This is a genomic window from Pseudocolwellia agarivorans (assembly GCF_002000085.1).
Classification (GTDB): domain Bacteria; phylum Pseudomonadota; class Gammaproteobacteria; order Enterobacterales; family Alteromonadaceae; genus Pseudocolwellia; species Pseudocolwellia agarivorans.
The window spans coordinates 1-57,671 of the sequence record NZ_MUZU01000013.1 but is presented as its reverse complement, the minus strand read 5'-3'; the positions used below and the strand labels follow the sequence as shown (position 1 = coordinate 57,671).

Sequence of the window (57,671 nt, the reverse complement as noted above, 5' to 3'; positions counted from 1 at the left end):
TTTCTGACATTAGTCACGTCCTATGGTGCGGCTAATAATATTAATTTGATTATTTTTTTCAACTTTCATAATACTGTTTAAAAAGAAATAACTATCGTTAAAGGTTGTTTTGGTTTTTAATTTAAAGTATTCGCTATCAACAACCAGCTGATCTTTTTGTTCCTGAGTTAATTTACGTTTTGTTAATTGAGGCGATACAAAAACATCTTCAATTTTTTGATAACCTTCTTCCCCCCTACTTGAAATAATTTCTTCAGCTTCACTCTCACTGATATCAAATAGGGCCATTAATATTTCAATATGATCTGCGCTTATAGTATTTACATTAATTTTATGAAGATCAGAATTTGGTATTACGCATACATAAGGCTTTAGTGCTTCAATGGCCTCTAAAGTAAAATGCTCAACAACACGTAACTCGTTAAAACTACCTAAAAAATTATTTGCAGGCAAATAAGGATACTCTTTTGATGAATATTCGCTGTCTTCAGCACCACCGCTATTTGTGACTATGCCATTATCGTCTACCCAATCAGTTAAGGCAGACACCATATCTTTGGCTTCAAAACTACTTACATTCTCAATACCAATATTAAGTATTAATCTTTCAAGTGCTTCAGCAGGTAAATTATTAGCATTACCATTATTTGTAGGTGAAGGCGATATCCCTTTATTACCTGAATGGCGTAAAGCATTTAAATTAAAGCACGATTGCAGATCAATGATCTCACCGGTTATTTCACCATAATCTACTGGGTAGGTGTTTTCACCTTGAGCCCATAATTGGCCTAAGTGAGTCACGTTTTCGTCGCCATCAAACGACATTATAAGTACACGCTTTGCAAAAGCTTCGGCGCCCATGGCTAACCAATAAGCTTGCTGATTCGCTTCTATGTTTGCGCTACGTTGTAACTGAAGCTGTAGTTTTGCTGTCATTTGTGTAGCAAGTATTGCAGCAAGAGCTACTACTAGCATAACCGTAATAAGCGCCACACCTTGATGACACGATATTTTTTTCATGTCATCCTCAATTAACTTTTTCTTTAGGTACAAGGCCAGCAACTAAGAATTTACGTTTGACCAATCCAAACTCTTTAGTATCAAGCTCTACGGCAATTGCCAAAGGTAAGTCACTGCCTTCATACGTTTGGTTCCATTGTTTACCGTCATAAAATTCAAAGCTAATATCATTAATACCCGTTAATAACTTTCTTACTTTAGGCTCTTCGCCTAAGGTTGCGTCAACAAAGTTAAAATGAACACGTTCTAATGTTTCTTCATTAATTTGATAAGCTACTGATTGCATATCACCGCGCGGTAATAATAATCCCGGATTTGACCAACCATTTCGAACAAAACCAATGGCTTGTGATGTAGATTCAAAGGCATTGCTGTCGGTATGAATAAAATCTTTCAAAGGTTCGTCCCCATCCATACGTACACTGCGCCGAGCTATTTGTAAAAAATCACGTTCAATAAGCATAAAAGCACGTTGAATATCATTCATGCTATTTAATCTTTTGGTAGACTTTTCTTCACTGGTGATCACGGTATCAAACAAGCTAAAACTGGCTAAACTAATAATCGCAAAAATAGAAATTGCGATGAGTACTTCAAGTAAAGTAAAGCCCTGTTGTTTAGTTAAATTATTCACTATTTTTGTTCCTTAACAACATAAGTTGTTAAGCTGGTTAGTGATGATCTTTGAGCTTGATCTAGTCTCACTTCAATGGATATAGCACTCATATTTTGATCGGCAGTTTTAGCCACCTTTTGTATCCAAAACCATTCTCGCCCTGCAAGCTCGACTTTGCCTTTTTTGTTGTTTCTTGGTGGCCAGCTTTTGTTTAAACTTGCTTCAACGAGTTGATTAGAAGCCACCCAATTTGCCATCATTTTAGTTTCTAAATGGCTTAGACTTCTAAAATGAGTATCAGTACTCGAAATTAGCGCAACACCTGCTGTGGCAAAAATAGCCATAGCTAGCATAACTTCAATGAGAGTGAACCCTGAACATTTACGCTTTATATTTTGCTGAAAGCTTTGAGCGTTACTCATCAGAAATAGGCCCTTCAATGGTTAAAGGCGTTGTATATAATCCACTAACCAAATAGCTTGTTGCGATGTAAGCGTCGTATGTATCAATAAATTTAAAGCGAAGCGTAAAAGGTGTTAAATCGCCTCCTGATAATATATACACTTGGGGGAGTAATTTCTTTTCTTCGTCAAGTTCAGAACCTGAGAATGTTAAATCGCTTTCTTCATTTTCACGCAAAGAATTAATGAGAGGAGGTTCATCTAGAGGCAGATCGTCTAGCGCTAAAATAGCTTCCATTTCTTCAGGTAATGCGTACGGTTCTAGCAACTTATTGCCTGATGCCGGCACCCATTTTTCTCCATCAAAGCCTAGAAATTGATAGGTGTTTTTTTCACTATCCACAACAAGACCAAGCTCAACATTATTTAACATTGAATATTCTGCTGCCATATTAAATATTGCAGCAAAGCGCTGACTTTCTTTTTCTAATAGTTTTTCGGGTTCATTACCATTAAAGTTAAATTGTACAACAGAGGCCATTAAACCTATTAAAACAATAACCACCATCACTTCAATTAGGGTAAAGCCTTTTAATGAAGGTTTAGCTGGTAATTGTTTTTTGTAGTTCATGGCCAAAGGTATTTTTACCAATTTATTGGTAATCGGCTAAGTTCCAGTTACCAATGTCATCTTCTGTACCCGCTTCTCCGTCTGGTCCCATTGAGAAAACGTCATACTTTGCATTTTCACCTGGGTATAATAATTGATAGTCATTGCCCCACGGATCTTTAGGAAGACGCTTAACATAACCTTCTTCGGGAAAACGACGAGGTAATGGCTCAATATCTGTTTCGCTTGTTAAAGCATCTAGCCCTTGCTCTGTGGAAGGATAGTCATAGTTATCCATTTTATACATACTTAACGAGGTTTCTAATGCGTTGATATCTGATACTGCTTTTTGCATATTTGCTCGGTCTTGACTGCCCATTAAATTAGGTACAACCATACTAGCCAATACACCTAATATTACGATAACAACCATAACTTCTAGCAGTGTGAAACCTTGCTCTTGTTTACTGGCTTTAACTTTTAATGAGTTTTGAAACATTTTCATTTTTTTTCCTGATTTAAGTCTGTAATAATTCGATTAAATAACGGTTACTTGGTTCAATTAACTCGCAATTAAAGTGTTTAATTGCAATATTGGCTGTAATATAGCCATAACAATGAATAATACCACTCCTGCCATAGTTACCATTAATGCAGGTTCGAATGCCTTGAGTGATATACTTACGAGTGCTTCGAATTCTCTATCTTGATTGTCTGCAGCTCTACCTAACATATGTTCAAGCTGACCACTTTTTTCACCACTGGCGATCATATGAATCATCATAGGAGGAAATAATTTCGTTTGTTCTAATGAAACACGAAGACTTGTACCTTCCCTTACTTTGTCTGCGGCTTCTTTAACTTTTTGCTTAATATATAAGTTGTCGAGTACTTCGCCTGAAATGGTCATACTTTCTAATAGCGGCACAGCACTCGCAGTTAAAATACTTAATGTACGTGCGAAACGAGCGGTATTTACACCTTTAGAAACTTTACCAATTCCTGGAATTTTAATTAAACGTTCATGCGCACTAAAACGAAACTTAGGTTTTTGCATAAGCCGTGAAAAACCAACAATAATAGCCATAATTAATATGACAATAAATAAACCATAACTTTGTAAAAAGTCACTGCTGGCAATTAAGAATTGTGTTGTTCCGGGCAAGTTTGCACCCATATGTTCAAACTGCCCAACAATTTTAGGTACTACGGCGGTTAATAAAATAGCAATAACCCCCACAGCCACTACCGTCATAATAACGGGATAAACTAAAGCTTGGATCATTTGTGAACGCAATTGTTGGCGTTGTTCTGTGTAGTCAGCTAAACGATTGAGCACCTTATCTAAGTGGCCTGATTTTTCACCAGCAGCTACCATAGCTCGATATAAATGATTAAAAATATGGGGGTATTCCGACATACTTTCGGCTAAACCGTAACCTTCGGTTACCTTGGTTCTTACTGCCATAATCATACTTTTTAAGCTGTTTTTATCGCACTGTTCAGCAACGGCAATTAAAGATTCTTCTAGTGGAAGGCCTGATTCAACTAATGTTGCTAGTTGCCTTGTAATTAAAGCGAGCTCTGCTGCTGATATTTTTTTACTTGTGCCAAATCGTCCTTTGTTTGACGATTTTTTATTTCTTTGCAGGCTAGGTGTTACTTCTGTAGGCATTAGGCCTTGCTCACGTAATAAACTTCTTACGTGCCTAGCGGTATCACCTTCTATAACACCTTTTTTAGCCTTGCCTCGACTATCTACGGCTTGGTAATCAAATGCTGCCATATACTATATTTACCTTACCCTTCTCTTGTAACACGTAAAACTTCTTCGAGTGTTGTTATGCCTAGCATCACCTTATTAAAGCCATCACGTCTTATGCTTCGAGTACTTTTACGGATAAATTTCTCAATAGCCTGCTCTCCTTGGCCATTATGAATAAGTTCTCTTACGGTATCGTCTACGTAGAGCAATTCATGTATACCTGTTCGACCTTTATAGCCTTTGAAGTTACATTCTGCGCACCCTTTAGCTCTATAAATAGGTTGTGTATTGTTATCGGGTAGATCAAGTAATTTTTGTTCTTCGTGGTCAGGTAAGTGACTTTCACGACAATGTGGGCATAAAGTTCGAACTAAACGTTGAGCAAGTACACCAAGTAAACTCGATGATAAAAGGAAAGGCTCAACGCCCATATCTTCCATACGAGTTACAGCACCAGCAGCGGTATTTGTATGCAACGTAGATAAAACAAGGTGACCAGTTAAACTTGCTTGTACTGATATTTGAGCGGTTTCTAAATCACGAATCTCACCTACCATAACTACGTCAGGATCTTGTCTTAAAATAGCACGTAAACCACGAGCAAAAGTCATGTCTACTTTGGTATTTACTTGTGTTTGACCTATGCCTTCGATAGCAAACTCAATAGGATCTTCAACCGTTAATATATTGCGTTCTTTACTATCAATTTGTGATAAACCCGCATAAAGCGTGGTACTTTTACCTGACCCTGTAGGGCCTGTCACTAAGATAATACCGTGTGGTTTTTCAATTATTTTTGAGAAACTATCACGTGTATCTTCTGCCATGCCTAAGTCTTTTAAGTTTAAGCGAGCTGCATTCTTATCCAACAAACGTAAAACAACACGTTCGCCATGTCCGGTAGGCATAGTAGATACACGTACATCAACCGCACGCCCGCCAATTCTTAAGGAAATACGGCCATCTTGCGGAATACGTTTTTCAGCGATATCAAGTTTCGCCATAACCTTAATACGAGAAACCAACAAGGAAGCGAGTTTTTTATTAGGTTTCAATACTTCACGTAAAACGCCATCCACTCGAAAGCGTATTAATAAGGCGGTTTCAAACGTTTCGATATGAATATCAGAGGCGCTTTCTTTGATCGCTTCACTTAGCATAGCGTTGATCAGCTTAATGATTGGCGCATCATCTTCATTTTCAAGTAGATCTTCACTTTCAGTCATTTCATCAGCAAGTGAATATAAGTTAACTTCATTACCTATATCTTCCATCATCTGTTTGGCTTCAGATGAATCTCTTTGGTATGCAACCGTTAATGCTAGTTCAAACTGTTCAGGGCTTTCCACTTGAATACTAAAAGGTGCTTTAAGTACTCGACGCACTTCTAATAAAATGTCGGTATCAACATCTTCTAAACAATGTAAAACATAGCCTTTTTCTTTTTGAGAAATAAGTACGCTATGACGTTTAGCAAAGCCAAACGGAAGTTGGTGCTGTTCAAGAATATGTTCAACGTCAACCTCATCTGCAATTAATGCAGCTTGTGTATCAAGTTCACTCATTACGGTTGTTCTTGTTCAATATTAGATGTATTGATGATGTCGAGAGGCCCAACTTCTTCTTTGTTATTCATGTATTCATCAAAAGAAGGAGGTAATACAAGCTTATCGTTCCATTTTGGTAATAAAGGTAATTTAGAGTCATCCATTAGCTCTAAACCTTCTTCTTGTTTACGTATTTCATCAGCACGAATAAAGTTATATTTGTCTTTACTAATATTATTCATAGTTTCGCCATCACGAATAATCGACGCCTTTAAAAATACCATTAGGTTGCGCTTACGCTTAGTATTAGTGGTTGATTTGAATAAACTTCCCAAAATAGGAATATCACCTAGTAGTGGTACTTTTTGTTCGCTTTCTTGAACGTCTTCATCAATTAAACCACCTAACACTATCGTGCTGCCACTATCTGCCATTATGGTGGTTTTAATTTCACGTTTATTAATCGCAATATCGACACCTGTTGCACCACTTACTGATGACACTTCTTGCTCTATAGTAAGTTGTACTGCATTACCTTCATTTACTTGTGGCGTTACTTTAAGTTTTATACCCACTTCTTGACGATCAACGGTTTGGAACGGATTCGCATTATTACTACCTGTTGCAGAACCGGTAATAATTGGAATCTCTTGACCTACTAGAAAGTAAGCCTCTTCGTTATCTAACGTAGTAATGCTTGGTGTTGATAATATATTTGAATTGGTATCAGAACTAACCGCTTGTAAAACGGCACCAATATCACCTCTTAAAATACCTGTAACTAGCCCACTTGCTGAACCGAGCACTTGGCCAAGAACACTATAATCACCCTTAACATCTGGTTGAGTTGTTGATGGAGTTCTTACCTCACCATTATCGTTCAATACTGCTGGGATAATTGCACCAGGAGTGTCTCTAGCGGCCTCAACACCAGCGGCAATTTGTCCTAAAGGCGCAGGTCCATTATTAAATTGTGTAAAACCTGCTTTCGGTGAAAACCATTGTATTCCTAAGTTAATACCATCGGATTCATATACTTCAACAATAATCGCTTCAACATGCACTTGTGCTCTGCGTATATCTAGTTGGCGAATAACCGCTTCTAGCGAACGAAGCATGTCAGGTTCTGCGGTAATAACAAGCGTGTTAGTATCATCATGCGCATCAATGCTTACTTCGCGAGTTTGGCTTCCACGAGATGCTGTTTTAGTCGTTGTTTTATTTTCTGATTCAATTGATTTACTAACTCCCTGAAGCACCTTAACTAAGTCTTCGGCTTTAGCATATTTCAAGTAATAAACACGGGTGTTTCCGTTCGATTCAAGTTCGCTGTCTAAACGAGATATCAGTTTTGCAATACGTTTACGTGCTTGGGACTCACCGCTAACAATGACACTATTGGTTCTATCGTCAGCAACAATTTTAGGAATTAAAAAAGTAGGAGTACCCGGCTTACCTTGTTCGCTTTTATTCATTGCTTCAATAATACGAACCATTTCACCCGCTGAAGCATATTGAAGTTTAATAATTTGTACATCTTGATCGCCGGCTTTATCAACACGTTCAATAACTTGTACTAAACGATTTACCGTAGCGGCTGTACCTGTTAACAAAATGACATTGGCAGGGTCGTAATTAACTACGTTGCCACCACCTGACTGATCAGATAGTTGGCGTAACAAGGGCACTAACTCACGCACAGTTACATTTTTAACTTCAACAACACGGGTTACCATTTCGTCACCAATGCCGGGATTCTCATTCCCAACAACCGGAATTGACGCTGTTTTAGCATCTTTATTGCGAATAATTTTAATGATGTTGTTTTCCATTTTTACCGCTGAAAAACCATACACTTCTAAAACATTCAAAAATACTTGGTAATATTGTTCTTCTGTTAACGAATCGTAACTACGTAAGTTAACTTTTCCTCGTACGTTAGGATCAACCACCATTGTTTTATTGAGATTTTTCCCAACAATATTAATAAACTCTATAATTTCAGTATTTTTAAAGTTTGGAGAATATTTCGCAGCTTGTACATGGGAGCAAAATAATAAAATATTGAGTAAAATAGCAGTAGTGAATAAAGTGATAACTCTTTTATACCAAGGCGCAGTAGAAGTCTTGCGCATGAAAAATACCTCATTTGTCATTTATATATCGTCCATTAATACTATTAGTCAATACTATTATCAATACTGAACAGAATTTCTGTTATGTCATCGTTTCTATTAACTAGAAGCGATACTTCTCGTTCTTGTTTTAATGCTCTTAGCGCTTGGGCGGCTTCAGAAGGTTGACTTAAGTCGTAACCATTCATTTGTATAGCAACATCACCACTTTTTAATCCCGAAGACTTAAAAAAGTCAGGATTTTTTCCAGGCATTAACTGATACCCCACAATTTGTCCATTAACTCGCTTAGGACCAATCTTTAAGTAATCGGTTATTTTTCCTGGATCTGCACTAATATCATCTCTTAATGCTTGTGCTTGCTTAGTTAATTCATTGTTATTACGTTGATCTACACGCTTAGGTGTATTGCTTTGTAGTATAGGACCACTAATATTCGCTTTTTCTTTTCTTTGGGCTACTTTTATTTGATTTTTTGATTCGTTATAGTCGAAACCATCCAGCATTAATGTTTCTAATCGACCTGAATGCCTAATGTGAACTCTATCGTTATATACATTCTTTAAAACGGCTCGTGTACCGTTTATGGTTTCATCAATAGCATAAATTTCTTGAGCACCATTATTTTGAATAATTGCCGCAGATCTATCATCCTCATTACTTGCAACAACACCTGTAAGAGTAAGGTTTAAATTAGTTTCGGGGGCATCTTCAATTTCGTCTATTTCTTCAACAACGTTTGATTCATTATAAAGACCAAATAAATTAAGTGAATAAATACCTGACAAGCTTATATTTTGCGTAGTCGACTTGCTTTGTATGACACTTCCGTTACTAATATTTTGATTGTACTGAGGAGTTTCATCGAGAAACAACCACGTAATTTTAGCTAATAAATAGGCAATATAAATGAATAACACTAAACTAATAAGCTTAGCTATTTTAGCGTGAGGTAGCTTTAATAGTGTTTCTGCAATAGCGGAAAACTGACGAGATAACTGCATTATATTTTTACGTTATGGGTAACTTCAATTAGCATGTTCACGATAATACGTGAGCAAAGGACTTCCAACAAGCCATCTACACAGATTGTAACGATTATTTATGACTAAAATAAGTCGAAAGATGATTTAGCAAGCAAAAAGTAGCGAAAAAATTAACGTTATGATACCTTGCGCGCATTAAAAACAGGGGTCTATATTATTATGAATAAAAATAATAAATCACAAGAAAATTTATCCGCTCGATTAGATAAATGGCTTTGGGCCGCCCGATTTTACAAAACACGAGCAATAGCTAAACAAATGATTGATGGCGGTAAAGTTTTTTATAACAATCAAAGAACAAAATCGAGTAAAGCCGTAAATATTGACGATGTAATTAGAGTAAGACAAGGCCATGAAGAAAAAGAAGTACTCGTTATCGCTATTGCAGAAACAAGAAGAGATGCGACTTTTGCTCAAACTCTCTATAAAGAAACTGAAGAAAGTATAGAAGTAAGAGCAAAAAACAGCTTAGCTCGCCAGCAAGGCATTTTATTAAACCCTGCCAGTGACACCAAGCCAGATAAAAAGCAGCGACGTAAATTAAGAGAATTTAAAGAGAGGATATAAGCAATGCCCATAAATGCAGACGTTCTAAATCGTTACTTATTTGATGACATGCATGTTCGTGGTGAACTTGTGCAACTAAGTAAAACATATCAAGACATTGTTGCCCTCCACGACTACCCAAAAGGTGTAAGTGAGTTATTAGGAGAGCTTGTAGCTGCAACTTGTTTACTAACCGCTACTTTGAAATTTGATGGTGAAATTGCCGTTCAATTGCAAGGTGATGGCCCTGTTGGCTATTTAGCCGTAAATGGTAACCACGAGCAAGAAATGCGTGCAATTGCTCGTTCATTCGACGACGCTACAGGATCAGGCCTAAAAGAACTTATTGGTAAAGGTACGATGGTAATTACCATTCGCCCTACTGATGGTGAACCTTATCAAGGTGTGGTTGCTTTAGAAAAAGATACTTTAGCGGAGTGTTTAGCTCATTATTTTGAAGTGTCTGAACAAATACCAACAAAAATTTGGTTATTTATCGACGAAGCCAATAAACAAGTTGCTGGTAGCTTAGTTCAACTACTACCTGATGCTGACACCAAAGAAAATCAATTAGCTGATTTCGAACATTTATGCCAGCTAACCAATACGATTAAGTCTGAAGAAATTTTTACACTCAAGGCTGAAGATTTATTGTATCGTTTATATCATCAAGAAAATGTAAGGTTATTCGAACCACAAGCGGTTACATATAAGTGCACTTGCTCAGAAGAAAAATGCTTAAATGCTATTGCTCAAGTAGAACCAGTAGAGCTTAAAAGTATTATTGAAGAACAAGGCAAAGTATCGATGACCTGTGATTACTGCCGAACCACTTACGATTTTGACGAAAAAAAATTAGCCTTGTTTTTAAGTGATGAGCAACAAAGTCATTAATTTGCATTTATTAAAACAAAAACGGGCTGAATATTATCCAGCCCGTTTTTTATATTTATTAGTAGTTATTATTAGAAATGTATCACTGCACCAGCAAATACACCTTTAAAATCAAGCGCTGAATGTAAATCGTCTAAATCTTCTATTTCAAGTTGAACCGCTCGGTAACCTAAAGTTAAGTTTACATCTACAGCTAAGTTTTCTATCAACTCATAGCTTATACCGACTTGAAAGTCGTAAAGAGAGTTGTCATCAAAAGACAAAAAGTTACCTTCACCAAACACGTTAAATCCCGTCCATGGTAAACCAACATTAGTGTATGCATAAAGCATTGGAACAATACCTGACGCACCTAACCTAGATGAACTTGAACCTTGGCTTAATACAATATCTGTATCAAAGTCGCGGCCAGTTAAACCAAAATCAATAGAGATTAAATCATTATCAAATATTTCATAATATAGCGTGTAATCTGTATAGGTTAAATCAAACGTAGTACTTACTTCGCCATTATAATTTACATCTTGAAACTCAAAGTTAGATAATGTTGTAGCACCATCAGTATCAAGGGTTGTACGAGCTATTTTAATATTGGGTATAAGTGGTAATGGATGTTCAAAAGCAGCATAAAAACTGCCTTGTTCTTGATCAGCTAAATTAAAATCTGCTTGGCTATTATCATTATCACCAAAAGTACCTGATGCTTCGGTTGCCCAAATTTGCCCACCAACGTATAAACCTAATAATGTATCTGCTTGAGCTGACGTTGATAGCACAGCAGAAATAGCTGTCGCTAAAAGTATTTTTTTCATGTTATCCCTTATTATCCTTGGCTTAATAAATCGTTTAAATCAATGAGTGCAGCATTCGCTCGAGAAATGTAGTTAGCCATAACTAATGAGTGATTAGCTAACACACCAAAGCCGCTACCGTTTAATACCATAGGGCTCCAAATAGCTTCTTGGCTAGCCTCTAATTCTCTTATTATTTGTTGTAAACTAACACGAGCATTTTTCTTTTCTAGCACATCATTAAAGTCAATTTCTACTGCTTTTAGAAAGTGAAGTAGCGCCCAACACGCGCCTCGAGCTTCGTAAAATTCATTATCAATTTTCCACCAACTGGTTCTTAATTCAACATTAGCATCTGAATAAGTCGATTGCTGAGCAACATTATCGCCAGCTAGGTCAACATTAAATTGCTCACGACCAACACTTGCACTTAAGCGTTGTGAATAACTCCCTAAGCGTTTTGTCACTTCGCTGATCCAATCTCTTAAGTTGTCTGCTCTTGCATAGAATTGAGCTGATTGACTATTGACTTCAGTTAACGCAGTACGATACTTATACAACTCAACTAATGCTTTACCGTACTCACTTTCAGCACTTGGCATAGCCCAGCTTTTACTGTCTATATTAAATTGTGGTTGGGCAACTTTCAAATATTCGTTTTCAATAGATTGAGATTGAGAGCGACTAAATTCTTGGCGCATAACTAACGCCATATCGCGCACCATTTCTAATGCACCAAATTCCCATGAAGGAATATTATCTAAAAATACCGAAGGAGGAAGCGCATCGTTTGATAAGTAACCACCAGGCTTTGTTAATAAAGTTTCTGTTACTTTAATTAACGCTGTTGTGGTTGTATAACCTACAACAGGAGCAACATTTTCCGCTTTAGCGGCTTTGGTTACTTCTTCTTTAATGTCGAAAGTATCTGGTTCAAAACTCCAGTACACACCTAATAAATATAAAACGAAAGCAACACCTAAAAACAACGCTATAAACGTTTTGCTAGAAAACTTGGTTATCATGAACAGCTCCTGATACTGGTGATGAATCATAACGGTATACCACTAAAAATAGAGTATACATTGGTTAAATAATGATTATTGAATATACACCTCTGTATTTCAGGTATACATTTTCCATATAAAATACTAAGGTTATTGTACTCTAATTTTTACTAAGCTAGAACAAAATGGATAACTTAATTATAACGAGCGAAAACCGTAATATTTTAACTATTACAATGAATCGTTTCGATAAAAAAAATGCATTAACCTCCAACATGTATCGCCAACTTGCTTCTGCGTTATCTCATGCAAACACAACAAAGAATATTCATTGCGTAGTAATACAAGGAGATGAAAACTGTTTTTGCGCTGGCAACGATTTACAAGACTTTTTACAACACCCCGAGGATTTTGCTGCCCTTGATTTTATAGCGGCTTTAAACGCATTGAACAAACCTTTAATTGCTGCTGTAGCAGGTCATGCCGTAGGTATTGGTACAACCTTATTACTACATTGCGACATGGTATTTGCAGCCCACAATAGTAAATTTAAGCTCCCTTTCACCCAATTAGGTTTATGCCCTGAAGCGGGTTCAAGTTCATTACTTCCAGCTAAGATTGGTCATGTACGTGCATTTGAATTACTGGTTTTAGGTAAAACATTTAACGCCGAGCAAGCTCATAATTACGGATTAATTAATGAAGTATGTGAGCCACAAGCATTACTTTCTTTAGCTCAAGAAGCTGCACATACTATTTCAGCCTTACCTACCGATGCGGTTTTAACCAGTAAAAGACTCATCAAAAAAGAACATTCTTCATTAGAAAACGCAATAATAGAAGAAGGTGATGAATTTAAACGACTTATGAAAAGTGAAGATTGTAAGAACATACTGTCACAATTTTTTAAGTAATAGTCCTTTATTTAAAACACTAAAAAGAAAGGCCATATTAAATGATATGGCTTATCTCCACTCACATTAAGAATGTACTTCTCTATCACCTTTGTTGTCTCTTGCCATTAACCAAACCACAAATGCAACCAATAAAATAGGCCAAAACACACCCACCATAAACATTACAGCAGCACCTACCCCTAATAAAACAATAAATATAATGGTTCCAAAAACACTCAAAATAATAGCTAAAGCTGCTACAACTAATAAAACAATAACTAATGCAGATACACTTATGGCTTGTATAGGTTCTATTAATTTATCGTGCATATAAATATCTACATCGAGCAACTCTACAAAACTCGTACCCAATACATAAGTTAAGAATACCGTGGCAACAATGGCTAATAATAGTGATTTTAAAAAAGACATAACAAACTCCCTAATTTAAATAAAAGCATAACTTAACGATTAATAGCTTAACGATTAGGAATAAGTAACGCCGCTACAACATAAGCAACACCCACTACCACAGGAAAAACAAACATAGAAACAACCGCGGCTAACCGCACACCAAAGCGAGGCAAACCATAGTATCTTGCTAAACCACCACACACACCTGACAATTTTTTATGTACGTTATCTTTATAAAGAGTTCTTTTAATTAAATATTCTTGTTCGTATTTCATTATTATCTCCTACAGGCCACTTAACGTAAGCCAATCACCTTATTAAACGTATACATCAGCCCTGCACTTATAAAAAAGATCATTGCAGGACCAAAACAAATAACAAAAAACATATTTCCAAACATCACAAGCTTCCTTCAAATCAAGTTCAGTTTTAGCCGTTAACTACCTTCTTTTTTAGTTGCTCTAATTCATCTTCTATGCGAGCTTGTGCTTCTAGTTCTCTGAACTCGCTTTCTAAGTTTTTAGGCTGAGATAAATCGTAGGCTTCTACTTGTGCTTCAACGCGGTCTATTTTTTGTTGAAAGCGTTCAAAACGTGTAATAGCTTCATCAATGTTATGCACAACGGCTTGTGTGCGAACTTTTAACCTCACCTCGGCTGACTGCTGACGTAAAACATAAGACTGTTGCTTACGTTTAGCTTCAGTTAGTTTTTCTTGTAAACGGTTACCATCGTCTTGCACCGCCAATAAAAACTCATCTAATTTAGCCATATCATCAGTTAAATGATTTAATTGCTCAGTCGCTTTATGTTTTTCTTTCAAAGCTAATTTGGCTAAATCTTCTCGGTCTTTTTGAATCGCAACTTCAGCTTTGTTATTCCAACCAGCAATGCTTTTTTCAACCGTAATAATGTTACGTTGAACGATTTTTTTCTCTGCAATATATTTAGCGGCACTTGCTCGAACTTCACCTAAAGTTTCGTCCATTTCTTGAATGATAAGTTTGATCATTTTTTCTGGATCTTCAGCCTTATCTAACATGCTATTAATATTTGCATTAATAATATCGGTAAACCTTGTAAATAAACCCATGCTTTTATCTCCTATTGAATAAATACGTATTAAATTATTAGGTAAAACCACAACAACTTTCGTTGCGCTTCGTTATTACTACAAAGTGTTATTACAAGGTACATGCCAACTTAGACAAAACACATAAACAACTATTTATTAAGGGATTATTTAAAAAATCAAAACATAAACCATAAAGACATATTATGTCTAAAATTATTTTTTAGTTAAAATAACCATCAAATTAGTTAAATTGACCACAGATAAAAATTATAAAAGGGAGATATTGGTGTGAATGAATAAAGGAAGGTAAAAACAAAAAAGGCCACAATAATTGCAGCCTCATAAAAACAACATCACGAATAAAAATTAGTTACCCGTCTCACTATCAATAGACACATAGGAATAAGCTTCAAACAACGATTTACTATCCGCCCCTTGCTTACCCGAACAATCACTTAAATGACGCCTAAACTGCCTAGCCCCCGGTAAACCATTACACAAACCTAACATATGTCGAATAACATGCCATGCTCTACCACCTTCAGCAACATAACGGTCTATGTACTCAGCCATATTTTCGAGTACTTCAAGTCGGCTGAGAATTGGCGTTTGAGATTGCCACAGCGTTTGATCTACATTGCTTAGAAAGTAAGGCGATTGATAAATTTCGCGCCCGATCATCACACCATCAACATGCTTTAAGTGTGATTGAGCTTCGTCTAAAGACTTAATACCGCCATTAATAGAAATTGCCACATCCGAAAAATCAGACTTAATTTTATAAACACGCTCGTAATCTAACGGTGGAACATCTCTATTTTGTTTAGGACTTAAACCACTTAACCAAGCTTTACGTGCATGAATAATAAAATGCTCGCAGCCCGCTTGCGACACCGTATCAATAAATTGATGTAAAAATTCGTAACTGTCTTGATCGTCAATACCAATACGCGACTTCACCGTAACAGGAATGTTTACTTGAGCTTGCATACTTGAAACACATTCAGCAACTAAAGCAGGTTCTCCCATTAAACATGCTCCGAAACGACCATTTTGAACACGATCAGACGGACAACCTACGTTAATGTTAATTTCATCGTAACCTAATTGCTCAGCTCGTATAGCACACTCAACCATAGCTTTAGGGTCGCTACCACCCAACTGTAAAACAACAGGATGTTCAGCATCGTTATAGGAAAGGTAATCGCCCTTTCCAAAGATAATCGCCCCGGTAGTTACCATTTCGGTATACAAAACCGTATGTTTAGACATAACACGATAAAAATAACGACAATGACGATCAGTCCAATCTAACATGGGTGCTACGGATAGTGCATGTAGTCCCCCATTTACGGGAGCTTTAGGATTTTCGGTTGTTTCAATAATTTCTTTATTCATTTATTTATTCATTTATTTATTGCTTTGAGTTACTTTGAATCGCCTAAAATTGTCTTGAATTTCATTAGCGGTCATCCTTATGTCACCCCAAAATGGGTAGGATTTGGAGCTTAAAATATTTTGGTGATTATACAGAAATAATAAGAAGGTTTGGAAATAACTAACGGGTAAAACTCAGACTCTATTAACAAGCGAACCAGTGTAGTTACTTTAATTCGTAATAACCCATATTTAATATAATTTTGAGTAGGTTTCCTCATTCAGGCTTTTGCATGCAAATAACAAAAGTTATATTATCAGTTGAGTATATAACAACTTCAGACATCCCTCTCTAAAAACTCAAAACAATTTAACTAATATTCAAACACTTAACTGGTCGGATGAGTTAAATCTAAATATTACGTTATACTAAATCTACAGTAAGAGCAGGATCGTTCGGATTGCGGAGCTAATACACTCCTATATACCCTGCCTCCCGTCACCTACATACTAAGTTTTTTATAAAAACATTAGATGGTGGCGCTCTGCAAGACAGAGACAACTATTTCGATAGTGATAGGGATCTCGGAAAAATTTGTTGTATTCGAAAGCCCAAGTAATTGAAAGTTCTTGGGCTTTTTTCGTTTTCAAATAATTAATTCTTACTCATTTTTGTTTGGCTTTTCTTGCTTTTTTCGCCTTTTTATAACCTTTTTTAGACCTCTGCAGCACAGCCCCCTGAAAAGGTGGGCGCTTAGCAAAAACATTTTTCACTGCGACTAAAAAAGGCTTAGTATCATCTCCTTGAAGCAACCTAAGTCGAAAGTCATTTTCATCAACCAAAAAAGCTGTCTCTACTACCATGGAAAGCTCTCTTGCAGTCAATCTATGCAGTTTAAACAAAACAACATAACATTTCTTTTCGCTTGCTCCATGTTGAAATTCAAAATAACCTGTGAGACACGTATGTTCATCACCTTTATTTGCTCGGACACAAAACTGTGGGGACGAAGTTTGTAAAGCTTCAACAAAGAGGGGGATATTTAAACTACTTTCGTATTTATCTTCACAAAATACTCGAATATCACTTGAAACTATTTTTTGACCAGAGCTGTCTAATTTCTGATTATGTGGATTATTTTCATAATACTCATACTTAATAAGCAGAAAACCAGAGTCAGCAAGACTATCATGGTTATCTGTGTCCATTATCGCTCGACTATAAACATGATTTGTTGGTCGTACAGCAATAGATATAGTTTCTATTCGATTATCTTCAAATCTAAAGTTGTCAATTATTATTACATGATCAAATAAATGATCAAGAGTAAATATTCTGGCGGTACCATCAATTACCACTGCTATTGAGCTATTTCCATCGTGGACTATATTACTATGATTCATATTCCTTACTTATCAATAAAATGAAATTTTAAAGCTGATGGAATAGAATAGTTATTACCTAAGGAAGCTTCCGTCAACAGTTTGGAGAATTATATGTTAAGGCTTTTAGAAATTTAAAGCTAATCGAATGCAATGCTGAAAAAACATCCTAATTATCAACGTTATCTATTTTAAGTAATATATTCTCAATTACGTGAAGCTACTTGATACAACTAGAGAGTTTGGTCACCCTCAATATCAATCAGCCCCCTCAGAGGAACTCCTGACTCTCTCCCCCTTTTGATAAACCTAGAAATCAGCCCAATCGAGCATAGGTGCAACAGAAAGTTTATGAGAAATCATAAACTTTTTAAAAACCCTTAAAAAACATAGCAAGTTAACTGTTAATGAGCCAACCCAAATTTTGGCAGATTATACGAGGTTTAGATGTACCATACAAAAATAACAGTAATATTTCATTACAGGACTAACTTTTCACTCCTTTCAGGCACACACTCTAATAACTGATTCTGTATCCAATTTATAAACTTACGATCTAAACCGTCATCCGAAACATTATCTTGGCTGAGCAAAATATAACGATTACCTGATGACACAAAGCCAAATGGCGCGATTAAATTCCCTCTTTGTATATCATCAATCACTAGCGGATAAGAACCAATAGCGGCACCTAGTCCATCAACAGCGGCTTGAAAGCAAAAATAGAAATGAGCAAAATTTTGAGACGTGTTATTCAGTAACGAAGGCTTATTTGTACTTTTACACCAATTTAACCACGCACTAGGTCGTGTATCACTATGAATTAACTTAAGTGAACTTAAGTCATTTTTCACTTGCTCCCAACATTCAGGAGAAACTACAGGCCCTACCCATTCATCAACTAGAGGTGTGCTTTTATAATGAGGATGAGGTTTAAAATCATCACGTCTAATTGCCATAGATAAGCCATTTGAATCAAGATTTACAGCTCCTCCTGCTGTTGAAAGCCGAATGTCTGTATTCGGATTCTGCTCATAAAAGCTCCCCATACGTGGCATTAACCAACGCATAGTTAATGTGGGCTCACAAGAAACATTAAGGCTGCTAGTATTTACTTGAGATAATTTATTAACACCATTATCTAACATTTGAAATGCTTGCGATGTATAACGTTTAAGTAGCTCACCTTCATGTGTTAAACGTACGTTTCGACCTTGACGAAAAAATAATTTGATAGAAAGATAACTTTCTAATGTTTTGATCTGTTTACTCACTGCTCCATGAGTTATGCAAAGTTTTACTGCTGCCTCACTAAAACTAGGCGAATCGGCTACTACATTAAAAATATGAAACGCTTTTAAATGCCTCATCTGTTACTTTTACTCACACCTTAAAACACTATATTTCGATTATAGGTAGAAGAATAAGTAGATACAATCTCAAACTAAATTTAAACGAGGTTTGAAGTATTTATGGAAATTTTTAGTTTGGCGATTATTGGTTTTTTAATTGTTATAAGCCCTGGGGCTGATTTTGTATTAGTACTAAAAAATAGTATTAATTCAGGTAGGAAAGCTGGAATTCTTACCGCCTGTGGAATAAGCCTAGCCATAGGCGTTCATATTGCTTATTCAATGCTAGGCATTAGTTACTTAATTTCACAGAACTTAATGCTATTTACTTTTATTAAGTACGCAGGAGCTACCTATTTGGTTTATATTGGTGTGAAAAGTATTTTAACCGCTAATGATAAAATGGATGAAATAGGCTCAAATTCAAGCACTAATAAATCTACACGGTACTTCGTTCAAGGTTTTTTTTGCAATATGCTAAACCCTAAAACCATGTTGTTTTTTATCAGCCTCTTTAGCCAACTAATTTCAGCCGATTCAAGTAACAACTACGCATTAGCATATGGATTATATATAGCGATACTTCATGGGTTATGGTTTAGCTTGGTTTCGATTATGTTCACATCAAAGCCACTTCAAAACAAACTAATACATATGAAAAAATGGATAAATAAAGCATGCGGAGTCGGTTTAGTGTCTTTTGGTATTATTTTAGCGGCTAAGTCATAAAGCATGAACAATAGCCGACAAAATAATAAACTTAACCCCAAAAATACCTAAGCTTAGATTTATGCTTAGCGCCTATGCAACGATAAAATTCAATGGCATCTACATTTTCGATAGGTGTTTGCCATTGAATTTCTGCTAGTTTATGTTTTTTCCCATATTGCTGACAAACCAACATAAGTTTCTTCCCAAGCCCTTTGCCTCTTAGCGCAGGTAATAAATACAGACAATCCATGTATAAATAATAATTCATATCCCATGTAGAAAACTGCTTAATCAGGCTCATATAACCTTTAATTTCGTTAGCTTCTTCAACAACAAATATCGTTAAAGGACAATCAGGTAAATGTAAAAGAGCTAACGCCTGATCCGATAAAACAAGATCATGACCTTCATATAACGCATGCTGTTTAAATAAGCTACAAAGCTGTTCTGCATCTTGCTTTGTAGCCTCTCGAATAACTGTTTCTATGTTATTATTCACAAAAATTACACTTGAGCATTAGCTTGATATCTATTTACTGGGTAACGTTCAAAATCTTCCCAGTAATGTATGCCACCAATCATTTCCTTAACAGCAAAACCTAGAGCAGATATTTTTTTAGCCGCTTTTGTTGCTCCGTTACAACCAGGTCCCCAGCAATAAACAACAAATACCGTATCTTTAGGATACTGCGCGAAAGACTCAGCTGTTATCTGTGCATGAGGCATACTGATGGCTGTAATAGCATGGCTTTTATCAAAAGCTTCTTTAGAACGCACATCAAGTAATAAATAGTTGTTAGCGCCTGCTTTTATATCTGCGTACACATCAGAGCAATCAGTTTCAAAGCTTAATTTATTAGAAAAAAATGTATTAGCAACTTCGCTATTCGCGGGTGAAAATTCAAGCACATTTGATAATGTAGACATAATAGGTTCCTTTAGTAATTTAATTTAAAATTGGCTCTACTCATTAAATATGTTCATTAATTAGTAGAGCTTGAGTTATAAAGTAATTCGTAACCTAAAACTTATCCATTCATAAAATATGAAGTGTGGCTTAATAATTTATGAATGCTATTAGCATGTGTTTGTCGTTATAGTGTAAAAGAAGAGGTTAGCTTCGTTGTATTTTTGGTTATACCAAGAAAGTTATATTAAAGAACAAAATTAAGAGACTCTATGGAATTTTATCATTTACGTTCATTTGTGGTTGTAGCAAAAACAGGTAACCTTACCGCTGCTGCTAAACAACTATGCACTACCCCTCCAGCAATTAGTGCTCATATTAAAAGTCTTGAAGAAGAATTAAAAACACCATTATTTGAACGTTCCAGTAAAGGTATGGCCCTTACCGAGAAAGGTAAACTACTATTACCTAAAGCTGAAAAAACCTTAGATTCGGCTATTGATATGGTTAATTTAGCGGTAGAAAATCAAAGTGAAATAATAGGTGAATTTAAACTCTCGATTAATCAATCGCCTAATCTGCTCAAGTTACCCCTTTTATTAGAAAACATAACGGAAAACTGCCAAGGCATTCATTTAAATATTGAAACGCTTTCTACCGGAGCTGCTTTAGCTGCACTGCAAAGCAATGTCATTGACGGTGCCTATATTTATGGTGATGTTCCTAATGAATTATTTGCATTACCTATCAAACAACAAAAAATTACAACCATTGCTCCAACTACTACCCTTTTAACTCATGAAAGCTTGATCACTGATTTAGCGCAAGCCCCTTGGATAACAATGGGAAAATACTGTCCCTTTGATGACAAATTAAAATCTACACTAAAACAGTTTACTACCGCGAATATAAATACAAGTAGCGACGAAACAAGGTTACAACTAGTAAAAGCAGGTCATGGTCTGAGCTTTTTAGAATACGATGAAGCACAAGAAGCTGAAAATTTGCAATACGTAAAACGACTCGTGCAATTAGATTTTGAGATCCCGTTATTTTTTGCGATTAATAAAAACAGATCAGATGAACCCGTAATTAAAGCTGTATTACAAGAAATAAAAATACTTTGGAATATTAAACAGTAATCACAGAGAACAACAATAAACAGCATACTTCCCAGCGAGTGTCAGAGTATTTTACACAATAAAAAAGCACCATAAATATGGTGCTTTTATTGGAGATGTTTATTTAATTTTAAATAAACATTAATTTATTAACATAATAAATTAAGCAGATTTTTTAGCTTTACGACTTAATGCAAAACCAGCAAGACCTAAACCAAAAATAGCTAAAGAGCCAGTTTCAGGAACTGAAGTAGAAACATCATCATATGTATAAGTAACTTCAACTTTACCCCAAGCTGCTGAATCAATTTGGTTAGTAAATAAAGCGCTACCGCCATTAGCAATGTTATTAAATGAGCTAGTTGCATTAATTACAAAGTTAAAATCAACGTCTGAAGTAAATGCAGCAAAATCAGTTGATGTGAAAGCGCCCGTTTTAAAGATATCTAAATGGCCGTAATCAAAAACTTCATTGATTTGGTGATCTGTATCAGTTTCAGTAAAAATATTACCTGCACTGTTAAAAGTATAATTACCTACTGCAGAAGAAACTGTCCAATCACTATCTAAGTTGAACTTAAATTGACTAGCACCATTTAAACCACTTGTGTTGGTAGATTTACCAGCAGTATCTATTTGGCTGTAAACGTTAATAGATACACCTGTTAAGCTACCCAATGCTGTATTAAATGCATTAATTGTAACAGTTTCATTGATACCAAAACCGATAGGTTGATTTGTAAGATCACCTTGAGTACCAAATGAAGCTGTTTCAGTTACCATACCAGCAAATGCTTGAGAACTTGCTAATAATAATGCGCCAGCAGTTAATAATGTTTTCATTTTTATTCCTTTAGTTTTACAAAAGCCATTCTCACAATGAATAGCTACACTTAATTAATTTAGTTTGTTCGATTCGCTACTTAAACAACTCACAGGGAGTTAACATCTCGAACACAAACAATCTAAGCAAACAAAATGCCAACTATATAAGTGTTTGAATTATAATAACTAATAATAAATGTTAATTTATTGTTAAATTAAACTGTAAATTATATCGACACAAAAACCCTTAAAAAACAACATATTGTATACACAATCCAATATATAAGTTCATCTTTCTATGTTATTTAACAAAATAATAACACTTTGCTTTTGTCTTATCTTCAATTGCACTTCCCTCTTTATGAGATAAACCTAGGCATAATATTTTCTTAGAAATATAGAAAAACCATGACTCATTTATAAGAAATTCAATCGTTTTGTATAACTAAGCTTATAAATTGAATGGCAATAGTGACGAATTCATCTAGACGCAAAGGATCACTATGATAAACTTGGAAAGTCATTTACCTAAATAATGAAAAATATGCTTACTGAAAAACTATTAGAACAAGCGAAGCACGTTTGCCAAACTCGCGGAGCTAGATTTACTACTGCACGTGAACAAGTATTTAAAATCCTTGCCCAACATGATGGTGCAATAGGGGCTTATGATCTATTAGACCAATTGAAGAAAGTAGACGCTTCAGCGAAACCCGCCACTATATATAGAGCATTAGACTTTTTGGGTAAACAAGGTTTTGTTCATAAAATTGAATCTATTAATTCATTTGTTATGTGCCATCACTTTAGTGAGTGTAGTCATCCTGTTCAATTATTGATTTGTGACAACTGTGGTTACGTTGAAGAAATTCAATCGAATGACTTAGATTCATCCCTAAGAACAATGGCTGACACACATGGATTTTCAATAAGCCATCAAATTGTTGAAGCACATGGTACCTGTAAAAAATGCCAATAATCCTCAAATTAAGCACTGTTCTACACTAATTTGATAATTGTTCTGCTATTAATCTTATCTTTAGGTATTCTTATCGCATACTTATCGCTACGCCTTAACGGACTGAAGCGAGTTATGTTATAAAGTTAAAAGAATAAAAACATATTAAAAATGCATAATGGGATTATTATGAAATATACGCTCAATTTTTTACTCAGCTCTGCAGTAGTTTGTTTGTCTATAGCAACATCAACTACTGCATTAGCAAAAAGTACAGTTAACGATGATAAATTTCGTCAATTAGAAGAAATCCTACCCACTCCTAACATCTATAGAACAGCTTCAGGTGCCCCTGGGCATAAATATTGGCAACAAGAAGTTGATTACGAAATTGAAATCAAATTAGATGATAAAACTCAGCAGTTAACGGGTAGTGAGACGTTAAACTATAAAAATAATTCTCCCGACAACCTACGCTATATTTGGTTACAACTCGATCAAAATAGAATGGGAAGAGCCTCTGATTTTAAACTAACTCGTACCGCACCTGCAGATAAAATAACTTACAGTGGTTTTCGAAATGTCATTGAAACAGAAACGTTTGATGGCGGAAACCGTATTTTAAAAGTTACCGATAAAAGCAATAAAGCCTTACCTTATACGATTAACGGTACCATGATGCGTATTGATCTAGCTAAGCCCCTAAGAACAGGCGCTGAAATAGAATTCAATATTGAATGGACCTACGCTTTACAAGAACAAAAAGTATTAGGTGGTCGTTCTGGTTATGAATATTTTAAAAAAGACGATAACTACTTATACGAAGTGGCAAGCTGGTTTCCAAGAGCTGTAGCATATTACGATGCTGTCGGCTGGCAAAATAAGCAATTTTTAGGTAACGGCGAATTTACTTTAGAATTTGGTGATTATGATGTAAAAATTACCGTACCCGCAGATCATATTGTTGCTTCAACGGGTGAATTACAAAACCCTAAAAGTGTATTAACTAAAACACAACGTCAACGATTAGATAAAGCCAAAAAAGCTAAAAAACCTGTTTTAATTGTAACTCCAGACGAAGCCTTAGAAAATGAAAAGTCTCGATCTACAAAAGAGAAAACTTGGCATTTCAAAGCCGAAAACGTAAGAGATTTTGCATTTGCATCAAGCCGTAAATTTATTTGGGATGCTCAAGGATATAAAAAAGGTGGTACAGACACCATGGCTATGTCTTTCTATCCAAATGAAGGTAATCCATTATGGGAAAGATATTCTACTGAAGCTATTATTCATACAATGGAGCAATACAACAAATATACTTTTGATTACCCGTACCCTGTATCTATTTCAGTAAACGGGCCTGTTGGTGGCATGGAATACCCAATGATAACCTTCAATGGACCACGCCCAACTCTTGATAAAAAAACAGGTGAAAAAACTTATTCACGTAGAACCAAATACGGTCTAATAGGTGTAATTATTCATGAAGTAGGCCATAACTATTTCCCTATGATCATCAACTCTGACGAGCGTCAATGGACATGGATGGACGAAGGTTTAAACACATTTGTACAGTTTTTAGCAGAACAATCATGGGAAGAAAATTATCCTTCTCGTCGCGGTCACGCTGCTGATATTACTGAATATATGAAAAGTAACAACCAAGTCCCTATCATGACAAACTCAGAGTCTATTTTACAGTTTGGTAATAATGCTTACGGGAAACCAGCTACAGCATTAAATATACTACGTGAAACGATTATGGGCCGTGAACTATTTGATTTTGCATTTAGAGAGTATGCTCAGCGTTGGAAGTTTAAACGTCCTACTCCAGCGGACTTCTTTAGAACAATGGAAGATGCTTCAGCTGTAGATTTAGATTGGTTCTGGCGTGGTTGGTTTTACACTACAGATCATGTTGATATTGCTTTAGGTGATATTCATTTATACCGTCCAGATAGCCAAAATCCAGATACTGAAGAAGCATGGGAACGTGCATTAGAAAACGAAAAGCCTGAGTTTATCTCAAACCTTCGTAATAAAGGTCAGTGGTTACGTACTCAAGACAAACCTGAGCTATTAGATTTTTATAACGAACATGATAAGTTTACGGCGACTAATGCTGATCGTAATAAATATAATAGCGCTAATAAAAAATTAGAAGATTGGGAAAAAGCTTTATTAACGAATAAAAGTAACTTCTACATTATTGATTTTAATAATGTTGGCGGTTTAGTTATGCCAATATTATTAGAAGTCACTTATGCTGATAACAGCAAAGAAAATATTAAAATTCCTGCTGAAATTTGGCGTAAAAACACAAGTAAAGTTTCAAAGTTACTTATTAGAGATAAAGAAATAACAGCTATTGCTGTTGATCCTAACTGGGAAACTGCAGACGTCAATGTAAATAATAATTACTGGCCTGCTCGTCCAATTAAATCTCGTTTTGAATTATATAAACGTAAAAAAGATGACATGATGCGTGATTATAATAAAGAGCTAAAATCTTTAGATGATGACGAAAAAGAATCAGGTGATGACAAATAAATAATGATTAATCGTTTATTAAAATCAATCACTATATTACTATTTTGGGCAGTAGCAGCTAATGCTGCTGCCCATAGTTACTTTTTTGGCATTACTGATTTAACCTTAAATGAATCTTCTAAAAAAATTGAAATAATTCATCAATTTACGGCTCATGATTTAGAAAATGCGATTGCAGAAATTAAACAAATACATTTTTCTCCTGAACATAAGCAATATGAGCTTTATCTTAAAGAATATATAGATGAACACTTCACTTTAAACTATTCAAATCAAGATCTTAAATTAAACTGGGTAGGTCTTGAAGTAAAACGAGGCAATATATTTATTTACCAAGAAGTGCCTTTTGAAAATTTTTTAGTGGGATTATTGGTAAAAAATGACTTACTCGTTAATACTTACCCTAAACAAATAAATACTTTAAATTTTCAAGATAGTACAATAAAAGGAAGTTTAACTTTTAGCGCCTCACAAAAAATCGCGAAAATTGATGGTATTAAATAGTAAGTACTGATTTACATTTATAGGTTTTCCATGCAAAATCAGTACTAGAGAATTTAATTAAGGCCTTGGAAACATTCATGAATGTAGAGTTTATCAACCCGTTTTTGTCATCAATGCTTAACGTTATGTCAACAATGGCACAAATGGAATTAACACCAGAGAAGCCAATTTTAAAAAAAAGTGAAGTCGCTATGGGCGATGTTTCAGGTTTAATCGGCATGGTGAGCGAGCAAACTAAAGGTTCTCTCTCAATCACGTTTCAAGCAGGATTAGCTCTAGCTACTATGAAAAATATGGTAGGTGAGGCTCCTGACGAAATCAATGAAGAAATTACTGATTTGGTAGGCGAAATAACCAATATGGTTACTGGTGGCGCTAAACGCATGCTAAGTGAAAAAGGTTTTGAATTTGATATGGCGACTCCCGTTGTTGTTTCAGGTAAAAACCACACTATCAGCCATAAAGCTGACGGACCTATAGTGATCATCCCATTATCATCTCCTTTAGGTAAAGCTTTTATAGAATTCAGTTTCGATAAATAACCTTTATTAAACCCAAAAGCCTCATTTTTTAATGGGGTTTTTTAATACCTAAAATTCACCTAATTTCAGCTGTTTTATAGCTTAATAAATTGGCATATCAAAGAGTCTTATATTATGTGGCAACAAATTGAATTTTCATTAAAAGCAAGAAAACGTGGGTTTCATTTAATTACAGATGAAGTTATTGCCCACTTACCTGAGATTTCGACCATCAGTATTGGTGTTCTGCATTTATTTATCAAACATTCCTCGGCTTCTTTAACGTTAAACGAAAATGCCGACCCAACAGTACGATCAGATATGGAAAAACACTTTAATGTAATGGTGCCAGAAAATGCTCCGTACTATCAGCATACTTATGAAGGTAGCGACGATATGCCTGCTCATATAAAAACGAGCCTTCTAGGAAATAACATTACGATCCCTATTACTGCTGGAAGACTTAACATGGGAATATGGCAAGGAATATATTTAGGCGAGCACAGAAACTACGCAAGCTCTAGAGAGGTAGTAGCGACTATTCAAGGAGAATAAACACAAGAGTAGTATGATTATTTTTTAAGGCTAATATGTACTCTTCTACTAATATTACACAAAAGCTCGTAAGGTATTGTAGTCGCATATTTAGCAACTTGTTCAATAGGTAAATCAACTCCCCATAACGTGGCTTCATCACCAACTTGATCTTTTAAGTCTTCACCTAAATCTACCGTGATCATATCCATAGAAACCCTACCCACTAAAGGTACTATTCTACCGTTTACATGAACAGGCGTACCATTTCCAGCATGACGAGGGTAACCATCGCCATAGCCTATTGCAATAACAGCAATATGGGTGGATTGATCACTAGTCCATGCACTTCCGTAACCTACAGAGTCGCCTTTCGCTATTTTTCGAATAGAAATAATACTCGACTTTAATGTCATAACTGGCTGTAGGGCTTTTTTTTCATCACTCAAGGCTATCATTGGCGATACACCATATAACATTAATCCAGGCCTAACCCAATCAAAATGCGATTCAGGCCAAGCACATACCCCAGCAGAATTAGCTAAAGAGCATTCAGTGCCTAATATGCTAAGTTGATTAAACAAGTTAACTTGAGCAACCGTTGTTTGATCATGGATATCATCAGCACAACCTAAATGACTGATTAAAACAATGCCCTTTTGAACATTTTTACTGTGCTCTAATGTTTGATAAAAAGTGGTTACTTCATTAGGAGAAATACCTAATCGATGCATGCCAGTATCTATTTTCAACCAAACTTTAATAGGAGTATCCAGGCTGGATTGAGTAATAGCCTTAAGCTGCTGGGTATTATGAATAATAGTGTCTAAGTTATATTCAGATAATAAATAAACCTCATCTGGCGAAAAAAAACCTTCCAATAAAACAATTGGCTGCTCTATCCCTGCTTTACGTAATGCAATAGCTTCATCAATGCGCGCAACACCAAAGCCGTCAGCTTGTGGTAAAGCTTTTGCAATTCGCTCTAAACCGTGACCATAAGCATTAGCCTTTAGTACCGCCAACACTTTACTGTTCGGCGCATAGGCTTTTATGGTTTGATAATTATTAGCGAGTGCTTGAAAATCAATAATCGCCGTTGCAGTGCGTATGCTCATTAACTAATGACTACGTAAAAAGGATTAATCTTCTTCAAGTACATGAGAACCCGCATAGTTATCAAAACGAGAGAATTGGCCTTGGAAAGTCAACGGTACACGACCAATTGGGCCGTTACGTTGCTTACCAATAATAATTTCTGCCATGCCTTTAAATTCAGAGTCGTCGTGATATACCTCATCACGATAAATAAACATGATCAAATCGGCATCTTGCTCTATCGAACCTGATTCACGTAAATCTGAGTTAATTGGACGTTTATCTGAACGTTGCTCCAAACTACGGTTTAGCTGAGATAGTGCAACAACCGGTACCTGTAATTCTTTAGCTAATGCTTTTAGCGAGCGTGAAATTTCAGCTATTTCTAAAGTACGGTTATCTGAAAATTGGGGTGCGCGCATCAACTGAAGGTAATCAATCATGATCATACTAATACCACCGTGATCACGATGAATACGTCTTGCTCTTGAACGAACTTCAGTAGGTGTTAAACCTGCAGCGTCATCAATGTACATTTTACCTTTTTCCATGAGTAATCCCATGGTAGAAGAAAGCCGTGCCCAATCTTCATCTTGTAATTGACCTGTACGAATTTTAGTTTGGTCGATACGACCTAAAGACGCCAACATCCTCATCATAATTTGATCGGACGGCATCTCTAAACTAAATATAAGCGCAGGCTTGTCTGATGTCATAGCCGCATTTTCGGCTAAGTTCATCGCAAAGGTTGTTTTACCCATAGATGGACGTGCCGCAATAATGATCAAATCTGATTTTTGTAAACCGGCAGTCATTTTATCTAAATCTGCAAAACCTGTAGAAACCCCAGTAACACCATTCGTTGGCGATGAACATAGCTTCTCGATACGGTCTACCGTTTTCTCTAGCACAGAGTTAAGTGATGCAGGACCTTCCGATTTATTGGTTCTTTTTTCAGCAATAGCAAATACTTTGGTTTCAGCAAAATCAAGTAAATCCGCACTTGTACGACCTTGAGTGTCGTAACCAGCTTCAGCGATTTCATTGGCAACGCTGATCATCTCACGTGTTACGGCCCGCTCTCTTACAATTTCAGCGTAAGCAACAATGTTGGCAGCACTTGGCGTGTTTTTCATCATTTCAGCAAGATAAACAAAACCGCCAGCAGCATCTAATTTTTGATCGTTTTCTAAGCTTTCAGACAGGGTAATTAAATCTACAGGTTCGCCTAGCTCAATCAACACTGCAATACATTCAAAAACAATACGGTGAGAGCGGCTATAAAAATCTTCGGCAACCACCTTTTCGCTCACTCTATCCCAAGTATCATTGTCTAGTAACAAACCACCTAAAACAGACTGCTCTGCTTCTAATGAATGGGGTGGAACCTTTAGCTCGTCCATTTGAGTATCAGTTTTAAATTTTCTGTCTTTAAAAAATTTATCGGGCTTACGATCGGCCATTTACGTACCTTGCTGAATGAGGGAATGGGTAAAATTGAATGGGGACTAATGTAGCAGAAATAGATAAAAAGAAGAATAAAAGAAAGCCAACATTAACGAAAATATAGCCTATTGTTTAAAAGCTAAATTTAAATTGCGAACATAAAAAAAGCGCACAAGGCGCTTTTTTCAAATAATGTTATCTTTAAAGAAGATTTACTTCTTAGAAAGAGCACCAAAACGTTTGTTGAATTTATCAACACGACCACCAGTTTCAGCAGCTTTTTGCTTACCAGTGTAGAATGGGTGACACTCTGAACATACGTCTAAGTAAAGATCTTTACCTACTGTTGAACGAGTTGTAATAACATTACCACAAGAACAAGTTGCCTTGAACTCTGCATAATTAGGATGAATACCGTCTTTCATGGGGGTTACCTCTGTAAGGCCGTATCGCCACTTGATCAGTCAAATTGCTGCCAAGCACCATACGAGTTAAATAATTTGGAGGCGCATAGTAATTTAATTAATGTTATTAAGCAATATATATTGCCGTAAAAAACACCAAATTTAATGAGTTTTTACTTATTTTATCTTTAATCACTTTTATCGTGTTTTCAAACTTGGCAAGTTAACGTTTAAACGTCAAAATAAGTCATCATTCATTTATAAGTTGTAACAAGTGACGCAATCAGGAAATCCTCTTTTTGTACAAATAGCTATTCCCGTTCCTTTGCGACAATTGTTTACTTATGTTGTTCCACCTAACTTATTAGACAAACCGCTTAAAATTGGTGAGCGTGTAGCGGTTTCTTTTGGGCCAAGGCAAGTGATTGGCGTTGTATTGTCAGTGAGCGAACAAACCGAATTACCACTGAACAAGCTCAAGAACATTACCAGCCGAGTCGTTGATAATTTTCATTTTGATGCGCCACTATTACAATTTTTACAGCGCTGTGCTGATTATTATCACCACCCTATCGGCGATGTTTTACAACAAGCCCTACCTGTACTTTTACGACAAGTAAAACAACCTGACGTATCACTTCCTCTCATTTGGGTATCTGCTGAAAACATCGATAGTACTTTGCTAGAAAAGCTAAAAACTAAAGCGGCTAAACAATATGCTTTATATCAGTTAATTGATAAACACTTATCTATTACATGGGCAGAGTTACGTACCTTAGGTTATACAAAGTCGCAGTTAACTGCATTAGAAACAAAAGGTTTTATTGAGACAAAAGAACGACAGCCCACTCTATTTAAATGGGCTGAGTCTTCATTAAATAAAGAAAACAAACTTACCTTGTCTACTGAGCAAGCTGTTGTATTGTCAGCCATTGAACAAACCAACGAGAGTTTTTCTTGTCACTTAATTGATGGCATTACAGGTAGTGGTAAAACCGAAGTTTACTTACAAGCCATGGAAACAATATTGGCAGCCAATAAACAGGTACTTGTACTTGTACCTGAAATAGGTTTAACGCCACAAACCCTTAACCGTTTTGAACAACGCTTTAATGTGCCAACTTGTTTACATCATTCTGGCCTAAATAATAATGAAAGATTACAAACATGGCTTGAAGCACAACGTGGTAGCTCAGCTATTGTAATAGGCACCCGCTCTGCTATTTTCACCCCTTTGCATCAACTCGGTATGATTATTATTGATGAAGAACACGACGGCTCGTTCAAGCAACAAGACAGCTTTAGATATAATGCTCGAGACATGGCTATTTTAAGAGCTCGCCAGCTAAACATTCCTATTATATTAGGCAGTGCGACACCTAGCTTGGAATCTTTACATAATGCGCTTTCAGGTAAATATCATTACCATCAGTTACTCAATCGGGCGGGTAATAGTAGTACATCTAAAATTCACTTAATCAACATTGCTCAACATCAAATGGAACATGGTTTATCTGACACTTTAAAAAGTGAAATCAAAAAGACCATTGTTCGAGGCGAACAAGTATTAATATTTTTAAACCGCAGAGGTTACGCGCCAGCCATTAATTGCCAAGAATGTCATTGGATCCCTGAATGCAAACGCTGTAATAAACCATATACCTTGCATCAAAGTAAGCAACTACTCATGTGTCATCATTGTGGTAGTCAAAGACGTGTACCCGCGCAATGTGATAGTTGCGGTAGTGTTCGTATCAAACCTTTAGGGCAAGGTACTGAACAGCTTGAACAACGCATTAGTGAACTCTTTCCAGACGCAAGCAGTGTCAGAATCGATAGAGATAGCACACGAAAAAAAGGAGAGCTAGCTAAGTTACTGCAAGAGGTCACCGAAAAGAAACATCAAATATTATTAGGCACACAAATGCTCGCTAAAGGACATCACTTTCCTGATGTGACCTTAGTCGCCATGCTGGATATTGATGGCGCACTATTCAGTTTCGATTTCAGAGCCGCTGAACACATGGCCCAATTACTGGTTCAGGTTGCTGGTCGAGCAGGTAGAGAAAGTAAGCCAGGTAAAGTATTAGTACAAACAGCTTATCCCGAGCACCCTTTGTTACAAGATCTTGTTAATAATGGTTATAAACACTTTGCAGAGTATGCCTTAACTGAACGTAAGCAAGCTTATTTACCTCCATTTGGTTTTCAAGCATTATTTAGAGCTGAAGCGAATTACCCCTCATACCCTGATAAATTTTTACGTGAAATATGTGCAACTTTATACGAAGGATGTGAACTTGCGGGCCCCTTACCTGCAGCAATGGAAAAACGAGGTGGTAAATACCGCTTTCATCTTATTGTGCAATCAAAAACCCGTAAGCATTTACATCAAGCCATTTACCAAATGTTACAATTGATACCTCACAACGAGTGGCAATCAAAAGTACGTTGGTCTGTCGACATAGATCCAATAGATTTAAGTTGGTAACAACACCACTACCTAGTTGAAAATTCACTCTGATCTTGTCTTGTATAAATGATATAAATAAAAACAGTATCATTTATTAACAAGTTCGTTAAAATTACACCTTATTTTTTCCTGTAAAATTAGTTTCCCATGGCACATCAAGATTACGTTTCTCGCCCACGCAATACAAAAAAGAGTCCTTACAAAAAAGGCTCTAAAGAACAACCTAAAGGTTTACCGGTAAAAGTTAAACTTATCGGCTTATTTACCCTAATTATTATTTGTGCTTTTGCTTACTTTTTGTGGAACATTAAAGATAATGGTACTTCTCCACAAGAAACTACAGCCCCCTTAGTTGAAGAAAAAGCTAAGACTAAAGCAGAAACCAGCTTACCTACGCCCCCAAAAGAAAAATGGGCTTATCGTAAAGAGTTAGAAGACAAAAAAATTGAAGTGGGACAATACGATGTAAAAAAAGGTGGTCCATATAAAATGCAATGTGCATCTTTAAGAACCCTTAAACAAGCAGAAGTACTAAAGGCTAAAATAGCCTTTGTGGGACTTTCTGCACAAATAAGTAAGTCAGTGGGTTCTAACGGTACTTATTATAAAGTTTTTCTTGGCCCATATGAAAAAAAACGTGATGCAGAAAAAGACAAACATAAACTAAAAAACAACAAAATTAATTATTGTCAAATTTGGTTATGGAAATAATTACACTCCTATCCTTGAAAACCCCACCTAGCACCCCTACTTATTGAACATACATATACATTAAATACCGGCATACATAAGTATGCTGGTTAATCTATTAGGGGTTAATGTGACTACTATCGTTTCAGTAAGACGCAATGGCAAAGTAGCTATTGCTGGTGATGGCCAAGTATCGCTTGGCAATACCGTAATGAAAGGAAACGCTCGCAAAGTTCGACGTTTATACAATGATAAAGTGCTAGCAGGTTTTGCAGGTGGCACCGCTGATGCATTTACTTTATTTGAACGTTTTGAAAGTAAACTAGAGCAACACCAAGGCCATTTAACAAAAGCGGCGGTAGAACTCGCTAAAGATTGGCGAAGTGACCGTGCTTTAAGAAAACTTGAAGCGCTTTTAGTCGTGGCAGATGAAACAGCATCATTAATTATTACCGGTAACGGCGACGTTGTTCAGCCTGAGCACGATCTTGTAGCTATTGGCAGTGGCGGTAATTTTGCTCAAGCAGCGGCAACCGCACTATTTGAAAATACCGACTTATCAGCCAGAGAAATTGTTGAAAAATCGCTAAAAATAGCGGGCGATATTTGTGTATTTACCAATCATCAACATACCATTGATGAGTTATAAATTATCAGTTTTAAGGAATTAGCATGTCGAACATGACACCTCGTGAAATTGTTTCCGAATTAGATAGCCACATAGTAGGTCAAAGTGACGCCAAAAGAGCCGTTGCTATTGCCTTACGTAACCGATGGCGTCGTATGCAACTTAATGAAGAGTTGCGTGCAGAAGTAACCCCTAAAAATATTTTAATGATTGGACCTACAGGTGTAGGTAAAACAGAAATTGCGCGTAGGCTCGCAAAACTTGCTAATGCCCCATTTATTAAAGTAGAAGCGACTAAATTTACTGAGGTAGGTTATGTCGGTAAAGAAGTTGAGAGCATCATTCGTGATCTTGCCGATATGGCAATTAAGCTAACAAAAGAGCAAGAAATGGCTCGCGTTAAACATTTAGCTGAAGAAGCAGCAGAAGAACGTATTTTAGATGTGCTTATCCCTAATCCTCGCGATTCTTTTGGTAATGAAGAAGAAACAGACAATTCAAGTACTCGCCAAGTATTTCGTAAGAAATTACGTGAAGGACAGCTTGACGATAAAGAAATTGAATTAGACTTAGCCGCACCGCAAATGGGTGTTGAAATCATGGCTCCTCCTGGCATGGAAGAGATGACGTCGCAATTGCAAAATATGTTTCAAGGTATGTCTAACGACAAAACCAAAAAACGTAAATTAACTATTAAAAAAGCCTTTAAAATACTTCAAGAAGAAGAAGCGGCCAAAATAGTTAATCAAGACGATATCAAACAAAAAGCGATTGAGTCTGTTGAACAAAACGGTATCGTATTTATTGATGAAATAGATAAAATCTGTAAGCGTGGAGACTCTTCAGGCCCTGATGTTTCTCGCGAAGGTGTTCAACGTGACTTATTACCTTTAGTAGAAGGTTCAACAGTAAGCACTAAACACGGCATGATCAAAACAGATCACATCTTGTTTATTGCTTCTGGTGCATTCCAAATGTGTAAACCTTCTGACTTAATTCCTGAGTTACAAGGTCGTTTACCTATTCGTGTAGAACTCAAAGCGTTAACCACGCAAGACTTTGTGCGTATATTAACAGAGCCAAACGCATCGCTTACTGAGCAATATATCGCATTAATGGCCACTGAAGGATTAACAATTGAGTTTACTGAAGACGGCATAAGTGCACTAGCAAACGCAGCTTGGCAAGTTAACGAAAGTACAGAAAATATTGGCGCACGTCGTTTACACACTATGATGGAACGACTTGTTGAAGAAGTTTCGTTTAATGCTGACGAACGTTCAGGCGAAACCATTAAAATTGATAGTGCTTACGTAGAAAACACCTTAACTGAGTTAGTGAAAAACGAAGATTTAAGTCGTTTTATTTTATAAATCGATAAGTCATAAGAGAGAAGTTTGAGCCTTTAAATTTCTCTCTCATTTATTCATAGTGAGATTAGTATTATGTCAAACATATCAAAATTTGTACTGAAGGCTAATCAAAAAGCATTAAATATTGTATTTAACGATATACCACCTCAACAAAATAAAACCCTCTCATTAAGTTATGAATATTTACGAATATTCTCCCCTACTGAGTGCCATAAAGCGAATTCACCTAAAAGCACCTCGACTATCCCTAACGTGTACCATAAAAAAAATATTCGCCTTATTTCGATAGAACCTTTAGGAAAGCACGGTTATAGAATGACCTTTGATGATGGCTTTAACGACATTTATTCAGATAACGAACTACTGCTTTTATCAAGAAATTTTGAATCTAACTGGTCACAGTATACAGCCAGCTTATCAAGCACTAACAGCAGAGAAGAATCTATTAATTTCAAACCAATAACCTAAAACGCTGAATACCAATTTGAATAATAAATTGATTAACTTGGTATAAATTACCTCTTTAAAAAAATAGATAGTTGAACCTTATCTCAAGCTAGTTATACTAAAGCTTCTTAGGAAACTTGTTACACAACGCTAGGAAACACCCATGGAATATAATACTACCGAGCTATGCTCAATCTATACTGATTTAGTTGATGTAGTCGACCCTATATTTAGCAACTATGGTGGACGTCATTCTTTCGGCGGAAAAGTAGTTACAATAAAGTGTTTCGAAAATAATGGTTTAATAGCTAAGCTAGCCGCCACAGATGGTGAAGGTAAAGTTATGGTTATTGATGGCGGAGGCTCAACTCGTAGAGCACTCCTCAATATTAATATTATTGAGGCCGCTGCAGAAAATGATTGGGAAGGTATTATTTGTTTTGGAAGTGTATGCGATGTAGATGCTTTAGAAGAAGTTGATATTGGTATTCAAAGCTTAGTTTCTATCCCGGTAAGCGCCTCAACAAGCGAAGCTGGCGAGAGTGATTTAGCCATTAACTTTGGCGGTGTCACCTTCTTACCTGATGATTATTTATATGCCGACAATACCGGTATTATACTCTCTCCTGAGCCGCTAGATATTAGTTAATCTTAACAATTTAATATTTGAAGATTACATTAGCTTGTCATAATAATTTTATTTTTGTGGCAAGCTAAATAAACTTTTCTCACTTTAAATAGGATTATACAAACCATTCCATGTTGTAACCCAAGTGTCTATTTTCTCCGTAGCGACACCTTTGTCTACAACATCACCTTGAGCAAGCTCGCCACCAATTAAAGTAAATGCTTGTTCCGTTATTTTATCATTGATTGATGTGCCCACTAAACGTAAATTCATTTTCTGAGTTAAGTCGACAAGCGCTGTAATAATAGCCTTTTCAGAATCATCCTCTTTTGTTCCCATGTATTCGCAATCAATTTTAACCTGATGGACAGCCATTTTTCTTATATATCGAAGTGACTCATAACTACCTGAAAAATCAGAGATACCAATATTTACATTCAAAGATTTTAATTCGTCAATAATCGTTCTAGCTCGTGCGCCTGCAGAAAGTACGACTTTTTCTGGTAGCTCTATAACTAAATATTTAGCCGGTACATTATAAGTGGCGATTTGTTTTTCAATAAAGCTAACTAAGTCAGGTTCTAATAAATACTGGCTTAGCAATTTAATTGATACTGTTTCATAATTCGAAACACGTTGTAGCTTTAAAATTAATTTAAATGCGCGTGTTATCATCTGTTTTGTTAATAAATAAATTTCACCGCTGTGTTCTGCCACATCAATAAAATCTTGAAATTCAAGAGGCGCATTATCTGCGTTATGCCATTGTACTAATAACTCAAAGCCTACAAGTTTTCGATCTCGTAAACGTGTTTGAGGCTGCACGTACCAATATAAATTATTATCTATAATATCGTCTTTTAAACGTTCCATTTGCAATAAATGCCGTTCGGTATAAATCACTTCATTTTTATCAAAATAACTAAGTGGTAGCTGATTGTTTTCCGCCGTCAATAATGCATCTTCAGCATGAGCAATAATTTGAGATAAGCTAATACCTTGATCATCTAAAAAACAAACACCAAATGTTAATTCAAAATTTAGCGAAAAACTCTTAAAACTCATCGCATCAGGCACCGCAAGTGTTAGTTCTTGACTTAACTTCTCAACAAAAACGCGAGCATTAACATCGCTCTCTTTTAATTCTAAAGCAACTAAAAAATGTAAGCCTTGTAAGCGGGCTATGCGAATAGGGTTATGACGACTATTAAAGTTAATCAGATTAGTATTACTTTCCACGCTTTTTTGTAAACAATAAGCGAGCTGTAAAAGTAATATATCAGAGTTATGATGCCCCAAAATTTTATTTACTTGCTTAAAATTAATGGGTTTAAATACAATAATAGCTAAATTTGTTTTTGGCTTATTTTTTAAAAGTTTATTTACAACCTGAACCGCTTCTTGCTGAGAAGGTAAATTAGTACTTGTATCATTAGGTATTGCGGCTAACCCCATATCGGTTAACCGTGACTTTCCACCTTGTTCGGTATTTTTTTTATTTATTTTTGTTACAACTTTCCAGCAACTTGAACAAAATAGTACTAAATAACTCGCCACACTATTCATAATGAACGATTGAGCACTAATTTCATTATTTATCCACAAAAACACAACCAAAGAAAAATAAACACCGGGAAGCCATTGAAATGTTAATTTGTACAATAAATTATTAAAACCATCAGAGTCATACCTTATCTTTACAACAGTGAAAGCTAATATACTGCCGCTGGTTATTACCCACATAATGTAAGCATTTTGATTAGGATAAAAGTAAATCACCGCTATGTAAGTTAAAGCTAAAATAAAAACAATAACATGACTTATCATCCCTATATTTATCGTTAGATCAGTTTTTTCAGATGAACCACAAAAATACATAAAAACAAGATACAAAATAGAGAAAATCAAAGGTACTAACATACCTATTTGTTCAGATATGGCAGTAAAGTAAATAATCCCAACTAAACTTAGCGTCATTAAGATAAATAAGGGTAATTTAAAAATTATCTTCGATTTATACAGCAATGCGATCAAGGTTACAGGTAAGCTTAAACCTAAAATAAAAGCGATATTTATGACTGAGAATAAAGAAATAGACGTTGCTGAAAAAGCAGGAAAAGAGATAAAACAAAGAATACTGAAGAAGAGACCTAAAGTCGTTTTCGAAAAATGCTGAAGAAAAAAATCCATATTTATACTCGAGTGGTTGCTAGAATTGGTGCCCTTAATTAAAAACTATGGTTGATAAGCCAACACCTGATGACCAATAATTAGATTAAAACTTAGCGACTCATTTGTACAGGCTTAAATTACAACTTTACCTGCCTTCATTAATGCTGTTAGTGGGTTTACACCAAACTGATAAGCAAGTTGTGCGGGTTGTTCGATATTCCAACAAGCAATATCGGCATCGTAACCTATTGCTATTTTCCCTTTTGTATCTGAAAGACCAAGCGCTTTAGCAGCATTAACAGTGACACCTGCTAAAGCCTCACACGGTGTTAATTTAAATAAGGTACAAGCCATGTTTAGCATCAACTGTATAGACGTTATAGGTGAAGAGCCGGGGTTGGAATCTGTCGCTATTGCGATAGGTACTTGATAATGTCTTAAAAGTTCAATTGGGGGTAATTGAGTTTCTCGTAAAAAATAATAGGCGCCAGGTAATAATACAGCGGTCATATTCGCATTACACATTGCTTTAATCCCCTCTTCACAAAGGTGTTCTAGATGATCTGCCGATAACGCATGATATTTTGAAGCGAGTTCAGCTCCTTTCATATTAGAAAGTTGTTCTGCATGTATTTTTACAGGTAAGTTAAATTTGTTGGCGGCTTCAAGTACCTGTTTAGTTTCGTCTAAGGTAAAACCTATATTTTCACAAAACACATCAACAGCGTCAGCCAATCCCAACTCAGAAATTCTCGGTAGCATGTTGTTGCAAACTTCATTTATGTATCCATGTGAATTATTTTGAAATTCTATTGGAATTGCATGAGCGCCTAAAAATGTTTTTTCAACAGTTACTGGAAGTTCTTTTTCTAATAAATGCGCGACTTTAAGCATTTTTATTTCTGTTTCTAAGTTTAAACCATATCCAGATTTGACCTCTACAGTAGTAACACCTTCTTTATGTAATGCCATTAATCTATATTTTGCATCTGCTAATAACTCTTGCTCTGACGCGCTTCTTGTTGCAGCAACGGTAGATAAAATACCACCGCCAGCAAAAGCGATTTCTTCATAGGTTTTACCTTGCAGCCTCATTTCGAATTCGTTGGCTCTATTACCTCCATAAATAATATGAGTATGGCAATCAATTAAACCGGGCGTTAACCATTTACCTTTACCGTCAAGTATTTGCCTTGATGAATAATTTATAATAGCTAACTCGTCCATAGTACCAAGCCACACTATTTTTCCTTTTGAAACAGCAAGTGCACCATTAAAAATAGTGCCGTAATCTACATTACCTTCAGCCATAGTAGCAATATTTGCATTAATCCAAAGTGTTTCCCAATTTTCTCTATTAGGTGTTTCAGTTTGTTTTTTTTGCATTTTATTACTCACGGCATTCAATTAGTAACACTCACTTTACTTGATAAAAATTAAAGGTTCAACACTTGTATATACAAGTGTTGATTTTTTACAAATAAAATGAGATTGTATATACAAGAATAACTCTGGTTAAATTAAAATTTGGACCGATATGAAAACTAAAACCATCAAAAAAACACCTAAATCAGCCGCAAAATTTACGGTAATAAAAAAACATATCTGCCAACAGATTGAATCAGGCGCGTGGGAACAAAACAAAAAAGTACCATCAGAAAATGAATTAGCTGAGCAGTTTTCTGTAAGCCGCATGACCGCCAGAAGAGCCTTACAAGAATTAACAGAACAAGGCCTACTTGTTCGTTCGCAAGGTGCTGGAACTTTTGTCGCTACATTCAAATCTCAATCTTCAATATTAGAGATCAGAAACATAGCAGACGAAATTTTTGAACGAGGACATCAATACAGCGCTGAAACAATTACCCTAGAAAAAGCCACCGTAACCAATGAACTCGCTATTTTATTAAATGTAAAAGAAACTGATATCGTTTATTTTTCAGAAGTACTCCATTTTGAAAATCAGCAACCCATTCAATTAGAGCAACGCTATGTTAATGCTTCACTGGTACCTGAATACATAAAACAAAATTTTAATAACATAACACCACATGAATACTTAACCCTAGAAGCCCCACTAACAGAAGCAACACATGAAATAGAAGCAATACTTGCCGAACAAAAAGTAGCAGCTCTATTAAATATGCCTAATACAAAACCTTGTTTACAAGTAAAGCGTAGAACATGGTCTAGCGCTGGTGTAGTCAGTTTAGCCATATTAACGTCGCCGGGTGATAAGTATCGCTTAGGTAGTCGCTTAGTTTTTTAAATTTTTGAGTAGGACATAATAATGAATACCATTGAAAATAATACAAATGATAAGCGCATTGATACTAGCCGGATAATTAAAGCCGACAGAGGCACAACAATCACGACTAAAAGCTGGTTAACTGAAGCGGCTAAGCGCATGTTAATGAACAACCTTGATGCTGAAGTTGCTGAACATCCTCAGTTACTCGTGGTTTATGGCGGTATTGGTCGAGCAGCAAGAGATTGGGAATGTTTTGACAAAATAGTTGAAACCCTTGAAAAACTTGAAGCATGCGAAACTCTACTTATTCAATCAGGTAAACCTGTTGGCGTTTTTACCACTCACGAAGATGCACCACGCGTACTTATTGCTAACTCTAACTTAGTGCCTCATTGGGCAACGTGGGAACACTTCAATGAGTTAGATAAGAAAGGCTTGATGATGTATGGCCAAATGACAGCAGGCTCTTGGATCTACATTGGATCGCAAGGTATTGTTCAGGGTACTTACGAAACCTTTGTCGCTATGGCAAAACAACATTTTGGCGGTAGCACTAAAGGTAAGTGGGTACTTACAGGCGGTTTAGGTGGTATGGGTGGTGCTCAGCCTTTAGCAGCAACTATGGCAGGTTTTTCAGCATTAGTTGTTGAGTGTGACGAATCACGCATCGATTTCAGATTAAAAACACGCTACCTTGATAAAAAAGCTACGTCTTTAGATGAAGCTTTAGCAATGATTAATGCAGCCACATCAAAAGGCGAAGCTGTTTCTGTAGGCTTACTTGGTAACGCCGCTGATGTATTTCCTGAATTAGTGAAACGTGGCATTACGCCAGATGTAGTAACCGATCAAACTTCTGCTCATGATCCCCTTAATGGTTACTTACCTCAAGGTTGGACGATGGAAGAAGCTGTTGAGGGTAGAAAAGAAAACGAAGCTAACGTCGTAAAAGCGGCAAAAAAATCCATGGCGATACAAGTACAAGCTATGCTTGATTTACAAAAGGCAGGTGCGGCAACAACCGATTATGGTAACAACATTCGCCAAATGGCTTTTGAAGAAGGTGTTACCAATGCCTTTGATTTTCCAGGTTTTGTTCCAGCTTATGTGCGTCCATTATTTTGTGAAGGTATTGGGCCTTTCCGTTGGGTCGCATTGTCTGGCGACCCGGAAGACATTTATAAAACAGACGCTAAAGTTAAAGAACTTATTCCTGATAACCCACATCTACATAACTGGTTAGATATGGCACGCGAGCGCATTGAATTTCAAGGATTACCAGCGCGTATTTGTTGGGTTGGCTTAAAAGATCGATCTCGTTTAGCCGTAGCTTTTAACGACATGGTTGCTTCGGGCGAATTGTCTGCTCCGGTTGTTATTGGTAGAGACCATTTAGATTCAGGCTCTGTTGCTTCACCTAATCGTGAAACAGAAAGTATGAAAGATGGTTCAGATGCGGTATCTGATTGGCCGTTACTGAACGCATTACTTTCAACTTCAGGCGGTGCAACTTGGGTAAGTTTGCATCATGGTGGTGGTGTAGGTATGGGCTTTAGTCAACATTCAGGTGTGGTTATTGTTGCTGATGGAACCGAGGCAGCTAAGAAACGTTTAAGCCGCGTACTTTGGAATGATCCTGCAACAGGTGTTATGCGACATGCTGATGCTGGATATGAAATAGCGCAAAGCTGCGCTAAAGGACAAGGTTTAAACTTACCTATGATCACTAACAATACAAATAACACCAAACAAGCTTAGGAGATAACCATGACACAAGTAAGCACATTAAACATATCTCCAGGGAAACTGACTCTACAGCAATTACGTAAAGTACAACGTAATGGCTATGATCATTTCACACTCAATGAAAACGCTTTTGAGAACATCAATAAAAGTGCAGAAGCTGTTCAACAAGTTATTAAAGAAAACAGAGTGGTATACGGAATAAACACAGGTTTTGGTTTACTCGCCAGCACTCGTATTAAAAATAATGAATTAGAATTACTACAACGCTCTATTGTCTTGTCTCATTCTGCGGGTTTTGGGAAAAACATGGACGAGTCGACGGTGAGATTAATGATGGTATTAAAAATCAATTCATTATCTCGTGGTTTTTCAGGTATTCGTTTAGAAGTCATTCAAACCTTAATTACACTCTTAAATAAGAAAGTTTACCCATGTGTACCGAAAAAAGGTTCTGTTGGCGCATCTGGTGATTTAGCCCCCTTATCTCATATGGTTTTACCTTTACTAGGTGAAGGTGAGATGACTTACAACAATAAGATACTACCAGCCAAAGAGGCTCTAGCAATAGCAGGTTTACAACCTATTACCTTAGCGGCAAAAGAAGGATTAGCATTACTTAACGGCACACAAGCCTCTACAGCATTTGCCCTTGAAGGTTTATTTTTATCAGAAGACTTATTCTCAGCAGCAGTTGTTATTGGTTCGATGTCTGTTGAAGCTGCTTTAGGTAGCAGAGCGCCTTTTGATGAACGAGTGCATATTGTACGCGGACAGAAAGGCCAAATTGATGTCGCCAAAGCCTATCGACATGTATTAGGTAAAAACTCTGAAATTGGCTCATCACATGAAAAGTGTGACAAAGTACAAGATCCTTACTCGCTTCGTTGCCAGCCTCAAGTAATGGGCGCATGTTTAACACAAATAAGACAAGCAGCTGAAGTTTTACATATTGAAGCTAATGGCGTTACTGACAATCCTTTAGTATTTGCTAACGAAGGTGATTTTATTTCTGCTGGTAATTTTCATGCTGAACCTGTGGCTATGGCCGCAGATAACTTAGCTTTAGCTATTGCTGAAATAGGTTCGCTTTCTGAAAGACGTATGGCACTGCTTATTGATTCTCACTTAAGTAATTTACCGCCATTTTTAGTGGATAACGGTGGCTTAAACTCGGGCTTCATGATTGCTCAAGTAACTTCTGCTGCTTTAGCTTCTGAAAATAAATCATTAGCGCATCCTGCTTCGGTAGACAGTTTACCGACTTCTGCGAATCAGGAAGATCATGTTTCTATGGCAACATTTGCTGGCAGACGCTTGGCAGAAATGAGCGAAAACACTAATGGCGTATTAGCTATTGAATATTTAGCATCTGCTCAAGGTTTAGATTACAGAAGCCCATTAAAAGGCTCACTAATCATCGAACAAGCTAAACAGATCTTACGTGATCAAGTAAGTTTTTATGATAAAGACAGACACTTTTCACCAGATATTGAAAAAGCCTCTGCTATTGTATGTAGTGCTCTTCTTAATCAATTTATGCCTGCAGGGTTATTGCCTAGTTTATAGTGCTTAACATTTAAGTAGCGCCTATTTGTCATCGTAGTGTGCTATTTAAATGTTGTTTAGTATAACTTAAAGTTAACTCACTAAATCAATATAAAACCAATACCTAATATAAGTACTACCGACCATATTACCCATGTAAAATCGCTCACTTTAGTATTCGTTTTTCGATAACGATTCATACCCGCATTAAGCAGAATATAAAAACCAACACTGACAAAAATAATAATAAAATGAGTAACAATCGTTTTCATTTCTAGGTTTTTATCTACTAAAAAAACAGGTCCTTTGTTCGTTACAAAAAAAAGATCGAGCAAAGAAACGTGTGTTAATAGCACAACAAACAAATAAAACGTTTTGTTTTTAAACCATGTCATAAGTTATTTAAATACTGTAGGTTAATGGAAGATTCTTGAATTTATATTTCAGTTTTTACTGTAATAAAATTTTATCATAAATAATTCACTAATGACTTTCTAACCACATTAATAAATCATCATATTGAAAAGTGTAATTTAGCTTTTGCCTTATTTTACTCGAAATAATTTTTTTACTTAACTCATGTGAGTTATTTTTTTTTATCTCTAACTCTAAAAACTCAGGCTTAGGATAACCTATAGTTTGAGCCGCCTTTTCATAATAATCACGTTTATAAACATGTGTGTTACTTGAAGCATTATAAATATTAGTATGATGAGGTTGGGCAATTAACCCAAGCAATAAACCTACGGCATCTTTCTGGTGAATAAGATTAGTGGTTGCGTTAGGGTCTGATAATTTTCTACCACCTTTTAAAAATTTACCTGGATGCCTATCTGGACCGACTAAACCTGAAAATCTTAGAATAATGGTATCACCTTGAAACCCCAAAGCCTGTTGTTCAGCTTGATGGATAATCTCTGTTTTTTTTGTAGATAGATCTAACTTCGAATTTTCATCTACATTACCAGTTAAACCATTATAAATGGCGGTAGAACTAATCATGATAAGTTGTTGAACATTACCCGTTTGCGCAAGTTGGACAATATGTTTTATTTTATCGGGATAATCTGTTTTACCTTGGCGTATCATAGGAGGTATAGCAATAATCAAACAAGACTGTTGGAATAAAGATAACTTAAAATCATCTTCTGTTGGTTTAATATTAGATAAAGTAAAACATTCAACTTGGGCGCCCAACTCTGATAAAGCCGCTACCTTTTCTTTGTGCTGAGTAGAAACAATAACAGAATACTGCTGACTTACTAATTCACTTGTTAATGCTTTACCTAACCAACCACAACCAATAATACCTACACTATTTTTTGTCATTCATTGAACTCATTTTTTATAGAATGTTAATTCATCTCTACTCAGGTAATTAAATAGCTAGCAGGTTAATCTAAAAGTAACAGGGCCATCGTTTAATAAACTCACTTTCATATCAGCACCAAAAATACCTGTAGGTACTTTAAATCCTAAACGTCTTAAGTTTTCACAAAAGCTTTCATACAAGCCATTACTAATTTCAGCAGGCGCAGCATTAGTAAAGCTTGGTCTCATACCTCTTGTTGTATCAGCAGCTAAAGTGAACTGAGAAACAACAAGTATTTCACCTTCCGCTTGTTTCACGTTAAGGTTCATCTTACCTTGTTCATCTTCAAAAACACGATAACCAGCAACTCTTTCAGCTAGGCGTTTTGCTTTTGCCTCGCAGTCTGTTGGCTCAACCGCTACAAACACTAATAAACCTTTGCCTATTTCACCCGTAACTTTATTGTCTACGGTAACGCTGGCTTGCGACACTCTTTGTAATAATGCAATCATAAAACGTTTTACTTTGTTTTCTCATTTAAAAATTCAGCCATAGTATCTGTCGCTTTACAAAAAGCATCTATAGTTTGTCTTTCAAAACCACTATGACCAGCACAAGGCAGAATATGAAGATGTGCATTATCCCATTGTTCTGCAACTTTTTGAGCAATATATAATTGGCAAACCATATCATATCGGCCATGTATCAAAATTGCGGGAATTTCTTTAATTTTATCTAGGTTATCCAAAATAAAATTCTCAGGTATAAAAGCATTTTGAATAAAGTAATGACTTGATATTTTGGCCATACATAGAGCTTGATGAGCATCTTCAACCTGCAACATACCAATATGATGGTGCTCTAAGCTTGAAAGTCTTAACTCCCACAAATACCAATCTTTACTAGCTGAAATAGCTGCAATTTCATTTTCTGAATGAAGCTGTTTATGATAATAAGCAAGTGGATTACACTGTTCGTCTTCGGTTATATGCTCAATAAATTCATCGTAATACTCAGGAAAAAAACGTTGTGCACCTTCGGGTCTATACAACCAATCGTATTCAGCTTGCGTACCCAAAAATATACCTCTTAGTATAAAGCCTAATATTTTTCCAGGATGAGCAATACCGTAAATCATAGCGAGTGTGGTTCCCCAAGATCCTCCACTAATAAGCCATTTATCTATTTTTAAATATTCCCTTATTTTTTCAATATCATTAACCAAGGCTTGAGTATTATTATCATTAATACTTGGAGCTGGTTTAGATTGCCCACAACCTCTTTGATCAAACAAGATAATACGATAAAGATTCGGATCAAAATAACGTCGATGATTTTCACTCGTTCCACCACCTGGACCACCATGTAAATAAAGCACAGGTATACCATCAAGGTTACCAGACTGCTCTAGGTACAGTTGATGATCATCTCCTACATCGAACCATTCTTGTTTATAACTTGTTATTTTAGGGAAAAGCGTTCTAGACATAATTCACCTCACGTTATTTATGATTTTCTTCCGTTTGCTCATCACTAAAGTCTTGCAAAGACACTGTTAAAACAGCACCTACCAAGGTAACTAACCAAGAAAGATATACCCATAAAAATAAAATTGGGATAGTACCTAAAGCTCCGTAAATAGCTTGATATGAAGGTAGCTGTGTAACGTAAAATGCAAAACCTTTTTTAGCAAATTCAAATAAAATAGCAGCGGTTATAGCCCCAGAAAGAGCGTACTTAAAAACAACCGCTTTATTGGGAACAACCATATACAAAACTAAGAATCCGCCTGCTGAAGCCAGTAAAGGTAATAACCTTAAAAAGATATTAGCAACCCCGTATATATCATAATCACCTAAAGACACTAGCGAAGCAATGTACGAGGTAACTACAATGCTCCCCCCTGCGAGAATAGGTCCTAAAGTTAAAACCATCCAGTACATTGAGAAAGAAGTGACAATTCTTCTCGGTTTATTCACACTCCATATTTTATTAAAGGTTTTATCTATTGCAGAAATAAGGAGTAAAGCAAATAAGAAAAGAAAGGAGACAGCAATAGCCGACATTTTAGAAGCATTATCGACAAACCCAGTGAGATGATGTTGAACAACATCGCCAGATGTAGGAACGAAATTATTATAAATAACCCCTTCTACAACTTCCTTAATATCTGAAAATATAGGAAAGGCTGTCATAATAGATAACATAACCACCATAAGCGGTACTAACGACATTAAAGTAACATAAGACAAATAACCAGCAACAACGTGTATTTGTTCATATTTCACTCTTTTAAATAGGTAAATAGCGAATTTTGCGATTGTTTGCCAATGTGCGTAATTTCTTACTTTTTCGTAAAAATTCATATTTCCACAATTCGATTTTTAAAAAGTGCATCAATGATAGTATGATAGACTGATTCTTAGTAACACGAAACGAAATTATAACCAGCCTGTAAGTTTTAATGTGTGGCGAGCTGTAAATACAAAGAAAGATAAACGACTTTTCTGTATAAATAGTTATAATTTTAGTGAGTCAATATTATCAATTTAACGAGGTTTAATTATGTCAGATCAAGGTTCGGGCGGTAATGTTTTAGCTGCTATTTGTAATATATTCATCCCAGGGTTGGGGCAATTAGTACAAGGCAGAATATTAGCAGCCATCTTATTTTTTGTATTTACTACAGCGGCTTGGGCAACAACAATCATACTTATTGGCTGGATATTGGGACCTATTATGCATTTATGGGCAGTTATTGATGCGGCAAGATATAAATCTTCTGATTAGATGTTGTTTTAGTAAAAAAGAGGCTTAAATTTTCGTTTTAGAATCTTTAAGCCAATATTACCCCGCATGTTTTTGCGTATGAATAGGCGTCACATTATTTAGTACTTCTCTATCTTCATCAATATACGTTTGATATAACTTTGTTAACTCTTTTTGCTCTTTAATATTTGTTTTATTCGACACCATTTTTTCAAAAAGTAAATTCAATCTCGTCATTTCTAATTTTTTCATCTTATTAACTCCCACACTATTAAAGCTTATAAAAGTTAATAATAAGTGTAGTACCATTTATGGTTTCAGCCAGTATTAAAAATACCGTACAGAGCAGTAACTCCAACAGTTAATAGATGAATTAAATTAATCTATTTAAAGAAAAATATTATAAACATAGAGTTATAAATAAAAAATTATAAATATAATTAACCGTCTTACATTATTTTGAGAAATGTCTTACAAATTTGGTTGTGATCACTTACTCAAAAAAACATATCATTATTTTTCAACCTGTAGGGATGATGGAATGCCCTAATAAAAAGACAAAAAAAAGCCATCGCTTATAACGATGGCTTACGAAATAAATCTTTTTTACAAACTATTTAGCAGAGCGACCTTCACGTTTACGCTCATTCTCTTTCAAGAACTTCTTACGTATACGAATGCTATCAGGTGTTACTTCAACAAGTTCGTCATTATCAATAAACTCTAAAGCTTGCTCTAAAGACATGATAATTGGTGGTGTTAATGTTTGCGCTTCATCTGTACCTGAAGAACGAACGTTAGTTAATTGCTTACCTTTTAACGCATTAACTGTTAGGTCATTATCACGGCTATGAATACCAATGATTTGACCTTCATAAACATCAACACCATGACCGATAAATAAACGTCCGCGAGACTGCAAGTTAAATAATGCATTCGTTAATGCTTTACCAGTAGCGTTAGCGATAATTACACCGTTCAAACGCTGACCAATTTCGCCACCTTTATGAGGTCCATATTCTAGGAATGTATGGTAAATCAAACCAGAACCAGACGTTAATGTCATAAATTCTGTTTGGAAACCAATTAAACCACGACTTGGCATAATAAAGTCCATACGAATACGACCTTTACCATCTGGTGCCATATCTGTTAATTCTGCTTTACGAACACCCATCTTCTCCATGATAGGACCTTGATGCTGTTCTTCAACATCAATAGTTACTGATTCGTATGGTTCTTCTAATTTACCATCAACTTCACGGATAATTACTTCAGGACGTGAAACAGCTAATTCATAACCTTCACGACGCATGTTTTCAATTAATATGCCTAAATGAAGTTCACCACGGCCTGATACTTTAAATTTATCAGCATCATCTAATTGTTCAACACGTAAAGCAACGTTATGAATAAGTTCTTTATCTAAACGCTCTTTAATATTACGTGAAGTAACAAACTTACCTTCTTGACCACAGAATGGTGAAGTGTTTACTTGGAATGTCATGTTGATAGTAGGTTCATCAACAGATAACGGTGGTAATGCAACGACTTCATTTGGACAACAAATGGTGTCTGAAATTTTAAGTTCGCCTAAACCAGTAATCGCAATGATATCACCAGCATGAGCTATTTCACTTTCATGACGCTCTAAACCTAAGTAACCAAAAACTTTACCTACTTTGCCGTTATGTAATTTACCGTTAGCACCTTCAACAGTAACTTGTTGATTAGGCTTAACAGAACCACGAGTAATACGACCAACACCGATAACACCCAAATAAGAGCTGTAATCAAGTTGTGAGATTTGCATTTGGAATGCACCATCTGCATCAGCATTTGGAGCAGGTACTTCGTCAACAATTGTTTGGAATAAAGGAGTCATATCTTCGCCAACAACATCTTCTTCTAAAGAAGACCAACCGTTAATTGCTGAAGCATAAACAACTTTAAAATCTAATTGATCGTCAGTTGCACCTAGGTTATCAAATAAATCAAAAACTTGATCCATAACCCATTCAGGGCGAGCACCAGGCTTATCAATTTTGTTAATAACAACAATTGGTTTTAAACCTTGAGCAAACGCTTTTTTAGTTACAAAACGCGTTTGTGGCATTGGACCTTCTTGCGCGTCTACAATAAGAAGCACAGAATCAACCATTGACATAACACGTTCAACTTCACCGCCGAAATCAGCATGGCCAGGAGTATCAACGATATTTACTCGGTATTCTCCCCAGTTAATTGCTGTATTCTTCGCTAATATGGTGATACCGCGTTCTTTTTCGATATCGTTTGAGTCCATCGTACGTTCTTCTAGACCGCTTCTTGCGTCTAACGTACCTGATTGACTTAATAATTTATCGACTAGGGTAGTTTTACCATGGTCAACGTGGGCGATGATCGCAACATTACGTAATTTCTCTAACACAGGCTTCTTTGCTCAATAGGCTATAATTGGGCGCGAATTATACAGCAGAGAGGAACATAAATATAGTCGAATAACATGAAATATAATTTTCTATTTCTCGAATAAATAATCACATTATGCTAATGTTTATCCGTTCTCTTGAGTAGGCATAAGTTCATGCACCAAAAAAGAGCAACAACAACACCAAAATGGTGCGAAAATAAATTTTAGATACTCTCAAATCATTACATATCAAAGACTTAAATTTGGCATGATTTTAGCTACAGTTCTAAAAAATAAATATACTGTATTTATAATTTTCACAAAAACATATATCTCTGGAGACTATCAATGTCACAAGCAGTTTTAGATTTAATCAAAGAAAACGATGTTAAATTCGTTGATTTACGTTTTACCGATTCAAAAGGTAAAGAACAACATGTTTCTATCCCTCATCATCAAGTAGATGCTGACTTTTTTGAAGATGGAAAAATGTTCGATGGCTCATCTATCCAAGGCTGGAAAGGTATTAATGAATCAGACATGGTTATGATGCCTGACGCTGAATCAGCAGTTCTTGACCCATTTACAGAAACTCCAACATTAAACATCCGTTGTGACATCTTAGAACCAGCAACAATGCAAGGTTATAGCCGTGATCCTCGTTCAGTAGCACATCGCGCTGAAGAGTACATGCGCTCTACAGGTATTGCTGATACTGTTTTAATTGGTCCAGAACCTGAATTCTTCCTTTTTGACGATGTTCGTTTCAGTACAGATATGAGCGGTTCATTCTACAAAATAGATGATAAAGAAGCAGCATGGAACTCAGGTACTGAATATGAAGAAGGTAACATGGGACACCGTCCTGGTGTTAAAGGCGGTTACTTCCCAGTATCTCCAGTAGATTCATCACAAGATATTCGTTCAGCTATGTGTTTAGTTATGGAAGATATGGGCTTAGTTGTTGAAGCACATCACCATGAAGTAGCTACAGCTGGTCAAAACGAAATTGCTTGTCGTTTTAATACGTTAGTTAAAAAAGCTGATGAAGTACAAATTTACAAATATGTTGTTCATAACGTAGCTCACGCTTACGGTAAAACAGCTACATTTATGCCTAAGCCATTAGTAGGTGATAACGGTTCTGGTATGCATGTTCATCAATCTTTAGCTAAAGATGGTGTTAACTTATTCTCTGGTGATAAATACGGCGGATTATCTGAACTAGCTATCTACTACATTGGTGGTATTATCAAGCATGCTAAAGCACTTAATGCATTTACTAACCCTTCGACTAACTCGTACAAGCGTTTAGTTCCTCATTTTGAAGCACCAGTTATGCTTGCTTACTCTGCACGTAACCGTTCAGCTTCTATCCGTATTCCAATTGTACCTTCTCCAAAAGCGGTACGTATTGAAGCTCGCTTCCCAGATCCAGCAGCTAACCCTTACTTAGCATTTTCTGCTTTATTAATGGCTGGCCTTGACGGTATCAAAAACAAAATTCACCCTGGTGATGCTATGGATAAAGATCTATACGACCTACCAGCAGAAGAAGCAGCAGCAATTCCACAAGTTGCAACTTCTTTAGGTGATGCATTAGACGCTCTTGAAGCTGATAATGAATTCTTAACCGCTGGTGGCGTTATGGATATCGACATGATTAATGCTTACATCGGATTAAAACGTGAAGAAGTTTCTTTATTAAACATGACAACTCACCCAGTTGAGTTTGATATGTACTACAGTGTTTAATTAGTTTTTTAAACTAATTAATTAAAAAGCCCGCTTATGTGGGCTTTTTTTGTGGTAATAATCTGATATTTTGCTAGATTATGTAAGTATTTAGAAATTGGACGTCACTCATTGCATATTTTAAAAGTATTTGTTTTTTTCCTGTTAGTTTTATCATTGCTTACTCCCGTATACGCAACATCGGCAAAGGTATACGTTTGGCGAGATGAAACAGGTGTATTAGTATTTTCTGATAGCCCAAAACCTGGCGCTGAAGAAATAGAAATAAATACTGAGAATCAAAATATTTCACCTTCAATAAACACCTCAATTCTTGATATTAAACCTAAAAAACTTGACGATAAATTTGAAGTTGAGATTGTTAGACCGACAAGTAACTCAACGATCAGAGACAATACCGGCTCTGTGCATGTATCAGGAAGAATAAAACCCGTTTTTAAACAAGGACTCACCATACAGTTAATTATTGACGGTATGCCTTATAAAGCGCCTCAAACACACTCAATGTTTGCATTGCGAGATATTGAGCGTGGGGAACATCAAATAAAACTCAATCTTTTAAACGCAAAAGGCAAGATTATTGCATCATCTAAATCAGTTACCTTTTATATGCACCGCGCGTCAGCAATTAAAGCTAAATAAGCTCTTTATGAAGTGAAATTGCTTTAATACAGACAGACTGGCGATAGCAACGCACCATTAAAGTGCATTCAGAGTTGGTTTAAATGTTAAGTAATCTTTTTAAAATACAGCAAAATAAAAAAAACTTTCAGCAAGTGTTACCTACCCATATGGTTACAGCTGTAATGCTCCTTGATGAACATCTCGTAATTCAATATTTAAATCCTGCTGCAGAAGCTATTTTGGTAAAAAGCCTCAATACCTTATATAACCAATCAATAGAAGATGTATTTAGAAGTACTTCTATAAAAAAAGAACGTTTTATTCAGCTATTATCATCAGGTCAAGAATTTAATGATTGTGATGTTACACTTGAATTTATAGATCATTCACAAATAACCATAGAATTAACAGCTTCATCAATCGAGTTCAATAACAACCCTCATATATTATTAGAATTTAAGCAAATTGATCAGCAAAAACAAATCAGTGCTGAAGCATTTCAACAACAGCAGTGGGAGTCAGCGAGAGATCTTATCCGTGGTCTTGCACATGAAATTAAAAATCCTCTTGGAGGTTTAAGAGGGGCCGCTCAACTACTTGATAATGATTTAAGTGGTGAACAACAAGAATATACTGCGATGATTATCGAACAGGCAGATAGGCTAACCAATTTAGTCGATAGGCTCCTAGGACCAAACCAATTACCCAAAATTACCAAACAAAATATTCATGTTGTTTTAGAAAAAGTTAATCAACTTGTTAACTTTAATAATCCTAAGGGGATCAAAGTCTACAGAGACTACGATCCGTCAATACCTGATATTGAATTTGATGAAGATAAAATACAACAAGCTATTCTTAATATTGTTAATAATGCGATACAGGCCATAGAAGGCAACAACACTATTTTACTTAAAACGAGGGTGGCTAGTAATCAAATTATTAATGGTAAACGCATAAAGCTAGGCGTCCAAATAAGTATTATAGATGATGGTCCAGGCATACCAGACAATATACAAGATACTCTTTTTTATCCTATGGTATCAGGTAGAAATGATGGTACTGGCCTTGGATTATCTATATGCCAAACTCTTATTCATCAACACCAAGGTAAATTACTTTGTACTAGCCAACCTGGCAAAACTGAATTTACTATTTTACTACCCATTCACGGAGAAAACGAACAATGAACACTGAACAAATTTGGATTGTAGATGATGATAGTTCAATACGGTGGGTATTAGAAAAGGCCTTTAATAAAGCAAATTTATCAGCTGCTTCTTTTGATAATGCAAAAGACTTACTAACTGCACTCGACCATTCACAACCTGAAATTATCATCTCTGATATTAAAATGCCAGGTATTAACGGTATGGAACTATTAAGCCAAATAAATGCTGATCATCCTAATATCCCTGTGATAATAATGACAGCACATTCTGATTTAGATAGTGCCGTTAATGCTTACCAAGGTGGAGCATTTGAGTACCTTCCTAAACCCTTTGATATTGATGAAGCTATTTCATTAAGTAAGCGAGCATTAACCCACGCTCGAGAACAAAATGCCAAAAACAACCCAAAAGATTCTTCTGTTTTATCAGTAGGAATCATTGGCGAAGCACCTTCAATGCAAGAAGTATTTAGAGCTATTGGCCGATTATCCCGCTCAAGTATTAGTGTACTTATTAATGGGGAGTCAGGAACAGGTAAAGAGCTAGTAGCACATGCTTTACATACACATAGCCCTAGATCAAAAGGCCCCTTTATACCCCTTAACATGGCCGCAATACCAAAAGATTTAATTGAGTCAGAATTATTCGGACACGAAAAAGGCGCTTTCACTGGTGCTAACTCCATTAGACAAGGACGGTTTGAGCAAGCTCATAATGGCACACTATTCTTGGATGAAATTGGCGATATGCCACTAGATATTCAAACTCGTTTATTAAGAGTATTAGCGGATGGTCAGTTTTATCGCGTAGGTGGTCATTCCCCTATACAGGTAGATGTAAGAATTATTGCAGCAACTCATCAAAATTTAGAAGACCAAGTCGCCAAAAATGAATTTCGTGAAGATTTATTTCACAGATTGAATGTCATCAGAATACACCTCCCAAGTTTAAGAGAAAGAAAAGAAGACATTGCACAGCTTGCTTCTCATTTTTTACAGCAAGCAGCAAACGAATTAAGTGTAGATCCAAAATCCTTACATAAGGATGCAGAGCTATTTCTTAAACGTTGTGATTGGCCGGGTAATGTTAGGCAATTAGAGAACTTATGCCGATTTTTAACCGTAATGGCAAGTGGTCAAGAAATACTAGTTGAAGACTTACCTGATGAGTTAAGCCATAAAAAGGACGCTTCAAATACCGTTTCTTCTAGCTGGCAACATGCATTTAGTTTATGGATAGATGAACAATTGAAAGAAGGTAATGCTAATATTTTAGATACAGCATTACCTGAGTTTGAAAAAATAGCACTTGAACGTGCGCTTCAATTTACTCAAGGACATAAACAAGAAGCATCAAAAAAATTAGGTTGGGGACGAAATACATTAACGAGAAAACTAAAAGATTTAGATCTTAATTAATATTATTTTTATCTAAGAATGACATTCCTCATCAGCGCATTGTTTACAGCTATTACATAATTTAAGGTTAATAACATGCGCTGCAACAATCAAAGAAGCCCCTAATATAATAAAGTAAGGCTGTAATTCTTCAGAAAAGTCATGTTTTATCCAATAAATCGCTACGCCTAGAAACAATAAATAAAAAGGATAAAGACGCTTATGATACTTCTTAAAGCCTGAAAATAAGGCAAATGAGCCGAGAATAGCAGTCATAATTAAAAAAATATGTTCCCATGTATGATCAGCTAAAAAGCTTAAACCTAGCAAGGGCAAAGCAGGCAGTAATACCGGGAGTAAAATGCAATGCAATGCACATAAACTTGTAGCAGTTATACCTATTCGATCTAACATTTTTTAATCACCCAATCAAAATATCATTAACAATGAGATAATATCACAATTGAGATGTTATAACATTACCTAATTACGCTCTATTGATACTAAAAGTAATAACTTCATCTATTGATGTTTTATTTAAAGCCAACATCAACAATCGATCTACGCCTAAAGCAACACCTGAACAGTTTGGTAAACCAGATCTTAAAGCTTCAATAAAATTACAATCGATCGTTTTTTCCTGCATTCCCTGCTGATTCCTATAAATATTATCTTTATTAAACCTATTTAACTGTTCAACAGGATCGGTAAGCTCAGTAAAACCATTAACTAACTCTAATCCCTTAAAGTAACATTCAAAACGTTCTGCAACTCTTTCATCAACTTTATTTTTACGCGCTAAAGAAGCTTGCGATATTGGGAAGTTATAAATAAAAATAGGTTCATTGTGACCTATTAGAGGCTCAATCAGTTCAGACATAATAAACTGTAATAAAACATCACAGCTTTTTTCATTAAACAGCCATTCACTCATTTTCCCTTCATCATAAATAAGTTGTTTTAGCTCTGTACAATTAGTATTTAATGGATCTAAACCAACCTTATCGATGAATATATCTTGATAAGTTACTATTATTGGCTCATTACAAAACAAAATTTCTTTTAACAGAGATGCTACCTCATTCATCAAATCCTCTTGCTCAAAGCCTAAGCGATACCATTCAAGCATAGTAAACTCAGGGTTATGATGACGGCCTTTACACTCATGTCTAAACGCTTTAGAAATCTGATATATAGACTGATAACCTGATGCTAACAATCTTTTCATACAGTACTCTGGAGAAGTTTGTAAATATAAGCTATCGGAATTATTCAAATCACTATGAGAAAAAAAATCAAATTTTGTTTGAAAAGCTTCCAAGTGTATATCAGTAACTGTAGATCGACCTAACACAGGCGTCTCAACTTCTATAACATCAAGTTCACTAAAAAATAAGCGAATTTTATTTAAAATTAGAGCTTTCTTTTTAGCATCTTCCCAGCTTAATGTTGCTTGCCAGTTCATACGTTTTCTCTTTAATAATTTAATAGCCTTCGATCTCAATGAGATTATAACGCCTATTGAAGTATTAATAAGGTTAGATTATCTAAATAATTATTTTCATCAGTTATTATGTAATACCAAACGCAATGTTAGCCAACTTGATCTGTTTAACATTCACATTAAAAGAAACAATAAAATAATAGAATTCAGAACAAAGCGTCTTAAAAGCTACGGTTTATATCTGATTCAACTTAGTTATACTTTCCCTTCACCCACAAAAAAAGGCTATCCGTTAGGATAGCCTTTTCTTTGAATGAGAAGCCTAGCAATGTCCTACTCTCACATGGGAACTCCCACACTACCATCGGCGCTACTGCGT

General features: G+C 35.9%; 59 protein-coding genes (1 of these 59 running past the window's edge). 24 read left to right on the top strand and 35 right to left on the bottom strand.

Annotated features, from left to right (window positions below; translation table 11 throughout):
• The 10 genes from gspL to gspC all read right to left on the bottom strand — a co-directional run.
• On the bottom strand, positions 1–10 hold the 5' portion of the coding sequence (gspL, locus tag B0X80_RS17220) for a type II secretion system protein GspL (protein ID WP_077342554.1). Its footprint begins 1,271 nt before the window's first position; only the first 10 of its 1,281 coding nucleotides appear in the window; its start codon is at positions 8–10; the stop codon falls past the left edge of the window.
• Entirely contained in the window at positions 10–1,020 is a 1,011-nt protein-coding gene (gspK, locus tag B0X80_RS17215; RefSeq protein ID WP_077342552.1) for a type II secretion system minor pseudopilin GspK, read from the bottom strand. The genes gspL and gspK overlap by 1 nt, the downstream gene beginning before the upstream one ends.
• Positions 1,021–1,027: 7 nt before the next feature.
• Complete coding sequence (gspJ, locus tag B0X80_RS17210) at positions 1,028–1,654, bottom strand: type II secretion system minor pseudopilin GspJ (RefSeq protein ID WP_245825485.1); 627 nt, start codon at positions 1,652–1,654, stop codon at positions 1,028–1,030.
• Positions 1,654–2,058, bottom strand: coding sequence for a type II secretion system minor pseudopilin GspI (gene gspI, locus B0X80_RS17205; RefSeq protein ID WP_077342548.1), 405 nt, complete (start codon positions 2,056–2,058; stop codon positions 1,654–1,656). Before gspI ends, gspJ begins: the two co-directional genes overlap by 1 nt.
• Positions 2,051–2,668 carry a type II secretion system minor pseudopilin GspH gene (gene gspH / locus B0X80_RS17200; RefSeq protein ID WP_077342546.1) on the bottom strand — a complete coding sequence of 206 codons (618 nt, stop codon included), beginning with the start codon at positions 2,666–2,668 and terminating at the stop codon, positions 2,051–2,053. Before gspH ends, gspI begins: the two co-directional genes overlap by 8 nt.
• A gap of 22 nt (positions 2,669–2,690) precedes the next feature.
• Positions 2,691–3,146: a type II secretion system major pseudopilin GspG gene (gene gspG, locus B0X80_RS17195; RefSeq protein WP_076417361.1), complete on the bottom strand. Its 456-nt coding sequence runs from the start codon at positions 3,144–3,146 to the stop codon at positions 2,691–2,693.
• A 63-nt stretch (positions 3,147–3,209) separates the two neighbouring features.
• Positions 3,210–4,433, bottom strand: coding sequence for a type II secretion system inner membrane protein GspF (gspF, locus tag B0X80_RS17190; RefSeq protein ID WP_077342544.1), 1,224 nt, complete (start codon positions 4,431–4,433; stop codon positions 3,210–3,212).
• Positions 4,434–4,447: 14 nt separating this feature from the next.
• On the bottom strand, positions 4,448–5,977 hold the full coding sequence (gene gspE, locus B0X80_RS17185) for a type II secretion system ATPase GspE (RefSeq protein ID WP_077342542.1): 1,530 nt from the start codon (positions 5,975–5,977) through the stop codon (positions 4,448–4,450).
• On the bottom strand, positions 5,977–8,094 hold the full coding sequence (gene gspD, locus B0X80_RS17180; protein ID WP_077342540.1) for a type II secretion system secretin GspD: 2,118 nt from the start codon (positions 8,092–8,094) through the stop codon (positions 5,977–5,979). Before gspD ends, gspE begins: the two co-directional genes overlap by 1 nt.
• A 44-nt stretch (positions 8,095–8,138) precedes the next feature.
• Positions 8,139–9,098, bottom strand: coding sequence for a type II secretion system protein GspC (gene gspC, locus B0X80_RS17175; RefSeq protein WP_077342538.1), 960 nt, complete (start codon positions 9,096–9,098; stop codon positions 8,139–8,141).
• Positions 9,099–9,299: 201 nt separating this feature from the next.
• Here gspC and hslR point away from each other — a divergent pair, with 201 nt between their 5' ends.
• Both hslR and hslO read left to right on the top strand, forming a co-directional pair.
• The gene (gene hslR, locus B0X80_RS17170) at positions 9,300–9,707 is read left to right on the top strand and encodes a ribosome-associated heat shock protein Hsp15 (protein ID WP_077342536.1); all 408 of its coding nucleotides are present in this window, start codon (positions 9,300–9,302) and stop codon (positions 9,705–9,707) included.
• Between the two features lie 3 nt (positions 9,708–9,710).
• Positions 9,711–10,580, top strand: a complete 870-nt coding sequence (gene hslO, locus B0X80_RS17165; RefSeq protein ID WP_077342534.1) for an Hsp33 family molecular chaperone HslO — start codon at positions 9,711–9,713, stop codon at positions 10,578–10,580.
• Between the two features lie 71 nt (positions 10,581–10,651).
• Here the strand turns inward: hslO and B0X80_RS17160 are convergent, their stop codons facing one another.
• A complete protein-coding gene (locus B0X80_RS17160) occupies positions 10,652–11,392 on the bottom strand; it encodes a TIGR04219 family outer membrane beta-barrel protein (protein ID WP_077342532.1) in 741 nt (246 codons plus the stop codon).
• An 11-nt stretch (positions 11,393–11,403) separates the two neighbouring features.
• Positions 11,404–12,396, bottom strand: a complete 993-nt coding sequence (locus tag B0X80_RS17155) for a DUF2333 family protein (RefSeq protein WP_077342530.1) — start codon at positions 12,394–12,396, stop codon at positions 11,404–11,406.
• Between the two features lie 167 nt (positions 12,397–12,563).
• Here B0X80_RS17155 and B0X80_RS17150 point away from each other — a divergent pair, with 167 nt between their 5' ends.
• Positions 12,564–13,292: an enoyl-CoA hydratase-related protein gene (locus B0X80_RS17150; RefSeq protein WP_077342528.1), complete on the top strand. Its 729-nt coding sequence runs from the start codon at positions 12,564–12,566 to the stop codon at positions 13,290–13,292.
• Positions 13,293–13,358: 66 nt separating this feature from the next.
• Here the strand turns inward: B0X80_RS17150 and B0X80_RS17145 are convergent, their stop codons facing one another.
• The 6 genes from B0X80_RS17145 to B0X80_RS17120 form a co-directional block, all read right to left on the bottom strand.
• A complete protein-coding gene (locus tag B0X80_RS17145) occupies positions 13,359–13,706 on the bottom strand; it encodes a hypothetical protein (RefSeq protein WP_077342526.1) in 348 nt (115 codons plus the stop codon).
• A gap of 47 nt (positions 13,707–13,753) precedes the next feature.
• Positions 13,754–13,963: a PspC domain-containing protein gene (locus tag B0X80_RS17140; RefSeq protein ID WP_077342524.1), complete on the bottom strand. Its 210-nt coding sequence runs from the start codon at positions 13,961–13,963 to the stop codon at positions 13,754–13,756.
• Between the two features lie 154 nt (positions 13,964–14,117).
• Positions 14,118–14,780, bottom strand: a complete 663-nt coding sequence (gene pspA / locus B0X80_RS17135) for a phage shock protein PspA (protein WP_077342522.1) — start codon at positions 14,778–14,780, stop codon at positions 14,118–14,120.
• A 348-nt stretch (positions 14,781–15,128) separates the two neighbouring features.
• Positions 15,129–16,160, bottom strand: a complete 1,032-nt coding sequence (gene dusA, locus B0X80_RS17130) for a tRNA dihydrouridine(20/20a) synthase DusA (RefSeq protein WP_077342520.1) — start codon at positions 16,158–16,160, stop codon at positions 15,129–15,131.
• Positions 16,161–16,805: 645 nt separating this feature from the next.
• Entirely contained in the window at positions 16,806–17,543 is a 738-nt protein-coding gene (locus tag B0X80_RS17125; RefSeq protein ID WP_077342518.1) for a hypothetical protein, read from the bottom strand.
• Positions 17,544–18,001: 458 nt separating this feature from the next.
• Positions 18,002–18,892 (bottom strand): LysR substrate-binding domain-containing protein, encoded by an 891-nt coding sequence (locus B0X80_RS17120; protein ID WP_077342516.1) that lies wholly within the window; start codon positions 18,890–18,892, stop codon positions 18,002–18,004.
• 102 nt (positions 18,893–18,994) lie between these two features.
• Here B0X80_RS17120 and B0X80_RS17115 point away from each other — a divergent pair, with 102 nt between their 5' ends.
• Positions 18,995–19,603 carry a LysE family translocator gene (locus B0X80_RS17115; protein WP_077342515.1) on the top strand — a complete coding sequence of 203 codons (609 nt, stop codon included), beginning with the start codon at positions 18,995–18,997 and terminating at the stop codon, positions 19,601–19,603.
• A gap of 31 nt (positions 19,604–19,634) precedes the next feature.
• On the opposite strand, the gene B0X80_RS17110 is transcribed toward B0X80_RS17115, so the two are convergent.
• The gene (locus tag B0X80_RS17110; protein ID WP_175623974.1) at positions 19,635–20,084 is read right to left on the bottom strand and encodes a GNAT family N-acetyltransferase; all 450 of its coding nucleotides are present in this window, start codon (positions 20,082–20,084) and stop codon (positions 19,635–19,637) included.
• A 5-nt stretch (positions 20,085–20,089) separates the two neighbouring features.
• Entirely contained in the window at positions 20,090–20,512 is a 423-nt protein-coding gene (locus B0X80_RS17105; RefSeq protein WP_077342512.1) for a rhodanese-like domain-containing protein, read from the bottom strand.
• 252 nt (positions 20,513–20,764) lie between these two features.
• Between B0X80_RS17105 and B0X80_RS17100 the strand changes: the two genes are divergently transcribed.
• Complete coding sequence (locus B0X80_RS17100; RefSeq protein WP_077342510.1) at positions 20,765–21,634, top strand: LysR family transcriptional regulator; 870 nt, start codon at positions 20,765–20,767, stop codon at positions 21,632–21,634.
• Positions 21,635–21,775: 141 nt separating this feature from the next.
• Here B0X80_RS17100 and B0X80_RS17095 read toward each other — a convergent pair whose 3' ends face one another.
• On the bottom strand, positions 21,776–22,456 hold the full coding sequence (locus B0X80_RS17095) for a PEP-CTERM sorting domain-containing protein (protein ID WP_077342508.1): 681 nt from the start codon (positions 22,454–22,456) through the stop codon (positions 21,776–21,778).
• A gap of 526 nt (positions 22,457–22,982) precedes the next feature.
• Between B0X80_RS17095 and zur the strand changes: the two genes are divergently transcribed.
• The 5 genes from zur (at position 22,983) to B0X80_RS17070 (ending at position 27,526) form a co-directional block, all read left to right on the top strand.
• Positions 22,983–23,417, top strand: a complete 435-nt coding sequence (zur, locus tag B0X80_RS17090; RefSeq protein WP_077342609.1) for a zinc uptake transcriptional repressor Zur — start codon at positions 22,983–22,985, stop codon at positions 23,415–23,417.
• 168 nt (positions 23,418–23,585) lie between these two features.
• Positions 23,586–25,946 (top strand): M1 family metallopeptidase, encoded by a 2,361-nt coding sequence (locus B0X80_RS17085; RefSeq protein ID WP_077342506.1) that lies wholly within the window; start codon positions 23,586–23,588, stop codon positions 25,944–25,946.
• 3 nt (positions 25,947–25,949) lie between these two features.
• Entirely contained in the window at positions 25,950–26,450 is a 501-nt protein-coding gene (locus B0X80_RS17080) for a DUF6702 family protein (protein ID WP_077342504.1), read from the top strand.
• A gap of 77 nt (positions 26,451–26,527) precedes the next feature.
• Positions 26,528–26,992 (top strand): chemotaxis protein CheX, encoded by a 465-nt coding sequence (locus B0X80_RS17075; protein WP_076417298.1) that lies wholly within the window; start codon positions 26,528–26,530, stop codon positions 26,990–26,992.
• A 114-nt stretch (positions 26,993–27,106) separates the two neighbouring features.
• Positions 27,107–27,526, top strand: a complete 420-nt coding sequence (locus tag B0X80_RS17070) for a secondary thiamine-phosphate synthase enzyme YjbQ (protein WP_077342502.1) — start codon at positions 27,107–27,109, stop codon at positions 27,524–27,526.
• Positions 27,527–27,543: 17 nt separating this feature from the next.
• On the opposite strand, the gene alr is transcribed toward B0X80_RS17070, so the two are convergent.
• The 3 genes from alr to rpmE form a co-directional block, all read right to left on the bottom strand.
• Entirely contained in the window at positions 27,544–28,617 is a 1,074-nt protein-coding gene (alr, locus tag B0X80_RS17065; RefSeq protein WP_077342607.1) for an alanine racemase, read from the bottom strand.
• Positions 28,618–28,647: 30 nt separating this feature from the next.
• Complete coding sequence (dnaB, locus tag B0X80_RS17060) at positions 28,648–30,066, bottom strand: replicative DNA helicase (RefSeq protein ID WP_077342500.1); 1,419 nt, start codon at positions 30,064–30,066, stop codon at positions 28,648–28,650.
• A gap of 195 nt (positions 30,067–30,261) precedes the next feature.
• Positions 30,262–30,474, bottom strand: coding sequence for a 50S ribosomal protein L31 (gene rpmE, locus B0X80_RS17055; protein WP_077342498.1), 213 nt, complete (start codon positions 30,472–30,474; stop codon positions 30,262–30,264).
• 253 nt (positions 30,475–30,727) lie between these two features.
• Between rpmE and priA the strand changes: the two genes are divergently transcribed.
• The 6 genes from priA (at position 30,728) to rraA (ending at position 36,713) form a co-directional block, all read left to right on the top strand.
• On the top strand, positions 30,728–32,944 hold the full coding sequence (gene priA, locus B0X80_RS17050; RefSeq protein ID WP_077342496.1) for a primosomal protein N': 2,217 nt from the start codon (positions 30,728–30,730) through the stop codon (positions 32,942–32,944).
• A gap of 129 nt (positions 32,945–33,073) precedes the next feature.
• Positions 33,074–33,637 (top strand): SPOR domain-containing protein, encoded by a 564-nt coding sequence (locus B0X80_RS17045; protein ID WP_077342494.1) that lies wholly within the window; start codon positions 33,074–33,076, stop codon positions 33,635–33,637.
• 109 nt (positions 33,638–33,746) lie between these two features.
• Entirely contained in the window at positions 33,747–34,265 is a 519-nt protein-coding gene (hslV, locus tag B0X80_RS17040) for an ATP-dependent protease subunit HslV (protein ID WP_076417304.1), read from the top strand.
• Positions 34,266–34,288: 23 nt separating this feature from the next.
• Positions 34,289–35,617 (top strand): ATP-dependent protease ATPase subunit HslU, encoded by a 1,329-nt coding sequence (gene hslU, locus B0X80_RS17035; RefSeq protein WP_077342492.1) that lies wholly within the window; start codon positions 34,289–34,291, stop codon positions 35,615–35,617.
• A gap of 72 nt (positions 35,618–35,689) precedes the next feature.
• A complete protein-coding gene (locus tag B0X80_RS17030) occupies positions 35,690–36,085 on the top strand; it encodes a gamma-butyrobetaine hydroxylase-like domain-containing protein (protein WP_077342490.1) in 396 nt (131 codons plus the stop codon).
• A 142-nt stretch (positions 36,086–36,227) separates the two neighbouring features.
• Positions 36,228–36,713, top strand: coding sequence for a ribonuclease E activity regulator RraA (rraA, locus tag B0X80_RS17025; protein WP_077342488.1), 486 nt, complete (start codon positions 36,228–36,230; stop codon positions 36,711–36,713).
• An 84-nt stretch (positions 36,714–36,797) separates the two neighbouring features.
• On the opposite strand, the gene B0X80_RS17020 is transcribed toward rraA, so the two are convergent.
• Positions 36,798–38,882 (bottom strand): EAL domain-containing protein, encoded by a 2,085-nt coding sequence (locus tag B0X80_RS17020; protein WP_077342486.1) that lies wholly within the window; start codon positions 38,880–38,882, stop codon positions 36,798–36,800.
• Between the two features lie 114 nt (positions 38,883–38,996).
• Positions 38,997–40,250, bottom strand: coding sequence for an imidazolonepropionase (gene hutI / locus B0X80_RS17015; RefSeq protein ID WP_077342484.1), 1,254 nt, complete (start codon positions 40,248–40,250; stop codon positions 38,997–38,999).
• 151 nt (positions 40,251–40,401) lie between these two features.
• Between hutI and hutC the strand changes: the two genes are divergently transcribed.
• From hutC to hutH, 3 genes are read left to right on the top strand one after another with little or no spacing between them, the layout of a single operon-like run.
• On the top strand, positions 40,402–41,133 hold the full coding sequence (gene hutC / locus B0X80_RS17010) for a histidine utilization transcriptional repressor HutC (protein WP_077342482.1): 732 nt from the start codon (positions 40,402–40,404) through the stop codon (positions 41,131–41,133).
• A 21-nt stretch (positions 41,134–41,154) separates the two neighbouring features.
• The gene (hutU, locus tag B0X80_RS17005) at positions 41,155–42,873 is read left to right on the top strand and encodes a urocanate hydratase (RefSeq protein WP_077342480.1); all 1,719 of its coding nucleotides are present in this window, start codon (positions 41,155–41,157) and stop codon (positions 42,871–42,873) included.
• A 9-nt stretch (positions 42,874–42,882) separates the two neighbouring features.
• Positions 42,883–44,427, top strand: a complete 1,545-nt coding sequence (gene hutH / locus B0X80_RS17000) for a histidine ammonia-lyase (protein WP_077342478.1) — start codon at positions 42,883–42,885, stop codon at positions 44,425–44,427.
• 80 nt (positions 44,428–44,507) lie between these two features.
• Here hutH and B0X80_RS16995 read toward each other — a convergent pair whose 3' ends face one another.
• From B0X80_RS16995 to B0X80_RS16975, 5 genes are all read right to left on the bottom strand, one after another.
• Positions 44,508–44,801 carry a hypothetical protein gene (locus B0X80_RS16995; RefSeq protein ID WP_077342476.1) on the bottom strand — a complete coding sequence of 98 codons (294 nt, stop codon included), beginning with the start codon at positions 44,799–44,801 and terminating at the stop codon, positions 44,508–44,510.
• Positions 44,802–44,889: 88 nt separating this feature from the next.
• Entirely contained in the window at positions 44,890–45,735 is an 846-nt protein-coding gene (locus B0X80_RS16990) for an NAD(P)H-binding protein (RefSeq protein ID WP_077342474.1), read from the bottom strand.
• 57 nt (positions 45,736–45,792) lie between these two features.
• Entirely contained in the window at positions 45,793–46,230 is a 438-nt protein-coding gene (gene dtd / locus B0X80_RS16985) for a D-aminoacyl-tRNA deacylase (RefSeq protein ID WP_077342472.1), read from the bottom strand.
• 8 nt (positions 46,231–46,238) lie between these two features.
• Positions 46,239–47,207: a prolyl aminopeptidase gene (gene pip, locus B0X80_RS16980; protein WP_077342470.1), complete on the bottom strand. Its 969-nt coding sequence runs from the start codon at positions 47,205–47,207 to the stop codon at positions 46,239–46,241.
• Positions 47,208–47,220: 13 nt separating this feature from the next.
• Positions 47,221–48,084, bottom strand: a complete 864-nt coding sequence (locus B0X80_RS16975) for a virulence factor BrkB family protein (RefSeq protein WP_077342468.1) — start codon at positions 48,082–48,084, stop codon at positions 47,221–47,223.
• Between the two features lie 199 nt (positions 48,085–48,283).
• On the opposite strand from B0X80_RS16975, the gene B0X80_RS16970 reads away from it, so the two are divergent.
• Complete coding sequence (locus B0X80_RS16970) at positions 48,284–48,508, top strand: hypothetical protein (protein ID WP_077342466.1); 225 nt, start codon at positions 48,284–48,286, stop codon at positions 48,506–48,508.
• A 57-nt stretch (positions 48,509–48,565) separates the two neighbouring features.
• On the opposite strand, the gene B0X80_RS20475 is transcribed toward B0X80_RS16970, so the two are convergent.
• Positions 48,566–48,739 (bottom strand): hypothetical protein, encoded by a 174-nt coding sequence (locus tag B0X80_RS20475; protein ID WP_175623973.1) that lies wholly within the window; start codon positions 48,737–48,739, stop codon positions 48,566–48,568.
• 361 nt (positions 48,740–49,100) lie between these two features.
• Entirely contained in the window at positions 49,101–50,918 is a 1,818-nt protein-coding gene (gene typA, locus B0X80_RS16965) for a translational GTPase TypA (RefSeq protein ID WP_077342464.1), read from the bottom strand.
• Positions 50,919–51,248: 330 nt separating this feature from the next.
• Here typA and glnA point away from each other — a divergent pair, with 330 nt between their 5' ends.
• From glnA to glnG, 4 genes are all read left to right on the top strand, one after another.
• On the top strand, positions 51,249–52,655 hold the full coding sequence (glnA, locus tag B0X80_RS16960; protein WP_077342462.1) for a glutamate--ammonia ligase: 1,407 nt from the start codon (positions 51,249–51,251) through the stop codon (positions 52,653–52,655).
• 156 nt (positions 52,656–52,811) lie between these two features.
• On the top strand, positions 52,812–53,297 hold the full coding sequence (locus B0X80_RS16955; RefSeq protein ID WP_245825484.1) for a DUF4124 domain-containing protein: 486 nt from the start codon (positions 52,812–52,814) through the stop codon (positions 53,295–53,297).
• An 83-nt stretch (positions 53,298–53,380) separates the two neighbouring features.
• Positions 53,381–54,469, top strand: a complete 1,089-nt coding sequence (gene glnL / locus B0X80_RS16950) for a nitrogen regulation protein NR(II) (RefSeq protein WP_077342460.1) — start codon at positions 53,381–53,383, stop codon at positions 54,467–54,469.
• On the top strand, positions 54,466–55,869 hold the full coding sequence (glnG, locus tag B0X80_RS16945; RefSeq protein ID WP_077342458.1) for a nitrogen regulation protein NR(I): 1,404 nt from the start codon (positions 54,466–54,468) through the stop codon (positions 55,867–55,869). The genes glnL and glnG overlap by 4 nt, the downstream gene beginning before the upstream one ends.
• Positions 55,870–55,881: 12 nt before the next feature.
• Here the strand turns inward: glnG and B0X80_RS16940 are convergent, their stop codons facing one another.
• Positions 55,882–56,262: a MerC domain-containing protein gene (locus B0X80_RS16940; RefSeq protein ID WP_077342456.1), complete on the bottom strand. Its 381-nt coding sequence runs from the start codon at positions 56,260–56,262 to the stop codon at positions 55,882–55,884.
• 73 nt (positions 56,263–56,335) lie between these two features.
• On the bottom strand, positions 56,336–57,313 hold the full coding sequence (gene epmA / locus B0X80_RS16935; RefSeq protein ID WP_077342454.1) for an elongation factor P--(R)-beta-lysine ligase: 978 nt from the start codon (positions 57,311–57,313) through the stop codon (positions 56,336–56,338).
• Between the last annotated feature and the right edge of the window lie 358 nt (positions 57,314–57,671).

Excerpts from the sequence above, each read along its gene's own strand:
- gspK (WP_077342552.1), bottom strand. The coding sequence starts at position 1,020 with ATGAAAAAAATATCGTGTCATCAAGGTGTGGCGCTTATTACGGTTATG.
- gspI (WP_077342548.1), bottom strand. The coding sequence starts at position 2,058 with ATGAGTAACGCTCAAAGCTTTCAGCAAAATATAAAGCGTAAATGTTCA.
- gspH (WP_077342546.1), bottom strand. The coding sequence starts at position 2,668 with ATGAACTACAAAAAACAATTACCAGCTAAACCTTCATTAAAAGGCTTT.
- gspG (WP_076417361.1), bottom strand. The coding sequence starts at position 3,146 with ATGTTTCAAAACTCATTAAAAGTTAAAGCCAGTAAACAAGAGCAAGGT.
- gspF (WP_077342544.1), bottom strand. The coding sequence starts at position 4,433 with ATGGCAGCATTTGATTACCAAGCCGTAGATAGTCGAGGCAAGGCTAAA.
- gspE (WP_077342542.1), bottom strand. The coding sequence starts at position 5,977 with ATGAGTGAACTTGATACACAAGCTGCATTAATTGCAGATGAGGTTGAC.
- gspD (WP_077342540.1), bottom strand. The coding sequence starts at position 8,094 with ATGCGCAAGACTTCTACTGCGCCTTGGTATAAAAGAGTTATCACTTTA.
- gspC (WP_077342538.1), bottom strand. The coding sequence starts at position 9,098 with ATGCAGTTATCTCGTCAGTTTTCCGCTATTGCAGAAACACTATTAAAG.
- hslR (WP_077342536.1), top strand. The coding sequence starts at position 9,300 with ATGAATAAAAATAATAAATCACAAGAAAATTTATCCGCTCGATTAGAT.
- hslO (WP_077342534.1), top strand. The coding sequence starts at position 9,711 with ATGCCCATAAATGCAGACGTTCTAAATCGTTACTTATTTGATGACATG.
- B0X80_RS17160 (WP_077342532.1), bottom strand. The coding sequence starts at position 11,392 with ATGAAAAAAATACTTTTAGCGACAGCTATTTCTGCTGTGCTATCAACG.
- B0X80_RS17155 (WP_077342530.1), bottom strand. The coding sequence starts at position 12,396 with ATGATAACCAAGTTTTCTAGCAAAACGTTTATAGCGTTGTTTTTAGGT.
- B0X80_RS17150 (WP_077342528.1), top strand. The coding sequence starts at position 12,564 with ATGGATAACTTAATTATAACGAGCGAAAACCGTAATATTTTAACTATT.
- B0X80_RS17145 (WP_077342526.1), bottom strand. The coding sequence starts at position 13,706 with ATGTCTTTTTTAAAATCACTATTATTAGCCATTGTTGCCACGGTATTC.
- B0X80_RS17140 (WP_077342524.1), bottom strand. The coding sequence starts at position 13,963 with ATGAAATACGAACAAGAATATTTAATTAAAAGAACTCTTTATAAAGAT.
- pspA (WP_077342522.1), bottom strand. The coding sequence starts at position 14,780 with ATGGGTTTATTTACAAGGTTTACCGATATTATTAATGCAAATATTAAT.
- dusA (WP_077342520.1), bottom strand. The coding sequence starts at position 16,160 with ATGAATAAAGAAATTATTGAAACAACCGAAAATCCTAAAGCTCCCGTA.
- B0X80_RS17125 (WP_077342518.1), bottom strand. The coding sequence starts at position 17,543 with ATGAATCATAGTAATATAGTCCACGATGGAAATAGCTCAATAGCAGTG.
- B0X80_RS17120 (WP_077342516.1), bottom strand. The coding sequence starts at position 18,892 with ATGAGGCATTTAAAAGCGTTTCATATTTTTAATGTAGTAGCCGATTCG.
- B0X80_RS17115 (WP_077342515.1), top strand. The coding sequence starts at position 18,995 with ATGGAAATTTTTAGTTTGGCGATTATTGGTTTTTTAATTGTTATAAGC.
- B0X80_RS17105 (WP_077342512.1), bottom strand. The coding sequence starts at position 20,512 with ATGTCTACATTATCAAATGTGCTTGAATTTTCACCCGCGAATAGCGAA.
- B0X80_RS17100 (WP_077342510.1), top strand. The coding sequence starts at position 20,765 with ATGGAATTTTATCATTTACGTTCATTTGTGGTTGTAGCAAAAACAGGT.
- B0X80_RS17095 (WP_077342508.1), bottom strand. The coding sequence starts at position 22,456 with ATGAAAACATTATTAACTGCTGGCGCATTATTATTAGCAAGTTCTCAA.
- zur (WP_077342609.1), top strand. The coding sequence starts at position 22,983 with ATGCTTACTGAAAAACTATTAGAACAAGCGAAGCACGTTTGCCAAACT.
- B0X80_RS17085 (WP_077342506.1), top strand. The coding sequence starts at position 23,586 with ATGAAATATACGCTCAATTTTTTACTCAGCTCTGCAGTAGTTTGTTTG.
- B0X80_RS17080 (WP_077342504.1), top strand. The coding sequence starts at position 25,950 with ATGATTAATCGTTTATTAAAATCAATCACTATATTACTATTTTGGGCA.
- B0X80_RS17075 (WP_076417298.1), top strand. The coding sequence starts at position 26,528 with ATGAATGTAGAGTTTATCAACCCGTTTTTGTCATCAATGCTTAACGTT.
- B0X80_RS17070 (WP_077342502.1), top strand. The coding sequence starts at position 27,107 with ATGTGGCAACAAATTGAATTTTCATTAAAAGCAAGAAAACGTGGGTTT.
- dnaB (WP_077342500.1), bottom strand. The coding sequence starts at position 30,066 with ATGGCCGATCGTAAGCCCGATAAATTTTTTAAAGACAGAAAATTTAAA.
- rpmE (WP_077342498.1), bottom strand. The coding sequence starts at position 30,474 with ATGAAAGACGGTATTCATCCTAATTATGCAGAGTTCAAGGCAACTTGT.
- B0X80_RS17045 (WP_077342494.1), top strand. The coding sequence starts at position 33,074 with ATGGCACATCAAGATTACGTTTCTCGCCCACGCAATACAAAAAAGAGT.
- hslU (WP_077342492.1), top strand. The coding sequence starts at position 34,289 with ATGTCGAACATGACACCTCGTGAAATTGTTTCCGAATTAGATAGCCAC.
- B0X80_RS17030 (WP_077342490.1), top strand. The coding sequence starts at position 35,690 with ATGTCAAACATATCAAAATTTGTACTGAAGGCTAATCAAAAAGCATTA.
- rraA (WP_077342488.1), top strand. The coding sequence starts at position 36,228 with ATGGAATATAATACTACCGAGCTATGCTCAATCTATACTGATTTAGTT.
- B0X80_RS17020 (WP_077342486.1), bottom strand. The coding sequence starts at position 38,882 with ATGGATTTTTTTCTTCAGCATTTTTCGAAAACGACTTTAGGTCTCTTC.
- hutI (WP_077342484.1), bottom strand. The coding sequence starts at position 40,250 with ATGCAAAAAAAACAAACTGAAACACCTAATAGAGAAAATTGGGAAACA.
- hutC (WP_077342482.1), top strand. The coding sequence starts at position 40,402 with ATGAAAACTAAAACCATCAAAAAAACACCTAAATCAGCCGCAAAATTT.
- hutU (WP_077342480.1), top strand. The coding sequence starts at position 41,155 with ATGAATACCATTGAAAATAATACAAATGATAAGCGCATTGATACTAGC.
- hutH (WP_077342478.1), top strand. The coding sequence starts at position 42,883 with ATGACACAAGTAAGCACATTAAACATATCTCCAGGGAAACTGACTCTA.
- B0X80_RS16995 (WP_077342476.1), bottom strand. The coding sequence starts at position 44,801 with ATGACATGGTTTAAAAACAAAACGTTTTATTTGTTTGTTGTGCTATTA.
- B0X80_RS16990 (WP_077342474.1), bottom strand. The coding sequence starts at position 45,735 with ATGACAAAAAATAGTGTAGGTATTATTGGTTGTGGTTGGTTAGGTAAA.
- dtd (WP_077342472.1), bottom strand. The coding sequence starts at position 46,230 with ATGATTGCATTATTACAAAGAGTGTCGCAAGCCAGCGTTACCGTAGAC.
- pip (WP_077342470.1), bottom strand. The coding sequence starts at position 47,207 with ATGTCTAGAACGCTTTTCCCTAAAATAACAAGTTATAAACAAGAATGG.
- B0X80_RS16975 (WP_077342468.1), bottom strand. The coding sequence starts at position 48,084 with ATGAATTTTTACGAAAAAGTAAGAAATTACGCACATTGGCAAACAATC.
- B0X80_RS16970 (WP_077342466.1), top strand. The coding sequence starts at position 48,284 with ATGTCAGATCAAGGTTCGGGCGGTAATGTTTTAGCTGCTATTTGTAAT.
- B0X80_RS20475 (WP_175623973.1), bottom strand. The coding sequence starts at position 48,739 with ATGAAAAAATTAGAAATGACGAGATTGAATTTACTTTTTGAAAAAATG.
- glnA (WP_077342462.1), top strand. The coding sequence starts at position 51,249 with ATGTCACAAGCAGTTTTAGATTTAATCAAAGAAAACGATGTTAAATTC.
- glnL (WP_077342460.1), top strand. The coding sequence starts at position 53,381 with ATGTTAAGTAATCTTTTTAAAATACAGCAAAATAAAAAAAACTTTCAG.
- glnG (WP_077342458.1), top strand. The coding sequence starts at position 54,466 with ATGAACACTGAACAAATTTGGATTGTAGATGATGATAGTTCAATACGG.
- B0X80_RS16940 (WP_077342456.1), bottom strand. The coding sequence starts at position 56,262 with ATGTTAGATCGAATAGGTATAACTGCTACAAGTTTATGTGCATTGCAT.
- epmA (WP_077342454.1), bottom strand. The coding sequence starts at position 57,313 with ATGAACTGGCAAGCAACATTAAGCTGGGAAGATGCTAAAAAGAAAGCT.